Genomic DNA, 57,671 nt, shown 5'->3' on the forward strand with positions numbered 1-57,671 from the left:
ACCTAAGCGGAGAAGAGCCAGTATTATTCATCCATCGAGACTAAAAAGAACTTACTAATCAGTATGGTAGAACGAGGGAATGTGGACATTAGACTCACCTAAGCGGAGAAGAGCCGTTTACCTTCAATTTCTAAACGCGTTCGAATCCGCCAGATATCTTCAAGCTTAAAGGGTTTCTTCTGTCCTAATATCCGTTTCTTTGTATTACCAGTCACCATACATCACCTCCATGGTTACTTACTTGAGTGACCTATTAATTTTAGAAACCGTGATTTCAGATAATTTTTTCTAATGATGCGTGGCAAGTTTGAAAAGATATAGAGTATTTGATCTAACGGACTTTGGGGCATTTTTGATTTAAAAATGGCAGTGCTTCTATATGAACACTGCCATTTATTAGGATATTTTATCCCTTTCTTACAGGAGTATTATTTATTAGTCGCCGCTTTCATCGGTGAAACAAACTGAGATAGCTGCACCAGCATTTCTTCTGGGGTTTCTGTGTGTGTTTCTATTATTTTAACAACCGCTGACCCCGATATAGCACCTGCTGCACCCGCATCAATAGCCTGTTTTACTTGTTCTGGTGTTGAGATACCAAAGCCTAGCAAAGCGGGCGGGGCACTAAATTGGTTGAGTCTATTGAGAAGGTCACTAACGGGCATATTGGCTTTTGTCTCTGCACCTGTTACGCCAGAGCGAGAGAGAAGATAAGTGTATCCGCTGCCTAATTCTGCTACTGATTTTAATGTGTCGTCAGATGCTGTAGGCGGCGCAATGAAAATAGGCTCAATGCCATGTTTTTTTGCCGATGCGACAAATTCAGCGCTTTCATTTGTTGGGACATCTGCAATCAACACGGAATCAATACCAGCGTCGGAGCAGCTCTGATAAAAGTTATCAATACCCCGTGCGTAGACCAAGTTAGCATACATAAGTAAACCGATTGGTAGTTCGGGGTATTTTGCCCGAATTTTTGCTATTAATTCAAAGCAAATATCGGGTGTTGCCCCCGCTTCTAGAGCTCGGATATTGGCACCTTGAATTGTTGGACCATCAGCCAAAGGATCGGAAAAAGGAATACCGAGCTCGAGCGCATCTGCCCCAGCTTCGACTAGCGTTTCCATTATTTTTAAGGATTGATCTGGATTAGGGTCGCAAACCGTGACAAAGGGAACAAACGCACCTTGGTTTTGCTCGTCTAAGCGTGAAAACATAGATTCGTAACGGCTCATTAGAACACTCCTTTTTCTTCTAAGATGGCGTGAACGGTGAAGATATCTTTGTCTCCGCGTCCCGATAGATTAACGACTAGTAGTTGCTCTTTATCTGGGTTCTCGCGTGCCATGCGTAGCGCATGAGCTAAAGCATGAGATGACTCAAGTGCAGGTATGATACCTTCGCTGCGTGCTAATTCTTGGAAAGCACTTAAGGCTTCATCATCGGTAACATTGTCATACTCTGCACGACCTATGGCGTTTAGGTGTGCGTGCTGAGGCCCTACAGATGGAAAGTCTAATCCAGCTGAAACTGAGTAAGACTCTTCAACCTGACCGTTTACATCTTGCATTAATGGTGCCTTCATACCAAAGAAAATGCCAGTTTTACCATGCTTTAATGGTGCGCCGTGTTGATTGGTGTCAATGCCTTTGCCTGCTGGCTCAACGCCAATAAGGCGTACAGCTGTTTCATCAATAAAATCGGCAAACATACCTATAGCATTGGAGCCACCACCTACACAGGCAATAATTGCATCTGGAAGGCGTCCTTCACGAGCTAAGATTTGGTTCTTTGTTTCTTCACCAATCATACGCTGAAATTCACGCACTATGGTTGGAAATGGGTGTGGTCCAGCCGCTGTGCCCAGTAGGTAATGGGCTTGCTCATAGGTTGCTGACCAATCGCGAAGGGCTTCGTTACAAGCATCTTTTAGCGTGGCCGAACCAGAGTGGACAGGAATGACTTCAGCACCCATAAGTTTCATGCGAAATACATTAGGGCTTTGGCGTTCAACATCTTTTGCACCCATGTACACGCGACATTTCAAACCTAACAGCGCACAAGCTAATGCAGTAGCAACACCATGCTGGCCTGCGCCTGTTTCAGCTATTATTTCTTCCTTTCCCATGCGTTTGGCGAGTAATGCTTGGCCTAATACCTGGTTAGTTTTGTGTGCACCACCATGGAGTAGATCCTCGCGTTTAAGGTAAATTTTACTTTTTGTGCCTTTAGTTAGATTGCGAGTTAATGTTAAAGCAGTCGGTCGGCCAGCATATTCTTGTAGTAAGCCCATAAACTCACTACGAAAATTGGGATCGTCTTGAGCATCGATGAAAGCTTGCTCAAGCTGTTCAAGTGCTGGAACGAGAATTTGTGGCACGTACTGACCACCATATTCGCCAAAGTAGGCATCAAGTTTTGCCATTGTTTTATTCCTTTAATTCTAGGTGGAGTAGTTCATTGAGGCTCCACCAACATTTTCTTATCTAAAGCCTTCTACTGTTATTTTGTTTATCAGTAGTTACGGATGGCGTCGAATGCTTGTTGTAATTTTTGGCTATCTTTTTTACCAGGAGACAATTCAACACCTGAGTTCAGATCTAGTCCTAAACAACCTTGTTGAGCAGCTTTTTGAGCGTTAAAAGGTGAAATACCACCAGCAAGCATAACTTGTTTGGTGTCTTCGATTAGTGACCAGTCGAATACTAAGCCAGTCCCACCTGTTTGAGACCCTACTTTGGTATCTAGGAGATGGCGATCTACTGGTGCTCCGAGTAGACTTGGCAATGAGTTCTTCACTCCGTATGCTTTCCAAATCTCAACGTTTTCGCTTAATTGAGAATGTAGAGCTTTGACATAGTTTTGATCTTCGTCGCCGTGTAATTGGACAGCACTTAGTCCAAGTTGGTTAGCCGTTTCAGCGACAGTTTCGACATCATGGTTTTGAAATACGCCGACATACTTAAGGGGAGCACCTGACATTGTTAGACGAGCAGATTCAACATCAACACAACGTTTTGACTTCGCAACGAAAATAAGGCCACCAAATACAGCGCCAGCTTGGTACGCTTTTGCCGCGTCATCTGCTTGAGTGAGACCACACACTTTGTTTTCGCCCAGTATTACTTTACGTACAGCTAACTCAAGGTTGTCTTCTGCCATTAACGAACTTCCAATCAGAAACCCATCAGCAAACTCAGATAAGTCACGAACCTGCTGGTGCGTATTGATACCAGACTCTGAAATGATTGTTGCTTGTGGAGCCAGCTCACGGATGTGAGGTGACAGTTCTTTAGTGCGGTTAAGATCGGTCGTTAAATCTCGTAGATTACGGTTGTTGATGCCAATAACTTTGGCGTCAAGTGCCACTGCACGATGTAGTTCTTGCTCGTTACTGACTTCGGTTAAAATACCCATATTAAGTGAATGAGCCGCTGTTGCGAGTTCTTGGTATTTATCGTCATCAAGTACAGATAACATGAGGAGAATCGCATCTGCTGAGTAATGGCGAGCAAGATATATTTGGTAAGAATCTACAATGAAGTCTTTACATAAAATAGGCTGAGTTACATGGCGCCTTACTTGTGGTAAAAACTCAAAGTTACCTTGAAAATATTTTTCATCGGTTAATACCGAGATTGCATCAGCATGCTTGTTATATACGGATGCAATGTAATCAAGGTCAAAATTTTCTCGAATCAAGCCTTTAGAAGGCGAAGCTTTCTTACATTCAGTAATGAATGTGGTTTTATTACCACCGACAGCTTTATAGAAGCTGCGATCAGACGGAGTCAGTGCATCTTTGAACTCAGATAGAGGCAGAGATGACTGGTGCTTGTTTAGCCATAGGTATTTATCATCTACAATTTTTGCTAATACTTCCGCCATTTTTGCTTCTTTAACGGAAATGTGTTCGGAAAGTTTGTCTTGTGTCTGAGTCATGAATTTCTACCTTGTCCTAGAGCCGTTATGTATGCGCTGATAGTTGTTTTACTAGTTCAAAAGCTTGGCCTGAATTCATCGTATCAATGGCATGCTTGGTATTTTCTTTGAGATCATTACGATCAAAAAGTTTCATCAGCAGGGCAACATTGACAGCAACAGCGCCGAGCTGGGCGTCAGTACCTTTACCCGTTAGGATATTGGTAATGATCGCTTTGTTTTCTTCTGGGGTTCCGCCTTTGATTGCGTCAAGTGGATGAGCAGTAAGACCAAAATCCTCTGGGTGAAGTGTGTACTCTGTGATTTGTCCATGTTTAATTTCTGCTACTTTAGTCTCGCCATGAATGGCAACCTCATCAAGACCGCTGCCATGAACAACAGCGGCACGCTTCATGCCCATTTTAAGCATGGTTTCGGCAATGGGTCTGACGAGCTCTTCACTGTAAACCCCCATAAGCTCGATATTTGGCCGAGCTGGGTTAATGAGTGGGCCAAGAATATTGAATATAGTTCGCGTTTTCATCGTTTGACGGACAGGCATCGCATGGTGAACCCCACTGTGATATTGGGGAGCGAAGAGAAAAGTAACACCTAGCTTGTCCATTGCAGCACGGCTAGTATCGGCATCCATCGTGAGATCTATACCAAATGAGCTTAATAAATCTGAGGATCCCGACTTACTGGAAACACCGCGGTTACCATGCTTGGCGATTTTTAGACCGCAAGCCGCAGCCACAAATGCAGCCGTAGTTGAAATATTTATTGTATTATGCCCATCACCGCCAGTACCGACAATGTCTGCAAAGTCATAATCAGGGCGGGGAAATGGGTTCGCATTCGCAAGCAGCGCGTTTGCAGCTCCTGCAATTTCATCCGGTGTTTCACCTTTAAGTTTGAGAGCCGTCAGTACCGAAGCCATAAGTATAGGATCCAACTCGCCGCGAATAATCACATCAAAAAGCTGCTGACTTTCGTCTTGAGTTAGAGAATCTTGTTGGTATAGTTTATTAATTATTTGGTTCATATCCTTTGCCTTATTGCTGCAATGTGTTTTTTACTGGTTTATCTAGGGCCCATTTGATGGCATTGGCGAGTAATACCGCACCTTGTGTTGTCATAATAGATTCGGGATGGAATTGAAACCCGCAGACCTTATCCTGCTCTTGTACCACTGACATGACAAGTCCATCAACTTCTGCTGTCACCGTTAGTGTCTCTGGAACGACAGTGGCTACAAGAGAATGGTAACGTGCAATTGCTAGTGGAGAAGGCAAATTGGTATAAATGCTATGATTGAGATGATCCATCATAGAGACTTTTCCGTGGACAATGTCACTAGCTCCAGCCACAGTGCCGCCATATGCTTCGACGATTGCTTGATGTCCAAGACAGATACCAATAATGGGTACTTTTCCCTTGAGGTTATTTATTACTTTAGGCATCGAACCCGCTTCAGATGGTGCTCCTGGGCCTGGTGAGAGAAGGACTACAGGGTTACTTAGCTCTTTGATAGCAGCCTCTATTGTTGATGCCGCTATATTATTACGGTAGATAGTTACCTCGTGACCGAGAGAGCGAAATTGATCCACTAAGTTGTATGTAAAAGAATCAAAGTTATCAATAAATACTATGCTAGCCATCTATTACTGCTCCTTATGTGCTAATTGAATTGCAGAAATAACGGCTTGCGCTTTGCTACGAGTTTCGTCAGCTTCGGCTTGGGGGTCTGAATCAAACACGACACCAGCCCCTGCTTGAACTTGTGCAATACCATTTTCGACATAGGCAGAACGAATCACGATACAGGTATCTAATGTACCTTCGCCGGTGAGATAACCTACTGCGCCGCCGTAACTTCCACGACGAGTTCTTTCTACATCTCGAATAAGCTGCATAGCACGAATTTTTGGTGCACCCGTCAGAGTACCCATATTCATACATGCTTGATAGGCATGAAGAGCGTCTAAGTCTTGACGAAGTTGGCCGACAACTCTAGACACTAAATGCATCACATGGCTGTATCTGTCTACTTGGAGGAGATCCGCAACATGTCGAGAGCCAGCTTGTGAAATCCGGGCAACATCGTTTCGCGCTAAGTCAACCAGCATCATGTGCTCTGCATTTTCTTTTTTATCCGTGCGCAGTTCTAGTTCGATACGGCCATCTAAGTCAAAATCTATTTGGCCGTTAGGCTGCTTGCCTCGAGGGCGAGTACCTGCAATAGGGTAAATTTCAACCTGATTGGTTTCAGTTTCATACTTCAATGCACTTTCTGGCGATGCGCCAAATAAGGTAAACAGTTCATCTTGCATGTAGAACATATACGGACTTGGATTACTCAGTTTTAGTTCTTTATATGCAACCAGTGGTGATGGGCATGGTAGGGTGAAGCGACGAGAAGGAACAACCTGAAAAATATCACCTTTAACAACATATTGCTTAAGATCGCAAACGATTTGGCAAAAATCTTCGTCGTTAACGCTAGGTTGAGGTGATACGCTGTTTAGCTTCCTCGCGATAGGCAGCAGCTTTAAGTTAGCACACTGAGACTGGATGTATTGTATGCGTGTTTTTAGTTTGGCTTTTTCGGCACATCCGGCAAACAGGGTCGCTTGAACATCACATGACTCTCGTTGATGATCGACGATAAGCAGAGTTTCTGCGACGTAAAATACATAGTCGGGGCAATGATTTGAGGTTTCTGCTTCTCCCAAAGGTTCAAAGTTTGCTACCATGTCGTAGGCGAACAACCCCCCGAGAAAGAGAGCATGCTTTTCATGTTCACTGATGTCGAAGCTATGTTGGACAAGTCGAAGAGCATCGAAAGAAGAGGCTTCGCGCAGTCGTGAGTCTTCATCAAGTGTGTTGCTAGGTGTCTCAAATTCTAGAGTTAGCGTGTTATTGTCAAATGAATGAGTGATATTACGATGAATATTGTGTGTCAAATGGTTAAGCAGACACTGGCCATTATTGGTTAGTGCATGCATAGTCACTGTGTGGCCATGGCAGACTATACGTACAGCAGAATCGACAATCAGCAAGCTTTTTAGGTTCTGCTTGGAACTGATTTCTGCGGACTCCAATAATAAACTGTCTGTTTTATTTTCACATAGAGTGTGAAACAGACGCGTTGGATCTAACGTGTAAGGAGCCGTTGTTTGAATGACTTCCAGCTCGCCCAGCATTTTTATTTCAATGGCCTTGTTCACAAGACCTCCTTTCATTTATAGCTTTTACTTCCTGCCATACATAGTCGCATAAACAAAACATTCACCCAATGTAGAATGTGATCTAATCGATGCTTGTATGACCAGTTAAATGCAGTATATCCGACAAAACAAAAGGCCCGCTTTAAGAGCGGGCCTGATTACATTAATTGAGTCAATTAAAAGTATTCGTCAGCCCACCTAGAACTTGTCCAAGTACGCCAGCAAGCAAGAATTTCAGAAACGGCATATTGGCCATCATCTGCAAGATTCGCTTTTTGGTTTGAGTTAAACTCTTGTAACATGACAACCCCTTAATGGAATACTTTGTATTTGCGTACTAGTAAACTAGTTCGCTGATAAAAAGTCAACTAAAAAGTAAGTTTATGAAGATTGATTTACATAGCCATACTACTGCTTCTGATGGAAGACTATCTGTTACCCAGTTGATAGATAGGGCCGTCGATTTTAATGTTGATGTGCTAGCCATCACGGATCATGACACTGTCGATAGCCTGCACCATGCCCATCACTATGTTGAGTTAAATAAACTGCCGATCACGCTTATAGATGGCATTGAGATTTCAACAGTCTGGCAAAATAAAGATATTCATATTGTCGGTCTCGATATTGATCCTAAATCGAGTGAACTTAAAGAGTTGATAGTTAAACAGCAGGCACATCGTCAGGTGCGTGCTGAGTTAATTGCCCAGCGCCTTGCAAAAGCAACAAGAGAAGGTGTGTTTGAGGAAGTAAAAACCATTGCAGGTGAAGCGCCGATAACTCGTGCACATTTTGCTAAATGGTTAGTTGATAATGGTTATGCGAAAACTATGCAGCAAGTGTTTAAGAAATATTTAACACGCGATAACCCTGGTTATGTCCCTCCAAGTTGGTGCTCTATGAAAGAGGCCGTTGATGCAATACATTCTGCAGGTGGATTAGCCGTTCTCGCTCACCCTGGACGTTACAAGCTAACCGCAAAATGGTTGAAAAGGCTACTTGGTGCATTTGTTGAGGCAGGAGGGGATTCTATGGAAGTTGCTCAACCACAGCAAGGGCAACAAGAAAGACGTAATCTGGCAGATTATGCTATACAATACAAACTATTGGCGTCTCAAGGAAGTGACTTTCATTACCCTTCTCCTTGGACAGAGCTAGGTAAGAATCTTTGGCTTCCATCAGGCGTCGAACCAGTCTGGAAAGATATGGACATCGATCGTTCATAATCAAACCAGAGTAAGATTTCAACGGTCGATTTAGCTCTATGAGAGAGCAGTTAGATAACAAGGTCATAAGACCAGAGAATTAATACATTTATAGAGTCGAGAGACTCAATGATGAGGAATTATAATGAGCCAGTTCTTTTATGTGCATCCAGAAAACCCTCAGGCTCGCTTGATCAATCAAGCGGTGGCCATCATTCGTAGTGGTGGTGTTGTTATTTATCCTACCGATTCTGGATATGCTTTAGGGTGTCAGTTGGAGAATAAACAGGCGCTGGAAAGAATTTGTCAGATTCGAAAATTAGATGAAAAGCATAATTTTACGCTACTATGTCGTGATTTATCTGAATTGTCTATATATGCACGTGTAGACAATGGCGCTTTTCGCCTTTTGAAAAATAATACCCCAGGCCCTTTTACCTTTATTTTTAAGGGAACTAAGGAAGTGCCGCGCCGTTTGATGAATAGTAAACGCAAAACAATAGGTATTCGAGTTCCAGATAACCGTATCGCACTTGACTTACTGGAAGCGCTAGGTGAACCGTTAATGTCCACGTCACTGATATTACCTGGTAATGATGTCACGGAATCCGACCCAGAAGATATCAGAGATAAACTGGAGCATGCAGTAGATTGTATTCTTAATGGTGGTTATCTCGGAGAACAACCAACGACAGTGGTTGATTTCAGTGAAGATGAACCTGTTATAGCCCGTATAGGTTCAGGTGATCCATCAGCATTTGAGTGATGTAAACTATTAGATACTATGGCTAAAGCATCTATAATGGATACCCTTAGATGCTTTGAAACGGTGCTTATGAGTGCCAAATAGTGGAGGTTATAAAGTATTATTGAATAAACCTTCGCGGTGTCTAAATTCCCTTTATCATGAATTACAGCTATCTATGGAAGGCCACCCTTCCTACTATGTTAATTGTCAAAATTAAAAATAAAGCATGCGTTTCTTACAAGAGTTTGCGATAATACGCGACCGCGATTTTAGGTCGCAAAGTAGAACTGACGTCTGAGAAGACGACACAAAGGTAAAACAATGAACGAAAAATTACAGAAGGTATTAGCGCGAGCAGGCCATGGTTCACGACGCGAACTAGAAACACTAATTAAGGCGGGGCGCGTAAGTGTCAATGGTATTGTTGCTAAGCTTGGTGAGCGTTTAGAAGATGAAAATGCTGTCGTTCGCATCGACGGGCATATTGTTTCTGCCAAGGCGCAGGAAGAAGTGGTTTGTCGCGTATTGGTGTACTACAAACCTGAAGGTGAGCTTTGTACTCGTAATGATCCTGAAGGTCGCCGAACTGTATTTGACCGTTTACCAAAAATGCGGGGCTCTCGTTGGATTTCTGTTGGTCGTTTAGATGCAAATACATCTGGATTACTCCTTTTTACCACTGATGGTGAGTTGGCAAATCGACTTATGCACCCGAGTCGCCAAGTTGAGCGTGAGTATTTAGTTCGTGTTTTCGGTGAAATTGATGAGAAGAAAGTACGTAATCTAGTCAGTGGCGTTGAGCTAGATGATGGCGTAGCGCGTTTTGAAGATGTTGTTCATGCAGGAGGTGATGGTATGAACCATACCTTCTACGTGGTTATCAATGAAGGCCGTAACAGAGAAGTACGTCGCTTGTGGGAGTCTCAAGATTGTACGGTAAGCCGTCTAAAACGCGTTCGCTACGGTGATATATTTTTGGATAAGAAACTTCCTCGTGGTGGATGGATGGAGCTTGACCTTAAAGAAGTGAATTACTTGCGTGAGCTGGTAGAGCTAAAACCAGAAAAAGAAACGCTACTTGAGGAAACGAAAGCCAATACTTCACGTAAGCGTGAGCGTTCTCGCAGCCAGAAAATTCGTCGTGCAGTTAAGCGCCATGAAGAGCGGGTGAGTAGTGGTGGAGGCGGTCGTAGTAACAATCCAGCGCGAAGAAAGACACGCAGAAGTGCTGGCGAACAAGGCAGTCGAAGTAAACATCGTTAACTCAGTATGAAAAAAGCAGCATTAAGCTGCTTTTTTTTATGGTGGGTTTGGATAAACGAAGTACCGAGTTAATCAGCTTTCGTCAAAGAGATTGGTTGAGCTCGAAATAGCGCCCTTTGTCTGCCATAAGCGCCTCGTGCGTTCCATATTCAACAACTTCGCCTTGTTCAATAAGACAAATAGCGTCCATTTTGCTGAGTTCGACAAGTCGATGAGTAATAAATACTACGGTTTTGTTCTCGAAATACTGGTTAAATAACTGCATGATCTGACGCTCAGTTTGCTTATCCAAACCTTCAGTCGGTTCATCAAGTAATAAGATTGGACCATTATGTAACAGTGCTCTAGCTATACCAATTCGACGTTTTTCTCCTCCCGATAACTGCCTACCACCATCTCCAAGCCAACTATCTAATCCTTGCTGGTCTGTAAGCTTAGATAAGCCTACCTTGGATAATGCTTCATGCAGTTTCTCATCGGTGGCACCCGAAGATGCCATGAGTAGATTATCTCGCAAAGTTCCATTGAGTATATCGACTCGCTGGCTAACCACTGTTGTTGCTTGGCGAAGTTGGCTTTCACTCCATAGAGCAATAGGCTGTCCTGCGATCTTAATATTTCCTTTCTGTGCATCCCAGTATCGATTGAGCAACTGCAATAAAGTTGACTTCCCTGAGCCTGTTTGGCCGAGAATGGCGACTCGTTGTCCTGCTGATATTGTGAGGTTTATATTACATAAAACGTTCGTTGTAGTATCAGGATAGTGGAAGCTGACATCTTGGTACTCAATTGAGTATGACTGATTATGTTCTAAGGGCTCACTTGGGAACTGAACATCCGGAGTTGATAAAGTAATGTCGTTGAGTCGGCGCGCAGAGGTAATAGTTTGTCCAAGGTGCTGAAATGCGCCTGCAATTGGCATGAGGATTTCAACACTTGCCATGGTAGCGAAGACAACAAGAGCTATCATAGGATTGGGTAACTGCCCGCCCACTCCGTCAGCAGCAAGCCACAGCATGAGGACAATTGTCCAGCCGTTCGCAAGTATAAGTAGCGCTTGAGCAACTCCGGTAAAGTGAGCGTTAAACCGTTGATTATTGAGTAGGCGTTGCTGAATATCAAAAATTGCATTTCGGTAGCGTTCTTCTGCGCCAAAAAGCGTAAGCTCACTATAGCCTTGAAGCCAGTCTAGAGTGGCAATTCTTAAGTTGGCTTTGTTATTTGTCAACTCAGCCCCATTATGTTTGCCCAGTTTATAAAACAGAATAGGCCAAAGTATGAGTAGAGTGAGCAAGATGCCCCCAAGAGTTAGACCTAGCTTTGTATCAAACCAACTGAGAAGGACGGTAAGACCTACAATGCCCAGAGAGCCTACAACCATTGGGCTGATGAGACGTAAGTAAACATGGTCCATCGCACTTATATCTGCAACTAAGCGATTGAGAATGTCTGCATCTCTAAGGTTGGATACCTTGCCCGGAATTAGGGGAGCAAGTTTGGAGAAGAAAAATATACGCAGGTCTGTCAATAGCTTAAAAGTAGCGTTGTGACTGACTACTCGTTCACCCCAGCGACCAGCGGTTCGACCCATAGCAAAACCACGAACAAACGCGCCAGGTAACATATAGTTGAAAGTTTCCCGAGCAATAGTTAATCCAGCAATGGCTGCCGCCGATAGAAACCAACCAGAGAGAGTCAGTAATCCAATAGAGGCAAGCATCGTCAATAACGCTAAGAACATGCCTAGTGAAAGGCCAAACCAATGTTTTTTATAAAGCTTCAGGTAGGGTAATAAATCACGCATCAAGATTCCCCTTATTCGTTTGGGAAAGCGTTTGATTGGCTAGTAACATCTTTTGGAACAAGCCATTTTGGTTACTAAGTTGGTTGTAGTTGCCTTGTTGGACAATCATGCCACTCTCCATAACGAGTATATGAGAGACATTCTTTAGAGGAAGAAGTTGATGAGTCACCATTAAGGATGTTTTGCCTTCAATCTGATTTTCAAGGCCTTCCATCACCAGTTTTTCGCTACGTGCATCTAAACTCGCAGTTGGTTCATCAAGGAGCCAAAAATGTCCGTTTTGTATCATGGCTCTCGCAAGAGCAATACGTTGAGCTTGTCCTACAGACAACCCACCTGAGCGATCTGAAATTTGGTAATCCAGTCCATGTTGCTCGACAAACTCTGATGAGAAAGACTTTTTTAAAGCCGTGTTGATGACACTCTCTTTGACATCATCTTTGCCTAAAGTGATGTTATTCCTAATTGTGCCATGGACTAACAGAGGGTTTTGACCAACCCAACTGATATTCTCGCGCCAGTCGCTCAGATTAATTTCTGTACGTTCAATACCATTAATGGTTAATGAGCCTTTATAGGGCAGAAAACCTAATATAGCGTTGACTAGACTTGTTTTTCCTGCGCCACTTGGGCCAACCAATGCAGTATGTTGATTCGCTTTGATTTCAAAATTGATTGGGCCGAGTAACTTGGCACCTTGCGACGAAAATATTTCCAAATCTTGGGCACAAATACTAATACCTGATGTTACGTCTAAAGTTCGATTTCCGGAACTCACGGCTGTTGCATCTGTCTCTAGAAACTCGACGATACTATCGGCAGCCCCGACGGCTTGTTGCTTGGCGTGATAAAAAGTACCTAAATCTCGGAGTGGTTGATAAAATTCAGGCGCAAGTATAAGAATAAACAAACCAGCCATCAGTGTTACGCCTAGACCATAATCACCGATATTGATTTCTCCGATAAAAGCAAATCCGAAGTATACCGCAGTCAGAGCGATGGAAATTGATGTGAAAAACTCGAGGATGGCAGAAGATAAGAATGCGATCTTAAGCACATCCATGGTGCGAGAGCGGAAGACTTCAGATGCGGCGCGCATAACATCTGTTTCGGCCTTAGTGCGGTCAAATAAACGAATGGTGGTCATAGATTGTAAGCGGTCATAAAAATGGCCAGACAAGCGTTGAAGCGCTTTAAAGTTTTTGCGGTTTGCATCTGCTGCTTTCATACCCACAAGAGCCATAAATAATGGCACTAGTGGTGCCGTAACCAAAAAGATTAGACCTGCTATCCAGTTTATTGGAAAAACGACCACAAGAATCACAATTGGAACCAACACCGCAAGCGACATCTGTGGCAGATAACGGGCGAAGAAATCATGCATATCTTCGACTTGTTCCAATAACAGTGTTGCCCAAGATCCTGCCGGCTTACCTTTGATATAAGCGGGGCCTAACTCACGTAACTTATCAAGAATTAATTGTCGTATGTAAAGACGAATTTGTTCTCCGCAACGATATCCAGCCAGTTCTCGCCCCCAAGAGCATAAAGCCCGCATAGCGATAATGACAATTAGACCTAAAAAGTAGGGAATAAGCTGCTGTTTAGGAGCTTGTTCAATGATCAGCTGCTGAAGAATAGTCGCAAGTAAAGCGGCCTGAGCCAGGAGAAATAGGCTTGAAATAACACCAAGCCCAATAGCAGCACTCAGCCAGCATTTCGCTAACTTACTCTGCTGCTTGAGCCATTTGTTCAAGTTGCGCTGTTTGTTTTTATCCATTATGAGGCTTATTGATAAGTACTTTGATGACCCTAAGCAGTCGATTATACAAAAGAAAGCCTCATGGTAATACCACGAGGCTTTCAGGATTTGACTCAAAAGTGAAAAATATTATTTACCGTTTGCAAGTGTATCTAGATAACGTTCAGCATCAAGTGCGGCCATACAACCTGTTCCTGCGGAGGTTATAGCTTGGCGGTAGGTGTGATCCATTACATCTCCTGCGGCAAAAATGCCAGGAATACTGGTTTGAGTAGCGTTACCATTAAGTCCAGATTGAACAATAATATAACCATCTTTCATATCCAGTTGGCCTTCAAAAATACCTGTATTTGGCTGATGACCGATAGCAATAAAGGCACCCATGACGTCAAGTCCTTCTACCTCGTTTGTCTTGGTATCTTTTATACGGACACCAGTAACGCCCATGTCGTCACCAACGATCTCTTCGAGAACTTTATCCGTATGCAGGATAATATTGCCACTTTCAACTTTCTCCATTAGCCGACGGACTAGAATTTTTTCCGCACGAAAACTGTCACGTCTATGTATGAGGTGAACTTCAGAAGCAATGTTAGATAAATACAGTGCTTCTTCAACGGCAGTGTTTCCTCCGCCTACCACAGCAACCTTCTGGTTTTTATAGAAAAAACCGTCACACGTAGCACAGGCAGATACCCCCCGACCTTTAAATGCTTCTTCAGATTCCAACCCTAAGTATTTGGCTGAGGCCCCTGTAGAAATAATGAGTGCATCGCAACTGTATTCGTTACTATCACCTTTCAGTATGAAAGGCCGTTTGCTGAAATCAACATGGTTGATATGGTCAAAAATAATTTGCGTTTCAAAGCGCTCAGCGTGCTCTTTCATTCGTTCCATAAGTGCGGGACCTGTCAGTCCCTCAGGATCGCCTGGCCAGTTTTCAACATCTGTGGTTGTTGTTAGTTGTCCACCCTGTTGCATACCTGTTACGAGAACAGGCTGTAGATTCGCTCTTGCGGCGTACACGGCTGCCGTGTATCCCGCTGGGCCAGAACCAAGAATAAGAAGCTTACTGTGTTTGATTTCGTTCATTTGCGCTCCGTTGATAAATACCCATCACAATACTTTTGATTGTATGGAATATGTGATTGTAATGAAAGCGCCATTCGACTATTCAAGTGTAAGTAATGGTTATAGCTTAGAGCGTAAACAATATCGATATGGGTAATAGGGGATTGGTGCTTCTCTCTAGCAATAGTTTGCAAATAGTGGTGATCGTTTCACTCTAATTAAAGTTGTAGGGCTCTACAACAAGAAACTACTTACTAGAAAATTGAGTTAATATGTTATTTCAATAAAGTAAAATGCAAGCATTTTTTGCTAGTGTGTAATAGTTTTGGCTGTTGAACGGTCTGTGTTTGTTAGTCGATAAAACGAGGATGAACTGTGAATATAACCCCTTTATCACCTAAGATTGGTGCGCTTGTGGAAGATGTCGATCTTTCTACATTGTGTGATGCTGAATTTCAAACTATCTATCAAGCTTATCTTGACTATAAGGTGCTATTTTTTCATAACCAATTTATGACGCCGCAGCAGCACATGTCTCTAGCGAAACGTTTTGGGGAACTTGAACCTGTTCACCCATTTTTTCCACACTTAGAGGATGAAGAACAGGTGGTTGTGATTGAAACATCACCTGGTAATCCACCAAGTAGAAGCTATTGGCACACTGATTTGACATGGCAAGAGAGACCTTGCCGTTGCTCCATCCTGCATGCCCAGATTTGTCCCGACAGGGGAGGAGATACCATATGGACATCCATGGAAGCCGTATGGTTGAGTCTAACGATAGATGAGCAAAACCTGTTAAGAGAGTTAACAGCTACTCATGCTCTACATGCATTTGAAGGCAGTCGTTATGATTCTCTGGTAGAGGGTGGGCAGAGTCACGTTGCCAAAGTTTCAATCAATTACCCTCCGGTAAAACATCCTCTCATAGTTCGTCATCCTGAAACTGGAAACCCAACTGTATTTGTTAACGAGCAGTTCACCCGCAAAGTCAACGAATTGCAAGAGGCAGAAAGTAACGCACTTCTTGAAAAACTGTATCAACTCGCTAGATTACCCGAATTTCAGGTACGTTTTACATGGCAGCCAAATTCTTTAGCACTATGGGATAATATATCTACTCAACACTTTGCGGTAACCGATTACGGTGACAGACTACGTCGATTGCACCGTGTCACTGTGAGGGGAGAGGATTTACAGTCATACTAATTATGTCATTGTTGGCATCTTAATTTCTGCCATAGACGCGTGGACGTTTAAATCGATAAAACCCTTGCTGCTCTTCTTTCTCGAGTGTCGATGCTTCATCACCAAAATAGCTGAGCCTCAGATGTTTGAGTTCATTATTTAATTCTTCGTCGGCGAGGGTATTTAGTAATGCCTGCCTCTCAGCCATGTATTGATATCCTACTTGCCAGCGGAGCTCATTTTTTTCATCTTTGAGTGCCGCTTTTTCGACCTGCCTTTCACTAAAGCCTAAATCTCTACGTATATTGGCGAGTTGCAGTGAACGTTCATAAGGTGACATTTTCTCTAAATCATGCTGTACAGAGTCAAGGCTAAAGAAAGTGCTGGCTAACATGGATGGGCTTAAAATTTTTCCGCCGACCTGCTGTGAAAAATTTGTCTCGATCGTTGTCTTAAGTGCATAGAGGCGCTGATTGATCTCCATATCATAAGCTTGGTTCAAAAGCTCAATGGATTTCTTCGTATCAGCTATTTTTTGTTCTCGTTCGGCCAGTTCAGCCGACCAGAGAATATCGGCATCTGATGCAAATAGATCATGACGTTTTGCCCAAATGCTAATTTGCTTTTCTTCAAAAGTCATATTTAGAAGAGACTTCATTTCAGCAAGAAGCCAATCCTCATATATTTCCATTTTTGAGAGATTCGCAAAAATAGATTCTGCGTAGTTAGGAAATGCATGATTTATAACAGAATGAAATAGACTATCTGTTTTGTCCTGATATTTTTCACGTAGATATTGGCGAAAATCTACCAACCCAACTTGAATCTCAACGTTATGGATGCTCTCGCCTAGCTCTTTACGCAATTGCTGTGCTAGCTCTTCAACGAGTTCAAAATTATCAGTTTGATTCGCAGATGATGCTTTTGTTTGATGAAAATCTAGCGGTGTATTTTCAACCTTTTCAAAAGAAGGGGGTGTTGAAATTAATGACGTTAACGGCAGGAGCCAAACACCTAAACCAGCAATAGCACAAACAGTGAAACCCCATACCCATTTGCTCATTCTTTTCTCCTCTTATACTTAAGATTAACCCATGGCATGCCATGGGCTAACAGGCGGTGCTGATTTATAATACAGCTTGAAGGTGAGGCCAGATAAGCTGAGCTAATTTTTGAGATCCGGATGTGTTTGGATGGATATTGTCAGATAATACGTCATCTGGCGTAATTCCAAGTCTAGGGTCAACAAATTGGCATGATACTGTGGTGTTACTACAGGCATCAGTGAGTCGGTTGTCACCATAGTCAATCGCTTGGTGGAGGTTAGCTTTGTCACCCGTTGTGTAGTAGTAGCCTAAGTAAATGACCTGCTGGACATTGTTTTGCTCCATTTGATTCAGAAGGTTTACTGTTTCGACATAAATGTCATCAACTAAGCTAGTGCATTTCTCACTAAGTTCAGTCCGATACCAAGTCGTTTTGCATTCATAAGGGTCAAATACCATTGCTGGCAGTAAAATATCATTACCACCACCATCCATGACTACGATATTAATGTTAGGGTCATCAGCCTTAGCATCTTGGTATTGTTCAATAACCGGTTTGGCAACAATACCCCCACTGAGTTTTGCGCCGCTTAAGGTGTAATCGCGGAATGTTGTGTTGGCCATTTCTGGGCTTTCTAGAAATTGTTGGAGTTCACCTGAAAGGTCAAAGATAGAATCGCCAAGTGTAATTACGTCGTTGCGCTCTGCGTTTCGTACATAAGGATTGCCAGCACAAGCGATAATAGTACTACACATTGTGATTGTGACACTTGTTTTTAATAAAAAGGAAAAGTCAATTTTGTTGTTATTTATAGACGTCATGTTTCTACTCACTGATTAATTATATTGAAGCACATTGACGGTGCTTTACTCAATTTAGCTGGCGTTTTCAATATTTTCAAAACATTGAAATTATTAATAATTTAATCACAAATGGATTAGGTGTATTTTAGTTACATCTATTCAATTATTAGCGCTAGACATTGATAGATTTAAAGGTATATTTCTTTTGAATATAAAAACAAAGAAGTATCACAATGAAAAAACTTTTTGCCTTATGTTGGCTATTGCTTGTCGGGTGTGTTCAAAACACACCGTCTTCTCCTGTTCCTATACAACCTAATACTAATTGGTCTTCGGGCACGTTAGACAATGGGCTGAAGTACCACCTCTACCCAATGGATTCTAAGGAAATATCCATTCGCCTTTTGGTTCATGTAGGTTCAACGGCCGAAGAATTATCCCAGTTAGGTTACGCTCATTATGTTGAGCATCTTGCATTTGAGGGCAGTGAAAACTTTACGCCCAAAGAGGTAGAGCGGTTAATGGAAACGACGGGGGCTGAAAAGGGACATGGTGTTAATGCTACTACGTCGTACGACAATACGACTTATAAATTCAATCTCCCGAACCCAGAAGCGTTTGATAAGGCAATGCTATGGCTTCGAGATGTAGCAAGTGGCATCACTTTTTCACCGGAAGAAATTGAACAGGAAAAGAGTATTTTATTGTCTGAAAACCGTTTGTACGACCATATTGTTCAACCATTTTACGATAAGTATGATGCTTACCTCATAGAAGGAAGTCTTTATGAAAAGAGATCTCCAGGAGGTACTTCTGAAGCTATTAAAGCCGCAACTCCTGAATCTCTAAAGGCTTTTTATAACAAGTGGTATCAGCCACACAACGCTGAGCTGATTATTGCTGGTAATATTGATCGCGCCCAAGCGAAAGTCATGATCGAGAAACTGTTTTCTGATTGGACAGCCACTAACACAGAGTATGCTCCTGAACTACCCTTGTTGACATCGAAGAATGATGACTTCATCGCTAAAGTCGCTGATGATGAGCATGCTATTTTAGGTCTTAGGTTTGACCGAGGTGACAGTCTAGTATCAACGCAAGAACAGTTACTAAACAGTGAGCTTGATTATATTGCAGCACAATTAATTAGGTTACGTTTGAGAACGATTCTTGATGAGCAGTCTATCCCCTATCAGTGGCTGTATTCAGACGTTTACCCATTCCGTAACATCAGTATCTATGAAGTATCATTCGCATTTTCAGAACCTGAAAGAAACCTTGTTCAGCCGATATTTTTGAAAACATTAGCCTCTTTGAGAGATCATGGTGTCAGTGAGTCTGAATTAGATATAATTATGGCTGATTATATAAATTGGCGTAAACATGCTGATGAAAACTGGGAAACAAGCAAACCAGAGTATTTTATTAATGAGAAAATAACACAATTAATAACAGGCGCCCCAACTCAATCACGCAAAGGTTATAAACTCAGTCTTGACCATACTATTCGCAGTGCTGACATCAATACAGTCAATCAGCATCTAAACAATATGCTATCTTCTCATTATGGAATGTTCGTTGGTGTAGGGGCTACTGAATCCATTGAACATATTGAGCAAGCACTACCAGAGTGGAAAAGCATGTATAAAATCACAGGAGTTGTGGACAACAACATTAACTTTGATGTTAACGGCTTGGTGGAAGTCAAGTCTTCTAGCCCATTGCCAGATTCAGTTGTGTACGAGAATGGTGAAGAGATTTGGACACTGACTAATGGTGTCGAAGTACTGTTAGACCCTGATGTTAATAGTGATTTTGTAAATCTAGTCTATATGTCTGCTGGTGGTAAAGCAGCGTTAGATAGAGATTTATTGCCTGCCGCTCAAATCTTGTTTCCTGTTATTGCTCGAAGTGGAACTGGAAATTTTAACGGCTCGCAAATGAAGGCTTATGTTCGTAAAAACTCAATTGAAATGCAGGGTTTTATTGATGATACCGAACATGGTTTTGAAATGAGTGTACCGCGAGAGCATTTTAATCAAGCCTTACAGTTTATGTATACCAGTCTCGTTTACCCTAAGTTTGACCCACGGCAGGTGGATGTTATAAAACAAGAGTTTGCAGAGCAGGCTATGTCATACCTTAAATCACCTCTTGGGCAATGGTATGATGCGATGGACACCAATACATACGCCTCAAGCAGCGCTTACTTCCCAAATTATGCGCGAGATTTTAATAAGGTAACGGTAGATCAAGTCCAGCAAGCATTCGAACAGTTGTTCAGACAATCAAGAAATAATAAGCTGGTGATTGTTGCTGATGTTAAATCTTCAGACATTACTGACGCGATAAATGACTATGTTGCGACCTTACCACTGCAACAAGCAAACGTGCCATCTTATCAAATCGATTATAACTCAAGACCTGATGCCAAGATTAACCTTGCCATTAATAATGAGCAAAAAGGTCGTTTCATTCTCAGGGTGCACAATAAAAACTCTAGAATTCAAGATGTTAGGCGCGAGTTTATAGACCAAATCATAGAGAATATACTTGCCAATCGCATAGATAATTATGTACGTGAAGAGCTTAGTTTAGATTATTCTCCATCTAGCTATTCAGCTATGAGCTATAACCAAACTATAACAGATTGGGTAATTGAATCTCAGGTAGCTGTGAGTGATTTAACCAAGGTTGAACAAGCTGTCGACAAAGTTGTGACTGATTTGCAAACAGCAGTGACAGAGAGTGAGTTGTCAGTTGCAAAGAAACGACTTGATCTTTATTTAGACGATGTCGTGAGTAATGCTGATAGTAGTGCTTGGGTAAGAAGTATGTATATGGTTAATGGTTTTGGTAACGACGTATTGACTGACGCTAAGGGAGTTATCTCAGATATTTCTATCGATGAGGTGAAGGAGCGTATCAATGAGTCTTTTGGGAAAGGAACAGAAAGCTATAAATACATTCTTAGCCCTCTAGACTAAATTGTACTCCGTTCTCTTCAGGTAGCAATTTTAATAAATCTACTTTGATTTAACTCAGTGATAGAAGCCCTTAATTAAGGGCTTCTTTGCTTGCGATGTGGTTGCTTAACCACTCACTTCCACTTCGTATGACGTGAATTTTCGGATATTAATAACACCAGTATCAAAAATCATATATTGCCCTTTGAGCCCTTGTAAAGTTCCAGTTACTTCAGGGTTCTTATCAAAGTTGTGCGATGTGATTTTACTTGGGTGTTGAAGTACAGGATAACCAATCTGAGTGATTTTATTATCAAGTAACTCAATCGCGTCTTCACCAAACTGTTGTTTAATCTCTTCAATTTTGGGCTCAATTAGAGGTAGTAACTCAGTTATTTTTTGTTTGAGTGCTAAAGGCTCACTATCTTGCTTGAGTAACGTTCTCCAGTTGGTTTTGTCAGCTATGTGCTTTGCTAGTTCTACTTCAATAAGACCTGAAATGTATCGTGTTCGGACTTTAAAAATAGGTAAGCCTTGGGTAGCACCTTGATCTATCCAACGCGTGGGAATTTGGGTGTGACGCGTAATTCCGACTTTAACACCAGAGGTATTTGATAGGTAAACATAGTGGTCTACCATACAGTTCTCTTCTCCCCAAGACGGTTCTCGACAAGTACCTTGATCATAATGACATGTTTCAGGCTTCATGATGCACATGTCGCAACTGGCAAGTTTTTTCATACAGACGAAGCAATGCCCCTGTGAATAGCTTTTTTTAGTCTTTTTACCACATGAACAACAAAAAATATTGCCGGTGTGGGTCAAAGTAAGTATCTGACCGATAAATGGTTTAAGATCGATGAGTTGTTCTCCAACAGGGAGTTGGTATTGAACCTGTGTATCTAATGAGGCCCGCATTTTTTTTAACGTTCCTTTGGCGATGAAAGACATAGACATTGCTCTTTATTTTTGGTTTTAAGTGTATTAGATAAGGTAAATAGGGGTAATCTACTGAGGTAAGCCGAAGAATTACTGGGCTTAGGGCGTACTATTATCCATATTTGTGGTAGTTGGTATGGCCTCTTCTTTATGTATTGGCTCTTTCGGACCAAGAAATTTAGGCTTTTCACGCATTATGTAAAGATCAAGTACAGCCTTTACTCTGGCAAACACTTCACGTAATCGAACTTTGTATCCTGAATGTGAACTAGGGCCGGGGACGGCAAAGCATTTAGCATTGATGTGATGAAAATTAGCAATGAATAATGCCCGTTCACAGTGAAATTTCTGCGTAATAATCAGAAAATTATCTGTTTCGAATATTTCTTTTGCTCTAATAATGGAGTCGAGCGTCCTAAAGCCAGCATAATCCAGAAAAATATGCTCCTCAGGTATGTTAGCTTTAAGAAGATCACGTTTCATTGTCCAGGGTTCGTTATAAGAGCGATGAGCATTATCACCACTTAGAAGAAAGTTTTCGACCTTTTCTCTTCGATATAAGCTTACGGCTGCGTTAATTCGATTAATATAGTAGTCATTGAGAATTTTACCTAAATACTTACTTGTACCAAGTACCACAGCGACATCAAACTTACCAATTTCTTCTGACTCACTGTAAACTTGATCTTTCGTTTGGTAAGAAACCCACCGGTCAATAATGAATAACGCAGCAGAACCGCAAATTAAAATAAGCGGTAAACACCTAAGGATCTTTAGCAGGTACGCTAAATAATGATCAGAGGGTTTAGGTTGATGGAAAAGCCTTCTCACTAAATTTGTTGATTCCGTTGTGCCCATGAGCCGATAAATATAAAGCATACAACAACTATTGAGAACATGATGCCTGCATCTAAGCTATGTAATGTCCGAGCTAGGTAAGGTGTTGCTTTTACGATTATTAACCCATAACCAAATGCGTTGATTAAAATAAATATTATGGTTCTGACTAAGAAATGTTGGTTACGGACAAATTTTCTTAGCAGTTTATTTATTTCACCGCCAAAAACAACCAGTATACAGGCAATAAGTGCGATAGATATTTCATTTAAATACGGCAGGAGGTAATGCCCTGCTGGAGAGAGGAATTCAAAAATCATCATATATAAAGGCCCCTGTTACCAGGGGCTTAAACCATTAAAAATTAGAAAGAAGTACGCTTATATTTGCGGTATACAGGTTGCCAGAAGTGATGCTCAATAGATTCTTCCAGAGCATCATCAGGAATTTCCAACGCTACACCTACCTCGATCGCTTTCTTTGCTACAGCAAAGGCAATTTTTTTAGATACTGAATGGATAGCCTCTAAAGGTGGAAGCAATGCACCCTGGCCGTTAACTGCCATAGGAGAGCATGTTGCAAGAGCACGGCTAGATTCCATTAGCATTTCATCTGTGACTCGTTTGGCCTGTACCGAGAGTACGCCTAATCCAATACCAGGGAAGATATAGCTGTTGTTACATTGTGCAATTGGGTAGGTTTTTCCATTATGCACGACAGGATCAAATGGGCTTCCTGTTGCAACTAGTGCTTCTCCATTAGTCCATTCGATAATGTCATGAGGTGTTGCTTCTACTCGGCTAGTTGGATTGGATAGTGGAAATACGATTGGGCGTGAACAGTGTTTATGCATTTCCTTTATTACGTCCTCGCTGAACAAGCCAGGAGCACCTGAAACTCCTATCAAGACGGTAGGTTTTGCATTGCTCATCACATCGAGTAAGGAAAAACCGGTCCCATCAGCTTCCCAGCTGTCTGTTGCACTGTGCTTTTGTACCAGCCTTTGCTGGAAATCAAGTAAGTTAGGCATACCTTCTTGCAATAAACCCCAGCGGTCAACCATGTATACTTGGGATCTGGCTTTCTGGTCAGAAATACCTTCGGAGATCATTTGTGCAATGATGGCTTCAGCTATACCACAGCCAGCCGATCCTGCTCCTAGGAAGGTAATACGCTGTTCTGACAGCATCGTTCCTGCTGCTTCGCACGCTGCTAATAGTGATCCGACAGTCACTGCTGCAGTACCTTGAATATCATCGTTAAAGCAACAAATACGATCTTTGTATCGCTCAAGTAGAGGCATGGCATTTTTTTGAGCGAAATCTTCAAACTGAATTAATGCTTCTGGCCAACGGTGATGAATAGCTTGGATGAAATCTTCGACGAAAGCATCGTATTCAGTACCCGTAATTCGGGGGTGACGCCAGCCCATGTACATTGGATCGGCAAGACGCTGAGGGTTATTTGTACCCACGTCCAAAACGATGGGTAGTGTATATGCTGGACTGATGCCACCGCAGGCAGTATAAAGTGCTAGCTTACCTATTGGGATCCCCATGCCACCTATACCTTGGTCACCAAGGCCTAGAATTCGTTCACCATCAGTTACTACGATGACCTTAACGTTGTGGTTTGATGCGTTATTTAATAGGTCATCAATTCGGTCTCGATTCGCAAATGAAATAAATAGCCCACGACCTCGACGATAAATATTTGAGAAATTTTCGCATGCGGCTCCCACTGTCGGAGTATATATAATGGGCATCATTTCAGAGACGTGGTTTTGCACCAATCGATAGAACAAGGTCTCGTTAGTATCTTGAATGTTACGTAGATAAATGTGTTTATCCATATCACTTTCGAAGTTTTGATACTGTTGGTACGCTCGTTCCACTTGCTCCTGAATGGTTTCAGTTGTCTCTGGCAACAATCCTTCCAAATTGAATGAAGCTCTTTCCTTAGCAGAAAATGCGCTGCCTTTATTGAGAAGAGGCGTACTAAGAAGCGCTGGACCTGCGTAGGGAATATATAAGGGACGTTTATCGTTATTCATCACTTGCCTATAAATGTAGGGTCTTAAGGAACGGGAACCAGAAAATGATAGGGATTAGTGGCCATATTGTAAACCGAATATTCCTGCATTCTGGACCAGATTAAGTATATACTTTCAACCTTTTCCAAGATCTGGATGCTCACTATGTTCAGCTTACCCATAGATACCCTTAAATCTGACTTTCTTAACCGTTTATCTACTCACAATATGATAGTAGAAGCCGAAACTGGCTCCGGCAAATCGACAAGGTTACCAATTTGGGCACAGGAAAGGGGAAGAGTACTGGTTATAGAGCCAAGACGTATAGCATGTACGTCACTTGCTCAGTTTCTTGCGGAGCAAAAAAACGAGCGTGTGGGAGAGTCAATTGGCTACTCGATTAAGTTGCAAAATTGCTGTACAGACGATACTCAGGTCATTTTCGTTACTCCCGGTGTTGCTTTACGCTGGTTTGCCGAAAATGAACTTGCAGGATTTAAAACCGTTATCGTAGATGAATTTCATGAGCGCCGCTGGGATACCGATATACTGGTTGCTTTGCTAAAAGAGTCTAATTTGCATCGTTTAGTAATTACTTCAGCAACGATAGAAGGACAAAAACTGGCTCGATATACTGATGCCGAGCTATTGCAATCTAAAGGCCGGAGCTATCATGTAGCAATAGTAAATCGCGCTGGGGATTCACGCCAACTGCCAGATAGTCGTCATCTTGAATCTAGTGTAAAAAAAGAAGTTGAAGCGCTACTGGATCTTGATGGTGATATCTTGGTTTTTTTACCGGGTAGAAAAGAGATAAGTCAATGTCAAAACATGCTTTCACACTTAGCTGATGCGGTAGTTGTCCCACTCCATGCATCAGTCACCGATCGGCAAAGAACGATCGCGTTAACACCTCAGAACCAAAAGAAAATCGTACTGGCAACCAATGTTGCTGAGACATCGCTTACTATACCCAATGTTGTGGCGGTAATAGATTCCGGTTTAGAACGTCGAACTGAACAGCGAAATGGTAAAACAACCTTATGCCTTAAACATATTTCCAAAGCAAGTGCTTGCCAAAGGAGTGGTCGAGCTGGAAGAGTAATGGATGGTATCTGCGTTAGGTTGTACGGTGAGTTTGCGGCATTATCTGAAATTACTCCACCAGAACTACATCGAGAAGCGCTAAGTGAAGCAATGCTTGCGGCAGCATGTTGTGGATACCGTTTATCAGATTTGAGTTTTCTTGAACCCTTACCAGAGAAATCGTTGCACCAGGCAACCAAGATGCTCAATCAAATGGGGGCGATAGACCAAGAAGGTCGAGCGACGTTACATGGTCAACGTATCTACCCCTTACCAATAGATGCCCTATATGCGGATCTTGTTACTCGTATGCCAACTCGAAGCTTGCAAGAGGCTATGGTTGACCTCACGTCGGTATTGACTACTCCAGCAAACATATGCCGCCTATCTTCTTGTGAGGAATTACAAGGGCAGCTTAACTTTGAAGAGCCACTAGGTTGTGATGGAGAGCTCATGATACGCACTCTAAGGGGGAAAGTGTTCTCAGGTGTAACGGTGGATAGAGAAGCACTGAAAGAAGCCCAATTACTTTCAAACCAAATGCGCTTGGTGTTTGAATTACCTCAGTTAAGCGTTGCTTCTCGTTATACACATGAGGAGCTAGTAGAAGCTGTAGCTCGATTACATCCTGAGCTCTTGTTTGTTCGGCGAGAAAAACGTCGTGGTGCACTAGGTAATGGGCAGATGGAGGTGACTTTGGGGCGTAACAGTCGTTTATCGGATAAGGCTGAAGCTGCTCTGGTGATGGATACACATAGCCTGCCAGGAAGAGGAGTTAAACAAACATTGAACTTGGCCACTTTTACTATGCCAGTAAAGCTTGCGCTTTTTGAAAGACTTAGTATCGGAGAGTGGGTTGAAGGGGAGGGCATACTTGTCAATGATATGCCTCATGTCGCAATGACTTTGATGTATTCTGGACGTAAAGTAGCGGCCAAAATGCAGTTAGCTCAGGGAGGCTTGGCAAGTAAGTTATTACTTGAATCCGTAAAGCGAGAAGACGTTCTCCCTGGCTTTGCCAAGCTGCGTCATCAGCAAATAGAGCATTTTAAGCTTTATAGCATCATAGAAAAAGCACCATCATCGATAGAGTTAGAAGACTTAAGTTTTGACTCTTGGTTTATCAAACAGTTAGATGAATTAGAGATGACAGAGCTATCTGATCTAGACGTATTTACTGCCAATGACTTTCCTTTTGATGGAATACCTGCATGGGAGTATGAAGATTTTGCCGCTAGATACCCATTTCAGCTTTATATTGGTGACTTAAATTTGAGTGTGGAGTATGTACCAAATAAAAAGTTGGTTTATGTTGTTTATCAGTCAGGTCTTCGCAAAGGAGATCCCAAAAGATGGGAGTTACCAAGATGGTCTGGATGGAGAATTCAATACAAGAAAGCAAGTAGGATAGTCAATATCAGTTAGTGTGAAGTCTTTCAGTAAAAGCGATGATGACGATATGAAAGTAATAGGGTGGCATTTAACTAATTGTTTTCCAGTCCATTACCCATTCAGATAAGCCTCTTAGAAAACCTGTGTATCTAGACTATACTTTTGTAATACATATCGGCAGCCGCTTAGTTTTTGAGAATGTTTTCCTTTACATGGCTTAATTGGCCTGTGTTATAGAGGTGCTCATGGATGTCAAACCACCTTACATTTTACTGTCTTTGATGCTTTTAGGTCTGTTACCTATGTTCACTACCAATGCCAGTAACAACTTCAATTACAATTATCTTTATGCGGACTTGAGTGCGGGATCATATGATGATGACTTAGGTACCAATAGCAACGTGACCTCCCTAGCGGTAGGGGGAAAGAAGCAATTTGATAAAAAAATCCTAGCCACACTTGATTACGAAGCAAGGTTTATTCATCCAAACGATAACACAACTACTGAAAACTATATTTTATTACCTGGTGTTGCATTTAATTACTCTCTTGACGATAAATGGGATCTTATAGCTGGAGCAAAAACTGGCTATGTCTGGTCGTCCTCATCCAATGACATTACAGATGAGAAACTTTTTAGCGACGGAAAGTTTATGTGGGCCGGCGATGTCACCTTAAAACATGAGATAAGTCAATATTGGCAAATATCATTAATTGGTGAGCTTCGACGCAGTGATTTTTTAGATGAAGATATCTTTAATATGCGTGCAGGCTATCAGGTAACGGATAAGATTGTGGTCGCTGGTTTCTACACTCATATAAATAATGGTAAAACCACCACCAATGAAGGTGGAATCAGTGTGAAGTATTTATATTAGTTGATGAATATGTGTATCGCTTTCACTATGAAAAAAGAGCCAGTGATAACTGGCTCTTTCGCTCTTTTATTTAAAGGATAGCGGCTAAAGCTTTACAAAGTGGAAGCATGTTAGAACGAGTCATACCAGCAACGCTAATACGACCTGAACCGACGATGTAAATGCCAAACTCATCTTTAAGGCGAGTTACCTGATCCTTTGACAAGCCAGAGAATGAGAACATACCATTTTGGCGTTCAATAAAGCTAAAGTCAGCATTAACACCCTGCTCTTTAAGTGTTGCTACAAAGAGTTCACGCATGTCTTGGATACGGTCACGCATTTCTTTCACTTCAGCTTCCCACTCGTTACGCAGTTGTTCATTGTTAAGAATGTGTGTAACGACTGCACTACCGTGAGCGGGAGGATTAGAATAGATTGAACGTATGATTGCTTTTACTTGAGAGAAGGCTCTCGTTGCTGTTTGTTCTGATTCTGCAACCAGAGTAAAGGCGCCAACACGTTCATTATAAAGTCCGAAATTCTTCGAGAATGAACTGGCGACTAAAATTTCTTTGTTGTGCTTGGAGAAAATACGCAAACCTTCTGCATCTTCTTCCACACCTTTGGAAAAACCTTGGTAGGCGAAGTCGAATAGTGGTAGTAGTTGCTTAGAAGAGATGAGTTTAGCCAATGTTTCCCATTCATCAGCGGTTGGATCTATACCCGTTGGGTTATGGCAACAACCATGTAAAAGAACAACATCACCTTTTTCGGCGCGTTCCAAATCAGATAGCATGGCAGAGAAATCTTTGTCCTTTGTTTGTGCATTGTAATAGCTATATTGAGCTGTCTCTATACCAGCCGCAGAAAATACGGCGTTGTGGTTGGCCCAAGTAGGATTACTAATCCAAATCTTTACACCACCTAGCTGGCGTTTGATGAACTCAGCCGCTACGCGCAAAGCGCCAGTACCACCAGGAGCTTGAGCCGTTTTGGCTAGATTATTAGTTACGATACCAGCGTTACTGCCGAATAAGAGCTTTTGAACTACTAGGCCGTATTCAGCAGTTCCCTCGATAGTCAGATAAGATTTAGTCTTTTCGTTTTCTAGCAAAGCCGCTTCTGCTTTTTTCACTGTTGCTAGTACAGGTGTTTCACCTTGCTCATTCTTGTAAATGCCAACACCAAGGTTAATTTTGTCTGCGCGAGGATCTTTCTTGAATTCTTCTGTGAGACCAAGAATAGGATCGGCGGGTGCAGCACTGACTTTTTCAAACATAATTGTCATCCGTATTAATCGAAAGAGGAGATATAAATATTGTACTTATTTATACCTTATCTGGGCTTGTGGAAACAACATCGACAGTCAATAAAATGCATAATTCGGTGAACTTATTTTGATCAACGGTCACTTTACGTATAGCAGAGTATGTATTCAGAATTTGGAACAGAAAATTAGAATACTATGTATGTCTATCATCTATGCTTGGGCTCGCATCTCTTCTTCAACCTGAGCATTTTCTTCTTGTTCAAGGCGACGATATTTATCAGCAATATCGATAAACTCGTGCTCGATGGCCATAAATGCGTTAATGACTTCGGGGTCAAAATGAGAACCGTTTCCTTCTAATATGATGGCTTTGGCTTTTTGGTGGGAGAATGCTTTTTTATAAACACGTTCGCAAATTAAGGCATCGTAGACATCAGCAATGGCCATAAGTCGACCAGATAAAGGTATATCCTCGCCGACGAGCGCTTTTGGATAACCACTACCATCCCATTTCTCGTGGTGAGTAAGGGAAATTTCTTTAGCAAGGCGCAAGAATGAATTGCTACCAAGGTGTTTCTCAGCCTTGGAAAGTGCATTTGCTCCAATTTCTGGGTGGCGCTTCATCACCTCAAACTCTTCCACTGTTAATTTGCCAGGTTTAAGGAGAATGCTATCTGGTATACCAACTTTTCCTACGTCATGTAATGGAGCTGATTTATAAAGCAGTTCAATATAACTTGGCGTAAGCAGCATTTTATATTTATCGAATTGACTTAGGTAAGTTGCCAGAGCTCGAACATATTCTTGAGTTCGCATGATATGAGCGCCCGTTTCGTTGTCACGAGATTCTGCTAATGCAGATAATGAAACAATGGCCACATCCCGAGTCGTCCTTACTTCGTTTTGGCTAGATTGCAAACTGTCGAGCATTTTATTTGTTAAAGAGGCCATTGAACCAAGTTCATCATGCTCAAAAATCGGCAAACGTTTTGCTATATTCCCTTGCGTTACCTCCAATAAAGAAGACTCCTGCGATAAAAGGACTTTACGTACTAATTTAGCCCAAAGAATAAGTATAGTTACAACGTAACCACCGATCGCGAGTGAGATGTATAAAAACTCTTTTAGTACACTGATTGCTCCACTACCATCAAGTAAACGTTCGGGGTTGTTCTCCAGCCAGAAGATATCTTTTACTGCAACCATAGATAATAAAACAGTCAATATAACCAGCAGCATACATACCATCATCGTCATATGATTAACGATAGATTGACGTTCTCCACTTAGCTCGAAAAAATTGCACGCCTCATCATAATCAAATCTTTGGATCTTAGAAGATAATTGAAGAATCAATCCTGACAAAAAACCGAATAAGCTCATGCCAAATAGGACTTTAACGTTACTCTCTAAGCCAAAGTTATAATAAACGTTGTAGAATAGTGCGAGGGGGATGCTCACCAGAAAAAACAAGGTTGAGTCGAGTTTTGTGTGATGCTGTTTATTTATCAGTGGGTGATTTTTTAGAAACACATGTCTGATGAGGAAAAGCAGTGAAAAAGTTACTCCGATGTGCACAAAAGTCTCTATTGGGGTGAGTGTCTCTAGAAAGGGACAAACTCGGCCACCGTAGATCGCGAATACAACCGCGGCGATAGCATATAACTTAAATGTTAGTCGTGCATTATAGTTTGAATGTACCATACTTAGCCCTTTTATTGCTGCCATGTATCCGGTTAGGGTACTCGACGAACCACTACTATCATATGACCTGTGGTTATGATGATTTATTTCAGATTGTAGAGATGCATCAGTAAATGTTAGCGTATGAAATAAAATTTTAATGTAAAAGTTTGAATTACAAAGATAAGTAATAAAATAACTTTTAGTGTTTTATGGGAAATATTAATTAAATCATATAACTAATTGTCTTTTGTATAAAAAATGTGAGAGAAAATGACCCGCTACCAGCAACTTGCTGAACAACTCAAGCTACAAATTGAAACTAGGGTGTGGCGTTCAGGGGATAAAGTACCTTCGGTAAGAATGACTAGCCGTAATAGTTCACTAAGTACGTCAACAGTTATACAAGCCTATAAACTTCTTGAAGCTCAAGGGTGGCTAGTGGCCAAACCTCAATCTGGATATTTTGTCACATCGATTATGGGTCGAGTGACAGAGGAAAGTTCAGTGAAGGCTACCAAGCCCCATTTCAGCGACAAGCTGTATGAATTTCTACAAAGTAGCAGTCATGCTAATGTTGCCCTCGGCTCAGCATTTCCTGATCCCAGTCTTTTTCCTTTACAGTCAATTAATCGGCATCTTGCAAGTGCTGGACGAAAAATGTCAATTAATAGTGTCGTTGAAAATATGCCTCCCGGTAATGAAGCATTAAGGCGTCAGATTGCTCAGAGATATATTAACCATGGCCTATCGGTATCGCATAATGACATTGTTATCACGTCGGGAGCGATGGAAGCCCTTAACCTTAGTTTACAAGTTGTTACTCATCCAGGTGATACGATAGTCATAGAAGCACCAGCATTTTACGGTGCAATACAGGCTGTAGAGAGGTTGGGTCTTAAAGCGATTGAAGTACCTGTCAACTTGGAAACAGGGCTATGCGTCAACCAATTTGAAAAGGTAGTCAGCCAAAACGACATAAAAGTTTGCTGGATTATGCCTAGTTTTCAAAATCCGACGGGTACGTGCTTGTCTTACCGAAAGCGACAAAAAATTATAGAACTTGCAAATCAGTTTGATGTAGTCGTTGTTGAAGATGACGTGTATTCAGAGCTCTACTTTGGAGAGCAAAGACCACGGCCTATTAAATACTGGGATAAAGAGGATAGAGTGCTTCTCTGTGGATCTTTTTCTAAATCATTGTGTCCAGGATATCGAGTTGGTTGGGTTGTCAATCAGACATTCCATGAAAGGTTACAAAAAGCTCAACTGGTTTCAACTCTGGCGGGAAGCTTACCCGTTCAAGAGGGTATCGCTCATTTTCTTAAATATGAAAGTTTCGATAAACACTTAAGAAAGATACGAAAAGAATTGAGTAATAGGCAAAAGATTCTTATTCAAACAATTAATTCCTACTTTCCAAGTAATATAACGGTGAATCGACCTAGTGGTGGTTACTTTATATGGGTTGAACTTGGGGCGTATATTGACACCTATAGGGTGTATAAAAAGCTACAAAAAAATGGTATTAGCATCGCATATGGGGGCCTTTTCAGTGTTAAAGATCAGTTTCAAGATTGTATTCGCCTCAATACTTCTTATCCAGTGACCCAAGAACTGAAGGAGACAGTTCGATATATTGCGTTGATGCTCTCATGATACCGATACTAGAAAAGTATGAGTAACCCATACTAATCCCTGTATTTTTTAGATTAATTACTCAATTTATGTATGATTTTTTATATGTATCAATTAGCTCGAATTTGTGATCTTTTCTGAATAATTATTTTCTTTTATTATGTTAATTGTAACTTTATATTAACGGTGTTAGCTTTTGAATCACTAAGGTTAAACATTGTACAACCCAACGTAAACATTTCGCTGAGTTTTAATAACTAAATGTTATTATCTGAGTTGGTATGGCGCTGATGCTAATCTCGTTTAACGCGTAATTAATTATCTAAATTAACCGAGGCTGCATAAAAATGTAGCTTGAATTAATGTAAGAAGCATAATGTTAAAGATTACAAAAAAAAGCAGAACTGGTCGGCTTTTGGATAAGGAAGTTTATTACTACGCAGGAGAAGTATTAGCCGCTAAATCCTCTTATGATCCTTTCTTTGCGAAAGGAGCAAAAGAAAACTACGTACTCGAATGGTATTTGGGTGGTTTTGCCCGTAAGCAGGTTGGAGCATTAGATCATGATCATGCTGAAGCTAAATTTGATCACCGATTGCAGCTTTGGACTGAGCGCATTTCACATGATGCAGCAGTAGTAAGGCCTGTGAAATAAGGACTACTTAGTTTTTATCATACATAGTATTTTGATAAGCGTAAAAAACCTCCCGCAGGAGGTTTTTAAGTTTCATATTTAGAAGCTTGCAGAGCGTGGTGTCCGTGGGAATGGAATAACGTCGCGAACATTACCCATACCTGTCACATAAGAGACTAAGCGTTCAAAGCCTAAACCAAAACCAGCATGAGGTACTGTTCCATAACGGCGTAGATCACGGTACCAGCCCATGTGCTCTGGATCAATTCCCATGTCACGCATGCGGGAGTCTAGAACTTCCAAACGTTCTTCACGCTGCGAACCTCCAATAATTTCACCAATGCCAGGCGCGAGTACATCCATAGCCGCGACTGTTTTTCCATCGTCGTTTAAACGCATGTAGAACGCTTTGATATCTTTAGGATAGTTTTTCACAATGACAGGCGCTTTAAAGTGTTCTTCGGCTAGAAAACGCTCATGCTCTGAAGACATATCAATGCCCCATTCGACAGGAAACTCAAAATTACGACCAGAGTCTAAAAGGATTTGAATCGCATCGGTATAGTCTACTTGCGCAAAATCAGATTCAACAAAAGCCTCTAGACGAGAGATTGCTTCCTTATCTATACGTTGTGCAAAGAATTCAAGGTCATCTCGACGTTCTTCTAGCACTGCTTTAAATACGTATTTCAACATACTTTCTGAAAGTGCGGCGATATCATTCAGATCCGCAAATGCGACTTCTGGTTCAACCATCCAAAATTCGGCTAGATGGCGGCTGGTGTTTGAGTTTTCAGCTCGGAAGGTAGGTCCGAATGTGTACACTTTGCTGAGTGCACAAGCATAGGCTTCAGCATTGAGCTGACCAGACACGGTTAAAAAAGTCTCTTTGCCAAAGAAATCTTCGTTATAGTCTACTGTGCCTTCTTCAGTGCGAGGTAGGTTTTCCATGTCGAGCGTAGAAATACGAAACATTTCACCCGCTCCTTCTGCATCAGAGGACGTGATAAGAGGAGCAGAAACCCAGTAGTAACCTTGCTCATGGTAAAAGCGGTGGATAGCTTGAGAAAGACAGTTACGGACACGTGCAACAGCACCGATAACATTGGTACGTGGACGCAGATGTGCCACTTCACGCAAATACTCTATTGAGTGACGAGTTTTGGCCATTGGATAGGTATCAGCATCCTCTACCCAACCTACGACTTTAACGGCTGTTGCGGCAAGTTCAAAATCTTGCCCTTTCGCCGGAGATTCAGTAATCGTTCCTGTTACTTCTACTGAGCATCCAGTAGTTAGTTTTAGGACTTCTTCGGTGTAATTATTTATATTACTAGGGACCACGGCCTGAATCGGGTCGAAACAAGAGCCGTCGTAAATGGCAAGAAAAGAGATCCCAGCTTTGGAATCACGACGCGAACGGATCCAGCCTCGGACAGTGACTTCACTGCCAACAGCTAGCTTACCGCGGAATACGTCAGATACAGGCGCGTAAGTCATGTTGTAAATATTCTCCATCAAGTAAAAAATCAATCCAGTGCATAGGGGGCCAAATGTAAGTTCACAAAAAGCGGCACTAAATTGCTAATGTTCAGAGACACATATTACCTTTCAATTTCGAGGCTTCAACCTTTATTCGTCGTATGTGAAGTAAAAAACACATAAATTACCTCAACTCTGTAATAATTGTTGGTGTTCGAGAAATCATTATTAAAGAAATAATCCCATAAATATGTCAGTGAAACTTGTCACTACTATACTATTTCCTTAGTATTGCGTGTCTTTTGTAATGCCCGAGAACCAAAATGAAAACTGAATTATACAAAGAGTTTATGTTTGAGGCGGCGCACCACCTTCCAAATGTACCGGAAGGCCACAAGTGCGGCCGCTTACATGGCCACTCTTTTTTAGTTCGTCTATACGTAGAAGGCGAGGTTGACCCACATACGGGATGGTTGATTGATTTCGCAGAGCTTAAAGCTGCATTTCACCCTATATATGAACAGCTTGATCATTACTATTTGAATGATATCGAAGGATTGGAAAATCCAACTAGTGAAGTTTTAGCAAGGTGGATATGGCTAAAGTTAAAACCGACATTACCGCTTCTAAGTAAAGTTGAAATAAAAGAAACCTGTACTGCAGGGTGCATATACGCAGGCGACTAAAATACTGGCGGAGTTAAGACGAAGCCTAGAGCTTCGCTTTCTTGTTATCAATGTCGTTTATATCGATCAATAACTCGCTTTATTCTGGGAGAAAAGCATGCTTGCACGTATCTCAACGATAGTACAATTTGTTTTAGCGTTGTCGATTTTTTACTTGGGTTACTCCATTCATCAAATGACGAATAAGGTCAGCAGCATTGTTGAAACCTACCCTGAGATGATAGCGGATATTGATTCATTAGCGAAAACCTTACAGGTAGACGAATGGTTAAAAGTTATCGAAACAACTGAGCAATTGGTCCCTGATGTTGTAAGAACAATCGATGAGGTTTCTCAAAACGTCGCTGCTGTAAACCAAACTGCGGCATCTATAGATGCTAAGTTGCCAGCTGCTTTGGAAGAACTGGCTCGTTATCGCTTAGATGTATTCCCTACAGCTATGAGTGAAGTGGCAAGTTATCGCAGGGATGTGATCCCTTCTGTTCTGGTGGAGAGTGAAGGCTATCGACAGACTACGATCCCATTGTTGCTAAAAGAAAGCACTAACTTGCGTAGTGATATACCTCCGATGCTGGCGAAAGCTGATGAAATTGTTGAACAAAGCCAACAGCTTGCGGAACAGGCAACGTCAGGTGCAGTTAAAGGTGTGATCATGTCACCGATTAATATTATTAAGGATGCTGGTTCCCAGCTCAAAGGGAAGATCATTTTAGAGGAGACGCCGCAGTCCGAGTAATCAGCCTTTGGTATGTCTTATTGATGCAATATATGCCATTTCTTAAATGTGAATGTTGCAATCTGATTGCTAATGATTAATATGGTTGCTTCCTTCATCTTTGTTAGGAAGGCCGTAGAAGGAATACGGCATTAACCAAAGGATTGTTTGTTCACTTCGGATTCTTACATGATCTTAAAAATTACAACACCAATTATAGAGCCTACTGAAGGCTCACCGCACACTTTGCTTAACGTATCTCGTTCACTTCATTTTTCTTCATCGTACTTCTATTCTAAAACTCGCTATTTGTTTCGCTTCTGATTGTTCGCCACCGCACTAGGCAAACGCATTACTTCCTTCTCTTACAATAACTAGATACGAAACTTATGAATACTAAACTTTTCGGGAGCTCCCTGATAATTTCTGGTACCGCATTGGGTGCCGGTATGCTTGCAATTCCTATGGTCCTTGCTGAATTTGGACTTTGGTATGGCAGTTTACTAATGACTTTTATTTGCTTTGGCACAACTTATGCTGCTTTGTTGCTACTTGAGGCGACCTTAAAGACAGGAGGTGGATTAGGACTGAACTCTATTGCTAGACAGACGCTAGGCAAGTTTGGCCAAGTCGTCACTAACCTACTTTTATATGCTCTACTTATCTGTTTGTTAATGGCGTACATCCTTGGAGCTGCTGATTTACTTGACCAGTTTAGTTCCATGATTGGCCTTGGTATATCGGCTCAGTACAGCCAAGTTGTTTTTACTTTAGTTTCAGGGTTTATAATTGCTTGTGGTACAGGGGCTGTCGATAAACTTAATCGTGTATTGTTCTTTTTTATGATCATTAGCCTAGCTGTGAGTTTGCTAATATTATTGCCAGATTTTAGGGTTTCTAACATTACTCAGATTATTAGCAGTGACAAGATAGAGTTAATTAAAACCAGCGCGGTTCTGTTTACGAGTTTTGGTTTTATGGTGGTGATCCCCTCCCTAGTGGCATACAACCATGAAGCAAATGACAACCAACTAAGAAACATGATTGTTATTGGTTCTCTTATTCCGCTGATATGCTACCTATGCTGGTTATTTGCAGTTGTTGGGAATTTGAAGACGGAGCAATTAGGCCAGTTTTCAAATGTGTCTGAACTTATCCTTGTTTTTGAAGATCATTCTAAGTGGATTGGGGCAATTCTTTCCATTTTTACTGGGCTTGCACTTTTGACGTCATTTTTCGGAGTAGCGATGTCCCTATATAACCAAAATCGAGATATGTTTGGTCAAAATAAGGTGGTTACTTACATTCTTACCTTTATTTTACCTTTGATAGGGGCACTTCTAGCAGCAGACAAGTTCCTTGCTGTACTGAGTTATGCGGGAATTATATTAGTATTCTTGGCAGTATTTGTGCCTGTGGCTATGGTCTATGTGGTACGTCAAAGAGGTAATGAGCCGAAGCGATATCAGGCTGAGGGTGGTAGCGCTATGCTGCTATTTTCATTAGGGTTTGGTTTGTTTTTAATCGTATCACAGTTTGTGGAGTAGAGCATATTACCCATTAAATCAAGGCCTCTAAGATAGAGGTCTTTTATATTTTTTATTTCCATAGCATGGCAATAAATTGATAGTAGCATCAGCTTAATCATGGCTGTGAGGTAAAATCAGTGGTTGCTAATGATTCGTTATTACTGTACTTAAGGAGTGAGTGGATAAAGAATGAGGCCAATCACAGAAACAATCGCCTCACTCATATTATTGGTGGAAGTACCTTAACAAATAACTTTTACTGCTAAACCACCTTGCGATGTCTCGCGGTATTTAGCATTCATGTCTTTACCTGTTTCAAGCATAGTTTCTATGACTTTATCTAATGACACTGTTGGTGCAGAAGACCGACGCAATGCCATTCGTGTTGAGTTAATAGCCTTAACTGCTGCGATGCCATTGCGTTCAATACAAGGTACCTGAACTTGACCTGCCACGGGATCACACGTCAAGCCTAAATTGTGCTCCATTGCGATTTCTGCTGCCATACACACTTGTTCCGGGCTACCACCCATAAGTTCAGCTAGACCTGCTGCTGCCATAGAACATGCAACGCCGACTTCCCCTTGGCATCCTACTTCAGCTCCCGATATCGAAGCATTCCGTTTGTATAGACCACCAATAGCCCCAGAAGCGGCGAAGTATCGGAGGTAATCTTTTTCAGTGACGGTCTGAATGAATTTATCATAGTATGCAAGTACAGATGGAATAATACCACACGCACCATTGGTTGGGGCGGTGACGACACGACCACCGGCTGCATTTTCTTCATTAACAGCAAAGGCAAACATATTGACCCAGTCCACGACTGACATAGGGTCATTGGTGGTTTTTTCTGAAGTAAGTAGCAGTTGACGAAGGGCTGCTGCGCGGCGAGGTACTCGTAATGGGCCTGGAAGAATACCTTCAGTATTCATACCACGCTCCATACATTCACGCATCGTTTTCCAGATGTTGGCAAAGTAGGTACGAGTCTCTTCTTCTGAATGTAACACTGCTTGGTTTTTCATGACTAAAGTGCTGATTGAAAGACCATTTTCTTTACATTGATTGACCAATTCTTCGGCGGTAGTAAACTCGAAAGGGGCTTTAATGGCACTTTGCTTTTCTTTACCAAAGCTTTCTTCATCAACAATGAAACCACCACCGATAGAGTAGTAGGTCTTAGAGTAGATTTTTTCATCTTCCATCCAAGCATGAATTTGCATACCGTTCTCATGCAATGCAAGGTTAGTTTTGTGGAAGGTCATTGCTCCATCTTTAGGGAAAGAAACAGTGTGACAATGCATACCTACAGGAAGGCGTTCTGTCTCCTCGACCCTTGAAATGAAGCTAGGAATAGAATCTATATCGACTTTTTCGGGAGTATTACCAGCAAGACCCATGATAATGGCGATATCAGTATGGTGACCTTTCCCTGTCAGTGATAGCGAACCATAAACGTCAACGGTGACTTTAGTAATGTCGCGCAATTTTCCCATTGAGCGTAAATCATCAATAAATTCTTTACCCGCTTTCATTGGGCCAACAGTGTGAGAACTGGAAGGACCAACACCGACTTTATAGATGTCGAAAACACTAATCATATCGATTTCCTCAAAACAAAACCTCCCAGATAGGATGGGAGGTTTATTATTATCGTTATATTTTTTCTCAACCACTTATACAGTGAAGTGGTTAAAACGCGCCGTAGATTACCGAAGTAATGGCTGCAAAGCCACAGATAGCTGTGAAAATCTGTACTGACAGAGAAGTTTTGTATTTTTTCATTGCTGGTACAGTTTGCATAGCAATAACAGGTAATAGAAACAAAATTGCTGCAATCATAGGTGCCCCCATGGTCTCAATCATGTCAAGGATACTTGGATTTATGATAGCGACGATCCAAGTTGTAATGACGATAAAGAGTAAAGAGCCTTTTTCTACAACGTTTCTTGGAGCTTTTGAACGAGACTTAATTAAACCGACAAGACCTTCATGTGCTCCAAGAAAATGACCGAAGTAGCTTGATGTGATTGCTGCAAACGCAACTAGCGGACCTAAGTATGAAATAAGGGGTGACTCATGTGCGTTCGCAAGATATGACAATACGGATATATTCTGTTCTTTTGCCATAGCTAGCTGTTCTGGTGAAAGTGATAAGACAACGGAGAAAACGAAAAACATCACGAAACCCATCAGCATCATTGCTGCGCCACCAGTTATGGTATCTGTTTTTCTTACCGCGTTATCGCCATGTTTTAGCCGCTGTTCTTTCGCAAACTGAGAAATGATTGGACTGTGATTAAATGAAAACACAATAATTGGAATGGCAAGCCATACAACCACAGGCATGGCAGACCAATCCGGTGTAATTTCAACCATAGAGCTGTTCCAATCAGGAATGAGGTAGAAAGATAGAGCGAGTAGAATGAATACTAATGGATAAACCATCGCTGATGTCGCTCTTAGCATCAATTCTTTACCAAATACCACACCTGCTGTCATTGATGTAATAAGCGCCCCAGAAAGTAGCCATCTAGGTATAGATTCCATGCCAATTTGGTTAACTAGAAATGAATCTACCGTATTTGTGATGCCGACTCCGTAGATGAGAACGATGGGATAAATGGCGAAAAAGTAGGCGAAAGTGATAAGGTTTGCGCCAGTTTTACCAAAATGCTCTTCTACTGTGTCAGTGATATCTGCATTGGGGTTTTTAGCAGAAAGTACAAAGCGTGCAAGGGATTTATGAGCGAACCAAGTCATAGGAGCCGCGATGAGTGCTAGGATAACTAATGGCCAAAAACCACCAGCTCCGGCTTTTATTGGTAAAAAAAGCACACCAGCGCCTACTGCAGTGCCAAACAGTGATAGGCACCAAGTGAAGTCTTTGTAAGTAAACTTACTAGACGATTGTACGGCAGAAGCCGCAGAATTTGTAGGATTCATTTTATAATACTCATTTTGGGAACAGGAAATAAGTTGCGTGCAATTTTGCACAAAATATTGCACAAAAAATAGATCTAAATCATTAATTGATACGAGTGATGGTATAATAAGTGAAAAACAAGAATTTGTTCACGAAATTAATGAGTTTACTATGATTTTTGCTAATGGATTTAATAATAAAAACTAATGCATGTGCGTAAAAGTAAGTGGGTCAGCAAATGTGTCATTAGTTTATACGAAATGTTGATTCATTAATGAAAACGCTAAATGTGAGTTAGGAATGCATTATATGTTTTTGCATGGCGTGGATTATTTGTGCTGTCATTCCCCAAATAAAGTGTTTCTCGTAAGATAGGCCAAATACGCGATGGGAGTCATTTTGTAAATGGAAGCATTCACTGTGAAGGTACTGCCTATCTAACACTATAGATACAGGGACTTCGAAGACTTCATCGACTTCATTTTTATCTATGTTAATTTGATAGTTCGGAGAAACGAAGGCTAAAAACGGAGTGACAGTAAAATGGCTGATGGTGATGAGTTCGGGCATTTGGCCAAAAATAGTGATTTCATTTATTGGAATTCCAATTTCTTCGTAAGTTTCTCGCAGGGCAGTATCGGCAAGGGAAGTGTCACTTTTTTCGTGTTTTCCTCCCGGAAAGCTAACCTGCCCAGGGTGGTGTTTAAGGTGTTTTGCTCGTTTAGTAAATATGATGTTAAGACCTGCTCTGCGTTCTACAAACCCAATTAATACTGAAGCCTTGCGTAATGAATTGCGTGGGACGTGAGCAACACGTCTCAAGGTTTCTTGATGATAGCCGACAGTTTGCTGTAACTGAAACTTCTGAATGATCTGGTTTTTATTGAGCTCTGACAACACTTTAGCTCGCTCTCCTTATTTGAAAAACTTAACTTTATGATACATGCTTGATAGACCTCCATATTACTAAGGATAGCTCATTCTATGAAAGGTATTATCTTCACAGAGTTTATGGATTTGGTCGAGGAGAAATTTGGCTTAGATGCTCTTGATCAACTACTTTCTGATGCTGGTGATGAAGGCGTCTACACAGCAGTTGGCAGCTACGATCATAAAGATCTGGTACGCTTAATTGTACAACTCAGTAAGCAAACAGGTATAGATGCAGAAGAATTGCAGCGAGTGTTTGGTCAATCTGTGTTTGAGAATCTTTACCAATCCTTACCGGAAAGAAGCAGTTTACAAAGTTGTAAAAACTCACTCCAATTTATTCGTTTAGTTGAGGACTATATTCATGTCGAGGTGAAAAAGCTGTACCAAGAAGCTAAACCGCCGCGATTTGAATTTATTTCTGAAAGCGAAACAGAAATGGTTTTTGATTACAAAAGTGCTCGTTGTATGTCTCATGTTTGTCTTGGACTGATTGAAGGCTGCGCGAAACATTTTGGTGAAGTTGTCGATATCGTATTACATAACAATGATAAAAGCGGTAATGATGTGAGATTTAAAGTCGCAGTTGTAGGGAAAATAGATGAGTAGCCAAGGTGCTATTGAACGAAAACTTATCAGAGAAATTGCCGCGCGCAAGCAAGCTGAATTACTTCTAGAGAAAAAAAGTTTCGAACTGTATGAAGCTAACCAACAGCTACACCTTGTTTTAGGGGAACTGCAAAGACAAACAAACATTGACTTGCACAAACTTCAGTTTGAAGAACAGATTAATGAAACCCTTCTCTACTTTGGTAGGGCATTTTTAAGCCGTACGTTAGATGATGGATTGTTAGCGAGTTTGCTCGAGCGTTTGGATGCATCGTCAGCATTATGTAATTCAGGAGTTTTTCTTACTTTAGATACGGTATCAACGGTAAAAGCCAGTCAATTCGGTTGTATTAAAACGGAAAATGTTGAAGCGATTAAGCCTTTTGCGGAATGGAAGGATGGCCAACTTTCTATTCCTTTAGAAGCTGAGCATGAGGTGGTCGGTGAAATATCAGTTTTAGTGGTTGATAAAGATATAGATGCTGACTTCGTGGTAAGCCAGGTACGTCTAATTGCCGACATCTTGTGCAGTGCTATTAACCGGCAAATTATATTAACCAGTAATGAACAAGCAAGAACTCGGGCAGAAGAGTCTGAAAGGGCAACTAAAGAATTTGTGGCTATGATAAACCACGAGCTAAGAACACCGCTTAATGGTCTTTTAGGTAGTGCTGAACTACTTTCAGATACCACTCTGGATGAAGAACAGCGAACGTTCCTTACCAATCTTTCTCACTCGGGAGAATTGCTCCGTCACATCATCAACGATATTCTTGATTTCAGTAAGATGAATGCAGGTATGATGGAACTGATTCCCTCTCAGTTTGCTAAGGCAGATCTGATAGGCATGTTAGAAAGTGTATTTACGAATAGGGCACTTGATAAGGGAATTGAATTTAAAGTCTACTGCCCAAAAAATGTGCCTGCATGTTTAATTGGTGACTTTGAACGTATATGTCAGGTTTTAATCAATGTGATTGGTAATGCTATTAAGTTTACAGTAGAGGGTGGTGTAAACATTGATATCAAGTGGAAAAATGGCAAGCTTGTCGTGCAGGTTAAAGATACAGGGCTAGGTATTCCTGAGGAAGCTAAAGCGCTTTTATTCGCTCCTTTTGTACAAGCTGATTTAACTGCAAAGCGCAAGTTTGAAGGTACGGGTTTAGGTTTGGCAATTTGCAAAAACTTAATTGCTTTAATGGATGGAGAAATTAGCTTTATCAGCAAACTTGGTGTGGGTACCCAGTTTGATATTATTATCCCCCTCAAAGTTTCTACTGATAAGGAAATGAAATCAGAACAATATGACAAAGGGGCCGTAAAACAATTGGATTTGCTTTCGATTCTAGTCGTAGATGACATTCGAATGAATCAAGTGATTTTCAACCAAATGATGCGTAAAATATCGATTGTTCCAGACATTGCTTCTAATGGTATAGAGGCGATTAAGTCTGCATCAGAGCATGATTACGACATCATTTTTATGGATTGTCGAATGCCTGAAATGGATGGATTTGAAGCGACAGCATATTTGCGTGGACAGAAATACGTTAAGCCAATTATCGCGTTGACGGCTGGTACGACTCTTGAGGAGCGTGAAAAGTGTATCCAAAGCGGCATGGATGATATATTGAGTAAGCCATATACCGCCAAAGAGCTAAAGTTAATGATTGAAAAATGGGCTTAAACTTACACCCTCTAATTTGCTTCCAATACAGGTAAAATACGACAAAGCTTATCGAGCGTTTCTTGGTACTCATCACAGCTTTTGCTGTCGGCAATGAGCCCCCCTCCTGCCCATACGTAAAGATGGTTAGCTTCGGCAATGAGTGTTCGTATTGTAATACTCGTGTCCATGGCACCATGTCGGCTGATGTAGCCAATACTGCCACAATAGGCACTGCGACGATGCGGCTCGAGTTCTTCAATAATCTCCATCGCTCTGATCTTGGGGGCCCCTGTAATCGACCCACCAGGAAAGCTTGCACGTAGCAAATCTGTCGGTGAATAGCCTTCACCTAATTCCGCGCGAATCGTGCTTACTAGGTGATGGACAGCGGGAAAGCTCTCGATTTCAAAAAGTTTAGGAACATGAACGGTGCCGGGTTTAGCAACTCGACCTATATCGTTTCGTAGAAGATCTACGATCATGAGGTTTTCGGCGTGATCTTTTTCCGCATTAGCTAGTTCATGGGCATGTGCTGAATCGATATCAGTACATGTGTGTCTTGGTCGTGTCCCCTTTATCGGTTTAGCTTCTATATAACGATTGTTGACTTGTAAAAATCGTTCAGGTGATACACTTAAAATTGCGCTATTTTCAATTCGAATGAAAGCTGAGAATGGCCCTTGATTGAATGCATCGAGCTTTTGGTATGCTTGCCATTCGCAGCCGATGAACTGAGCATTAAATCTTTGAGCAAGGTTTATCTGATAGCAGTCCCCAGCGTTCAAGTAATTTTTCACTTTAGAAAAGCGATCCACATATTCCTGTTTAGTCATATTGGACTGCCATTCAGTTGTCAGAACAAAATCTAGGGTGGGTTCTGAAACTTGGTTCATCAACCAGTCATAATGAGTGTTAGCATTTTTTCCAGTGACGTAAGCTGCTTTCTTATGATGATCGACAACAATAGCCCATTGGTAAAGTCCAACCGCCATATCAGGCGTGGATAAATCCTGCTGAGCTATTTGCGGTAAAAGTTCAACTCTTCTTCCTAAGTCATAGGAAAAGTAGCCTAATGCCCCCCCAATGAAGGGGAGGTCGCCTTGGTAGTCTAGCTTTGGTAACCATTTCTCTTGCTGCTTTTCTAGCAGGCTAAAAGGGTCGTCAGATGATTCGACTTGTCCATTGGGGCTGATAATTTGTGTTGTTTGGCCATATGTTATCAATTTAACCAAAGGTTCGGCGACCAAAATATCGAAACGGCTGTCGACGTGTGCTTGTGACGCAGAGCGTAGAAGCATAGCCCAAGGCCTTGATGCAATCTTACTAAAGAGCTGAATTGAAAGCTCCGGGTGATAGTTAATAGGCTTGATTTCTAGGCAATTTGACGTCTTTTGATTCATTTGTTTTTTTTGTGACAAAGAGATGGTTGACTACATAGCAAGAGAAGTAAAGCAAGAGTATCATAATGCGACCTATCGCCGCTACAATGACGTTTATAATAACAAGATAGTCTCAGCTCATCTAAACTTGTGATTATACACAAGAGTATAAGCTCAGCTATATAGCGGTATAAAAGGCAGCATAACTATAACGAGGCATGCAATGACGGTAATTCGCAAGCAAGATGTAATCAGCAGTGTGGCTGATGCACTTCAATATATTTCTTACTATCACCCTCTAGACTTTGTTCAAGCCCTTGAAAAAGCCTACCACAAAGAGGAGAGTCAAGCGGCCAAAGATGCCATTGCTCAAATCCTAATTAACTCTCGTATGTCTGCAGAAGGCCACCGGCCGATTTGCCAAGATACGGGTATTGTGACCTGTTTTGTCAATATCGGGATGAGTGTCCAATGGGATAGTACAGATATGACGGTACAGCAGATGGTCGATGAAGGCGTTCGGCAGGCATACACTAATCCTGACAATCCGCTGAGGGCATCTATTTTGCTAGATCCAGCAGGAAAACGTATCAATACCAAAGATAACACCCCAGCAGTGGTTCATATTTCGATGGTTCCGGGAAACAAAGTCGACATACAGATCGCAGCAAAAGGTGGTGGTTCTGAGAATAAGACTAAGATGGTTATGCTTAACCCATCTGATGATATAGCTGAGTGGGTTGAGAAAACCTTACCAACCATGGGTGCCGGTTGGTGCCCACCGGGTATGTTGGGTATAGGTATTGGTGGGACTGCGGAAAAAGCGGCAGTTTTGGCTAAAGAGTCTTTGATGGGGCATATCGATATTCAGGAGTTGATCGATCGTGGACCTCAGAATGCAGAAGAAGAGCTTCGTCTGGATATCTTTAATCGAGTCAACAAGCTTGGTATCGGTGCTCAAGGCTTGGGAGGTTTGACGACAGTAGTTGACGTTAAAATCAACACAGCTCCAACTCATGCAGCCTCAAAACCAGTTTGCCTTATTCCCAATTGTGCAGCGACTCGCCATGTACACTTCACACTTGATGGAACAGGTCCGGCAGAGCTAATACCCCCTAAATTGGAAGATTGGCCAAAAATCACTTGGGAAGCCGGTACAAATACACGTCGTGTTAATTTAGACACAGTCACTAAAGCAGATGTTGAGCAATGGAAAACAGGTGAGACAGTCCTACTATCGGGTAAGATTCTGACGGGCCGTGATGCAGCCCATAAACGTATCCAAGGAATGATCGCAAGCGGTGAAGGTTTACCTAAAGGCATTGATCTTAAGGGTAAGTTTATCTATTACGTTGGTCCTGTCGATGCAGTAGGAGATGAAGCGGTTGGCCCAGCGGGCCCAACAACTTCTACTCGTATGGATAAATTTACCGATATGATGCTTGAAGAGGTAGGCATCATGGGTATGATTGGTAAAGCCGAGCGTGGACCAGCTACCGTTGAATCGATTAAAAAGCACAAAGCTGTGTATTTAATGGCAGTTGGTGGTGCTGCTTATCTGGTTGCTAAAGCGGTTAAAAAAGCCAAAGTGGTCGCATTTGAAGATTTGGGTATGGAAGCGATTTATGAGTTTGAAGTCGAAGACATGCCAGTGACTGTTGCTGTGGATTCTAATGGGACGAATGTTCATCAAATTGGTCCAGATACTTGGAAGGTTAAGATTCAGGAAATGGAATCGTAATAAGACTTGTCTTTGTACGCACTGTCAATATTATAGGTATACAAAGGTTATAGGGTGTAGCTTAGCTGCACCTTTTTTATATGGTATCTATTTGAAGGTATATGACTTCAGGAGTATTTATGCCGCGATTTATTCGAATTTTGCAAACGATTATTGCTGTTTTTATAGGGTGCTTTGTTGGCTATGACATGATTTTTTATGGTGTGAGTGTATTCGATCAAAAATACGTTCGCCTAACTCTAGTCCTGTTTGTTCTTTTAGAACTTGCTTTGTTCGTGATCTATAAACTTATCGAGGATGATTAAAAGCGAGCTAAAGCCATTTATCGAGCTAAAGCCATTTATCGAGCTAAAGCCATTTATATAGTCACCCCCCAAAATAGCTTCGACACTTCTATTCACATTAAGGGGTTATTCATCTTTGATTAAGGTTGTTTTAGCTAGAATAAGTGAGAGTTTAAATGAAGAGACCCTCAATGAAGAGTTTTCCACGAGAATTGAATGAATTGATTAGTCGCAGTGTCGATTCACATGTTCGCGTTGCTGTTACAGGTTTGTCCCGCGCAGGAAAAACTGCGTTTATTAGCTCACTGGTTAATCAGCTACTTCATACATCGACCCATGATAATTTACCTTTACTTACTTCAGCGAGAGAGCGTCGCTTAGTGGGTGCTAAACGAGAGCCTCAGGTGGATATGATGGTGCCACGTTTTGGATATGATGAAGCAATGAGCCAGGTATTCTCAGTACCTCCTACATGGCCTGAACCAACGCGTGACGTGAGTGAGATTCGTCTTGCATTGAAGTACAAGCCAACAAAAAAAACCAAGAAGTTATTTGGCAACACGTCAGTACTGCATCTTGATATTGTTGATTACCCTGGTGAATGGCTATTGGATTTACCCTTGTTGAACATGAATTTTCATCAGTGGTCACAAACTCAGTTTTCAGCACTAAAAGGTCAACGTGGTGAACTAGCGCAAGATTGGCTTGATAAACTGAATCAGTTATCTTTAGCTTCTCCAGTCGATGAAAAATCACTTGAGGCTACTGCAAAAGTATATACTCAATACCTTCATGAATGTAAAAGCTCTGGTTTGCATTGGGTACAACCTGGCCGCTTTGTCTTACCTGGAGAACTTGAAGGGGCACCAGTTTTGCAGTTTTTTCCGTGCCATTATGACCAAGAGGAGAAAGTACCTAAGGGCTCAAACTTGGCGATGTTGATTGCTCGTTATCAAGAATACCAACAGAAAGTAGTAAAAGCTTTCTATAAACACCATTTTTCTACCTTTGACCGCCAAATTGTATTAGTTGATTGTTTACAACCTCTTAATTCAGGTAGCGAATCGTTTTTCGATATGCGACACGCCATCGAACAAATCATGCATAGTTTTCGATATGGAAGGAGTAATATACTCAAAAGGCTATTTGCTCCTCGAATTGACAAGATACTTTTTGCGGCAACCAAGGCCGATCATGTTACCCCTGATCAGCATCCTAATTTAGTATCTTTACTCCAACAGATGGTACATCCAGCTTGGCAAACCGCAGCTTATGACAATATTGAAATGAGTTGTATGAGTATCGCTTCAATTCAAGCCACACAAAGTGGTTTTATTAATCAAGCTGGTGACACTATTTCGGCGATTCAGGGAACTACTACGGGAGGGGAAGCCTTAACCATCTTTCCTGGAGGGGTACCCCATAAATTGCCACAGCCGGACTTTTGGGTGAATCAGGAGTTTAACTTTTATGCTTTTCTACCTATGCCGAGATCAGAAGACGAGCCTTTGCCTCATATACGTATTGATAAAGCAATAGAGTATTTAATCGGAGATAAACTCAAATGAATGACTCTAAGGACAACAAGTTAAAAGCACAGAAAATCTATACTCAAACGCTAGAAGATAAACCAAGAATTGACACAAGTGAACTGACAGCACAGCTGAAGTTTGATGAAAAAGACACATTTATATTGGCAAAAAAGCAAGTCGATGAAGCAAGTGACGATATTGAAAAAAATCTAGAAAATGCAATTCAACCACCTAAAAAAAAGCGTTTTCTTACCGGCGGCTTGTTAAGTGTTTTCACCGTTTTAATCGCTTGGCAATCGCTAGATAGTCTACATACCTCGATTCAAATGGGCGACTGGTTATCTGTTGGATGGGCTGGATTTGTTGCGATACTTGCTTCTTTGGGCGTGATTGCGATTGGTAAAGAGTTATGGTTACTTAAAAAGTTACGTCAACAACTTAGCACACAAGATAAAGTTGAATTGTTAATCACAAACAATAGTGTCGGACAGGGAAAAGTTTTTTGCCAGTCTTTAGCTAAAGGTGCAAGGGTTGCGCCTACATCACCAAGTTATGTACGTTGGCTACAAGGACTAAATGAATCGCACAGTGATAGTGAAATCATTGAAATGTATGATGCTATTGTTGTTGGCGAGCAAGACAAAGAAGCCACTAAAATAGTGAGTCAATATTCTACAGAATCTGCGGCACTGGTAGCTATTAGCCCTCTTGCATTTGCCGACATGCTATTGGTTGCTTGGCGAAGCTTCAAAATGATTGATAGCTTGGCAGAAATCTATGGTGTTGAACTTGGATATTTATCTAGACTGAAACTGTTTAAGTCAATTCTAATTAATATGGCGTTCGTAGGGGTAAGTGAGCTTGCAATCGATGCAAGTGTGGACCTATTGTCAATGGATCTTGCTGGGAAAGTATCGGCTAGAGCAGGACAAGGCTTGGGAGTTGGTATACTCACTGCGAGACTTGGGCTAAAAGCTATGGCTTTACTTAGGCCGACTACTTGGCATTCTGAAAGGCAAGTCAAACTTGGTGCTATTCGTAAGCGTATCGTGGAAAAAATCGCCGCTTTAACAATCAAATAGCGCTATTGTGAAGCTGGTAATGTTGCTTTACTTGACGAGGATTTTCGCTTGGGTGAAACTACTGTCAACTTTTCCTGACACCTCAGACTAGGGATTTCCTCAGTGCGATTAGAAGTAATATGTGAAGACAGACTCGGGCTTACACGTGAGCTACTGGATATTCTGGCTTCTAGGAATATTGATTTACGAGGCATCGAAATTGATACCACGGGTATTATCTATCTTAATTGTCCAGATATTGACTTTGATACTTTCAGTGAGTTAATGGCCGAGATACGACGTATCACTGGTGTGAAGGATGTGCGTAAAATTCAGTTTATGCCGATGGAGAGGCATAATACCGAGCTTATTTCGCTGCTTAATAGCTTACCAGAACCGGTACTTGCGATTGATATGAAAGGTCATGTTGATATGGCCAACCACGCCGCCTTGAGTTTGTTCAATAGCGAACAAGAAGACATGATCGGGCATCCGATGGTGAGTTTGTTACCAAACTTCAATTTTTCGAGTTGGACAGACGGTAAAGTAACACGTCATCGTGAGGATGTGGTGATTGGTGGACTGGACTATTCGATGGAGGTGATGCCTGTATATATAATCGCTGAATCCAACGAATCAATATTGGCAAGTACAGTAATGATTATTCGCTCGAGTCAAGAAAAACCAATCTTGGTCGATTCTCTTCCCGCCCATAACAATCTTGGTTTTGAACATTTTGTAGGCGTATCAAATCGACATAAATCATTGATGGGACAAGCTAAAAAGCTTTGTGTGTTAGATCAGCCGCTGTTGATTCAGGGGGAGACAGGAACGGGCAAAGAAATGCTCGCGAGGGCTTGCCATAATCGTTCACACAGAGCTTCGGCGCCATTTTTGGTTTTAAGCTGCGCTTCTATGCCAGATGATGTCGCTGAGACAGAATTATTTGGTCATGCACCTGGCTCATTTAATCATGAGCAAGGTCATAAGGGGATTTTTGAGCAAGCGGATGGCGGTACAGTATTTCTCGATGAAATCGGCGAGATGAGCCCGCATTTACAAATCAAACTACTCAGGTTACTTCAAGATGGCACTTTTAGAAGAGTCGGTGCGGAGCAAGAGATTCATGTAGATGTGCGTGTCATTGCTTCCACTCGACATAACCTAGGTGAATTGGCTGAGTCGAGGTCATTTCGTGAAGATTTATTTTACCGATTAAACGTTCTGACATTAAACATTCCTGCGTTACGTGAACGACCCAATGATATTGCTCCATTATTAGATCTATTTGTATCGAAATACGTCAAACAACTGGGAGTTAAAAAACCCGAGCTTAGTGAAGGCTTAGTTGATCAACTCATTAACTACCAGTGGCCTGGTAACATGCGTCAGTTAGAGAATATGGTTCTTAGAGCGTTAACAGAATTAGATTCAGCAACAATAACTGTAGATTTATTCCACCTTCCTCAATTAGAAAACGCGACAGCAAGTGGTCCAGCAATTAATTTAGATGGATCGCTAGATGAAATTATGAAGGATTATGAGTCTCAGGTGTTAGAGCGTTTGTACCAGTCTTTCCCTTCAAGTCGCAAGCTTGCGAAAAGACTTAATGTCTCTCACACCTCAGTTGCAAATAAGTTACGTGAATACGGAATAAGAAAGAACTAATGGAACGAATAAGTACGCCGAAAAATGTTTATGAACAAGATGAGAACATCATCTTACGAACTGCTGAGCCGACCGATGGCAAATTAATTTCTGATTACTTTGTTGCTAACAAAGATTTTTTGAAGCCTTGGGAGCCTTGCAGGGAAGAAGCCTTTTACTCTGAGGCTGGTTGGACTCAAAGACTCATTAAGCTTCATGAGCTTCACCGAATGGGGCTGGGGTATTACTTGATTATTCTGGACGGTGAATCGGGAAATATGATGGGAACGGTATCTTTTAGTAATGTATCAAGATTTCCATTTCATGCCTGTAACTTGGGATACTCTTTGGCTGAAAATGCTCAGGGTAAAGGGGCTATGACTAGGGCGATGAGACTAGCAATTAAATATATGTTTAATATACAAAATGTTCATAGAATAATGGCAGCCTACCTTCCACGTAATTACCGTAGTGAAGCGACTTTGATGCGCCTTGGATTTAAAAAAGAAGGAATCGCGTCAGACTACCTGCTTATTGATGGTGTCTGGGAAGACCATATTTTGAGTTCATTGGTCAATGACAATTGGAAAGCTTCATGAGTCGTATAGAGAAACAGTTGTCCTTGATAATGGAGCTAGATCAACTTAAGTCGATTTTACGAAAAGCTAGAGTAAAAAGTGCCAATAATCGATTGGAAAATAGCGCCGAACATAGTTGGCATGTAGCCCTTATGGCTATTTTGCTCGAAGAACATGCCAATGAGTCGATAGATATTGCTCGAGTGGTAAAAATGCTATTGCTGCACGATATCGTTGAAATAGATGCAGGTGATACTTTTGCCTACGATACCCAAGCTATCGAATCTCAAAAAGACAAAGAGTTGTTAGCTGCTAAGCGACTCTTTTCCATGTTACCTTGTGATCAGCAAGAGGAACTATTCAGCCTCTGGTGTGAATTTGAGGGTGCAGATTCAGCCGATGCTAAGTTTGCCAAAGCGCTCGATAGGCTTATTCCTATGTTGTTGAACTATCACAATGGTGGAAAAGGCTGGTTAGAGCATGGGGTGACTTGTGAGCAAGCGCTGGCTGTCAACCGAAAAATTGAAGATGGCTCTCAAGTATTATGGGACCATGCCAAAAAAATGATTGAAGATGCCAGCCATCAAGGATGGCTTAAAGCCTAATGAGGAAAACGAATGTCGTATCTCACTTTGGACGAATACCAAAGAAAATGGATTTTTACTCATCACTCTATGCCTGTTGCAGAGCATGATCTAGAGTTAATAAAGCCCATGAATCAGGCTCGTTCTTCTCAGTTTTGGAAAGAAAATATTAGTACTCATAGCCCTGATGCTGATCGTTTAAGTTCGACTGACTGGCCGATGAAAACGTCCAATTGGAAGGAGAGTTTAGATTGGATGGTATCTTGGGAGTCAGATGATGAGGCTCTACCTCCTGGGGTAGATGAATTTCTCAGCTGGCAGGATGATGTTACAGTCTATTTTTGTTATGAAAAGTATAATATTGTTGAAACCAAGTGGTCCATATTTAAGCGTTATTGGAAAAATTTTCTGTTTTATGATGATGGCCCGATCTTGATTGCTCGCCGACGCAAAGAAGCTTTGTGGTTTGATTCTAAAGGTAATGTCAGACTTGGACATAGGGACTAAATAAAGAGGTGGTTGCTACCACCTCAAATTAAAAATTGGGAGGTCAGCCGTTTTGCAACAAATTTGTATTGTTACCTGTCGTCTTACTTTGTCCTGTAATACATTTCTCGATAAATTCGATAGCAATATTATTATTTTTGAGCGTTTCTGCCATATCTTCAGAGTGTATGGCAAAGTGAGGCGCAATTACTCTAGATAAATTGTTTGCCCCCATTTTATTGTACTCAGATTCTTTGACAACAGCTTTACACAAATCAATAACATTCTTTAATGGGCTTGGTAGCCCATTTAAATTAGGGGTAACGCCACCCTAAGCCTAACTAACCGGCTTAGGGCGGTAAAAATATCAAAAACGCGTTACCCTGTTAATCGCAAGACTGCCCTGTTTAAGTGAACTACCTTGTGTATTGAGCGGGCTTTGTTACTTGAAGAATCATTGTTCATTTAACAAGTCGATGAAAAATGCATATTCAAGGGCGTCTTCTTTTAAGCGCTTAAAGCGACCAGACGCGCCGCCGTGACCTGCTTCCATATCTGTTTTAAATAGCAATGCATGATTACCCGTCTTTATTTCCCGCAGCTTTGCCACCCACTTCATGGGTTCAAAATACTGCACTTGAGAGTCGTGTAATCCCGTTGTGACTAACATATTCGGATAGCTTTGAGCACTGATGTTGTCATAGGGCGAATAGCTCAACATATACTCATAGTAAGCCTTTTCTCCAGGGTTGCCCCATTCATCATACTCGTTAGTCGTTAGGGGAATAGATTCGTCAAGCATAGTCGTGACTACATCAACAAATGGAACATGAGCGGCAATACCTCGGTACAGTTCAGGCGCTTGATTTATTACGGCACCCATCAGAAGACCACCTGCCGAGCCTCCTACAGCAAAAACCTTATCTTTTGAACCGTAACCCGAATCGGTAAGCGATCTCGTCACGTCTATAAAGTCGTTAAAGGTATTTTGCTTAGTGAGTTTTTTACCGTCTTCATACCATGGTCTTCCGAGCATTTCTGAGCCTCTGATATGCGCAATTGCATACACAAAGCCACGATCTAATAAGCTAAGGCGCGCTGAGCTAAATGATGGATTAATAGTATGCCCATAGGAACCATAGCCATATTGGTATATCGGATTAGTGCCATCTTTTTTGAACTTGTCCTTACGGTATACCAAAGATACAGGTATCTGTTTACCATCTCTTGCAGAGACCATAATGCGTTCTGATTGATAATTGTTAGCATCGAAATCACCCAGTACAGGTGTCTGCTTCATAATTTCGGGCTTACCCGTTACAAGATCAAAATCATAGTAGGTACCGGGAGTGGTTAAGCTACTGTAATAAACTCGTACCTTTGAGTTATCAAGCTCATAGTTACCGGTAAAGTAGGCAGAAAAAGCACTATCGTTGAACTCTAATGGGAACTCTTTATCTGTTGATAGTTGACGGATTGTGACTGTTGATAGGCCGCCTTTACGCTGTTCGTAGACTAAGTGATCTTCAAATAAGGTAAAATCAACGAGTAGGGTGTCGTTGTCAGCAGCGATAACATCTTGCCATTTGCTACGGTCATGGATGTTATTTTGCTCTACTTTCATCAGACGAAAGTTCACTGCCTGGTAGTTGGTGTAGATGTAGTACCAATCATTAAGTTTAGCTATGCTATATTCTATCCCTTCTTCTCGTGGGTAGAAGGCTTTGGCTTTAGGCTGTGGATTGTTAGCGTCAATAACCGACACGCTACTGGTTTCTGTGCTTGAGTGGAAAATATAGACTTGCTCCCCGTCTTTACTCTTACCGAGGGAGGTATAATAAGCATCGTCTAATTCTTCGTAAATTAAGGTGTCGCTACTTTGTGGTGTGCCTAGAATGTGGTGATAGACTTGAAAACCTAGCAGAGTTTGTGGATCTTTCTTGATGTAATAAAACGCTTTATTGTCGTTTTGCCAAGCAATATCACTCTCTGCTCCTTCCACTTTATCAGCTAAGTAGGTACCGGTGTCTAAATCTTTGACACGAATGGTATAGACTCGTCGACTTAAAATATCTTCTCCATAGGCCAAAAGTGACTCATTTGGGCTAACATAAAGTCCCCCGATATTAAAAAATTCGTGCTCTTTTGCTAGTTCGTTAGCATCTATTAATAGCTCGGAGTTTGTGCCTGCAAAGTCTTTGGCACGTCGATATATTGCGTACTCATTATCCCCCAACACCTGACTAGAATAAAAGTAGTTACCTTCTTTAACTGGCACCGAATTGTCGTCTTTAGCAATGCGACCTTTTATCTCCTCAAAAAGCTGCTCTTGTAATCTTTCCGTGTGCTTTAAAACAGTATCAGCATATTGATTCTCTTGCTCAAGGTGCTGCAAAATTTTTGTGTCTTTCCGCTTATCATCACGCATCCAATAATAGTTATCAATACGAGTTTCACCATGGCTTTCTAGAACATGGGGAACTTTCTTCGCCACAGGCGCTTGAGTTTGTTGAGCAGTTAGCTCGACTTGAGAAGGTTGAGTCACGGTTTGAATTCCTTGGTTGCTGCAGCCAGTGATCAATGTCGCTGATACAGCCAATGTAATGAGGGAGAAACGCATAAAGCTCCTTAAAAATACGTTCAAAGTGGCAATAAGGTATTACTTCTTGCAATGCCATTAATATCAATAGCTTGTGCGCAAATGTATGCTTGTATTTTAGTTACGCTAGCAGACATAAAGAAGTGGATCAAATATTATCACCAAGAATGTTTTTTACCGTTTGTCATTCATAATAGTTAGAAAATTGATAGACAAATCATTTCGAGTAAGTTAGAAAGGTATACGCTATCTTGCTGACGAGGAAACTATCTATGAGAAAAACCTATATTGCTTCATCTCTAATTGCATCACTTTTAGCACTTAATGTTTATGCTTCGCCAATTACTCCTGAAGAAGTGGAAGCAGCCCAAAAGGGTTGGGGTGAAGGCATCATTGCAATTGGTAAAGCAAAAGATGCTCGCAGTGCTGCGACTAAACACATTAATAAGTTTTATGCTTATGATTTAGGCACAGTGCTTTTCAAGCCTACATTGGCGGTAGAAGATCAATTTAGGCATTCAAAATCAGAAGCGCTCTCTTACTTTGTTGGTGGGGAAATTGCTGAAGATAACGGTTTTGCTTTAGCTCCATATACTAATGTTCGTTGGGAAAATGAAGGCGTTATCACTGACAAGAATTCAGATATGGCGATGGCGATGGGAAATTATTTCTTCACTAAAACTGATGGCCAAGAAGTGAAAGTAGAATATACCTTTGGTTATATCAAAGACGATGCAGGAAATGTGAGAATAAATCTACATCATTCATCTCTACCATACAGCCCGAAGTAACACTAATAGTTACTTAAGCTCAATTAGCATATTAGTTTAACAGCCCGCTAGTGAAAATATAGCGGGCTTTTTTATTAAGGACTAAAATCCTGTATAGGGTGATTGATACAATTTTTCAGTTACTTTAGCCCTTTCTTCAGCATTTATATTTTTTTGAAAAACAGCCCGTATTTTTTCTAACATAGGTAGTGACTGAGCTGTATTCTGATCCGTTTCTAAAAAAAGCGCGAGTGATGTTGTGTCCATTAGTTTATCCAGAGCTTCTTGTTGTGAAATCGCCTGATGGCTTGTAGTTAGCTTAATACCTTGAGGTACTTTTCTTCCTATATTGTCATCCAGCTGACCAACAAGTTTAAAGAATCTTCGATGAACAGTCAGGTGATGATTACGTCGCATACCTTGCTCCCGAAGAGCAAACTTACGCGATTGTTCACTTGGTGAAGCATCACCAAATAAAGTATCACAAGCTTGTTTTACGTAAGTCTCTTCATTCTGGACTGCTGAAAATAGTGAACGCATATCTCGTGCACTTGTGGCTAAAGGGCGTTTAAAAAAATTATCTAGTGTGTTGGGTAAATCTTTATTTAGCCCTGATGTCATGTACTTAGCCATAATTGAATGCTTCTGTAGATATAAAGCGTTGGCTTCTTGCTCATTGTGTTCTTCAATTGGTAAAACTAAGAGGTTGGAGGTTGAACTACCTGTATTATGTAAATACACCGATTCGCCAGTAGTGCCGGCTCCAGCCGTTGTGATTCCATCAGCATCAGCGATGTAGCTTAAGTGAAGCGCATTGTATTTTGGGAGCGCATTTGCCCCACAGATCATAAAGAGATGATCTTTAAACTCGGGCTTGCCGTGGTTTATACCATCAATAATATATTGAATAATGATATCGTTTTTTTTATGTGCGTAGACATAGGTCATTCTTTTGATTTGAGTATGATTAACCGATTTGTCGGCAGTAATTACGCCTGTGAATTCAATAGGGCTAGTTATTTCGATAGGTGTTTGAGCATGATTTAGAGCGACTTTGTATACTGCTAGCCTTGCTTCATCAA

General features: G+C 41.4%; 49 protein-coding genes, 1 pseudogene and 1 other annotated feature (1 of these 51 running past the window's edge). Of the genes and pseudogenes, 23 read left to right on the top strand and 27 right to left on the bottom strand.

All coding sequences use genetic code 11. From position 1 onward, the window contains the following. Window positions 1-122: 122 nt before the first annotated feature. The 8 genes and pseudogenes from KO511_RS22555 to KO511_RS16100 all read right to left on the bottom strand — a co-directional run. Window positions 123-218, bottom strand: a pseudogene (locus KO511_RS22555) (integrase); the annotation flags it as partial. A 210-nt stretch (window positions 219-428) separates the two neighbouring features. After that, the gene (gene trpA, locus KO511_RS16070) at window positions 429-1,235 is read right to left on the bottom strand and encodes a tryptophan synthase subunit alpha (RefSeq protein WP_215988424.1); all 807 of its coding nucleotides are present in this window, start codon (window positions 1,233-1,235) and stop codon (window positions 429-431) included. After that, complete coding sequence (trpB, locus tag KO511_RS16075; protein WP_215988425.1) at window positions 1,235-2,425, bottom strand: tryptophan synthase subunit beta; 1,191 nt, start codon at window positions 2,423-2,425, stop codon at window positions 1,235-1,237. The genes trpA and trpB overlap by 1 nt, the downstream gene beginning before the upstream one ends. Window positions 2,426-2,514: 89 nt before the next feature. Continuing rightward, entirely contained in the window at window positions 2,515-3,942 is a 1,428-nt protein-coding gene (gene trpCF, locus KO511_RS16080) for a bifunctional indole-3-glycerol-phosphate synthase TrpC/phosphoribosylanthranilate isomerase TrpF (RefSeq protein WP_215988426.1), read from the bottom strand. Window positions 3,943-3,967: 25 nt separating this feature from the next. Further along, on the bottom strand, window positions 3,968-4,966 hold the full coding sequence (trpD, locus tag KO511_RS16085; protein WP_215988427.1) for an anthranilate phosphoribosyltransferase: 999 nt from the start codon (window positions 4,964-4,966) through the stop codon (window positions 3,968-3,970). A 10-nt stretch (window positions 4,967-4,976) separates the two neighbouring features. Further along, a complete protein-coding gene (locus KO511_RS16090; protein WP_215988428.1) occupies window positions 4,977-5,582 on the bottom strand; it encodes an aminodeoxychorismate/anthranilate synthase component II in 606 nt (201 codons plus the stop codon). 3 nt (window positions 5,583-5,585) lie between these two features. Continuing rightward, on the bottom strand, window positions 5,586-7,151 hold the full coding sequence (locus tag KO511_RS16095) for an anthranilate synthase component 1 (protein WP_215988429.1): 1,566 nt from the start codon (window positions 7,149-7,151) through the stop codon (window positions 5,586-5,588). 127 nt (window positions 7,152-7,278) lie between these two features. Then, window positions 7,279-7,381 (bottom strand) — a sequence feature (Trp leader region). Further along, complete coding sequence (locus KO511_RS16100; RefSeq protein ID WP_215988430.1) at window positions 7,328-7,453, bottom strand: Trp operon leader peptide; 126 nt, start codon at window positions 7,451-7,453, stop codon at window positions 7,328-7,330. (Overlaps the previous feature by 54 nt.) 81 nt (window positions 7,454-7,534) lie before the next feature. Here KO511_RS16100 and rnm point away from each other — a divergent pair, with 81 nt between their 5' ends. From rnm to rluB, 3 genes are all read left to right on the top strand, one after another. Beyond that, the gene (rnm, locus tag KO511_RS16105; RefSeq protein WP_215988431.1) at window positions 7,535-8,377 is read left to right on the top strand and encodes an RNase RNM; all 843 of its coding nucleotides are present in this window, start codon (window positions 7,535-7,537) and stop codon (window positions 8,375-8,377) included. A gap of 124 nt (window positions 8,378-8,501) precedes the next feature. Further along, window positions 8,502-9,122 carry an L-threonylcarbamoyladenylate synthase gene (locus tag KO511_RS16110; RefSeq protein ID WP_215988432.1) on the top strand — a complete coding sequence of 207 codons (621 nt, stop codon included), beginning with the start codon at window positions 8,502-8,504 and terminating at the stop codon, window positions 9,120-9,122. 303 nt (window positions 9,123-9,425) lie between these two features. Beyond that, a complete protein-coding gene (rluB, locus tag KO511_RS16115; RefSeq protein ID WP_215988433.1) occupies window positions 9,426-10,367 on the top strand; it encodes a 23S rRNA pseudouridine(2605) synthase RluB in 942 nt (313 codons plus the stop codon). 82 nt (window positions 10,368-10,449) lie between these two features. Here rluB and cydC read toward each other — a convergent pair whose 3' ends face one another. The 3 genes from cydC to trxB form a co-directional block, all read right to left on the bottom strand. Continuing rightward, window positions 10,450-12,171 (bottom strand): heme ABC transporter ATP-binding protein/permease CydC, encoded by a 1,722-nt coding sequence (cydC, locus tag KO511_RS16120; RefSeq protein ID WP_215988434.1) that lies wholly within the window; start codon window positions 12,169-12,171, stop codon window positions 10,450-10,452. After that, on the bottom strand, window positions 12,164-13,951 hold the full coding sequence (gene cydD / locus KO511_RS16125) for a heme ABC transporter permease/ATP-binding protein CydD (protein ID WP_215988435.1): 1,788 nt from the start codon (window positions 13,949-13,951) through the stop codon (window positions 12,164-12,166). The genes cydC and cydD overlap by 8 nt, the downstream gene beginning before the upstream one ends. A gap of 111 nt (window positions 13,952-14,062) precedes the next feature. Next, complete coding sequence (gene trxB, locus KO511_RS16130) at window positions 14,063-15,025, bottom strand: thioredoxin-disulfide reductase (RefSeq protein WP_215988436.1); 963 nt, start codon at window positions 15,023-15,025, stop codon at window positions 14,063-14,065. 354 nt (window positions 15,026-15,379) lie between these two features. Here trxB and KO511_RS16135 point away from each other — a divergent pair, with 354 nt between their 5' ends. After that, a complete protein-coding gene (locus KO511_RS16135; protein ID WP_215988437.1) occupies window positions 15,380-16,213 on the top strand; it encodes a TauD/TfdA family dioxygenase in 834 nt (277 codons plus the stop codon). A 19-nt stretch (window positions 16,214-16,232) separates the two neighbouring features. On the opposite strand, the gene KO511_RS16140 is transcribed toward KO511_RS16135, so the two are convergent. Further along, window positions 16,233-17,255, bottom strand: a complete 1,023-nt coding sequence (locus tag KO511_RS16140) for a hypothetical protein (protein WP_215988438.1) — start codon at window positions 17,253-17,255, stop codon at window positions 16,233-16,235. Window positions 17,256-17,319: 64 nt separating this feature from the next. Beyond that, complete coding sequence (locus KO511_RS16145) at window positions 17,320-17,994, bottom strand: SGNH/GDSL hydrolase family protein (RefSeq protein WP_252724413.1); 675 nt, start codon at window positions 17,992-17,994, stop codon at window positions 17,320-17,322. A 281-nt stretch (window positions 17,995-18,275) separates the two neighbouring features. Between KO511_RS16145 and KO511_RS16150 the strand changes: the two genes are divergently transcribed. Continuing rightward, a complete protein-coding gene (locus KO511_RS16150; RefSeq protein WP_215988440.1) occupies window positions 18,276-21,029 on the top strand; it encodes a M16 family metallopeptidase in 2,754 nt (917 codons plus the stop codon). A gap of 105 nt (window positions 21,030-21,134) precedes the next feature. On the opposite strand, the gene KO511_RS16155 is transcribed toward KO511_RS16150, so the two are convergent. The 4 genes from KO511_RS16155 to KO511_RS16170 all read right to left on the bottom strand — a co-directional run bounded on the left by KO511_RS16155 (window position 21,135) and on the right by KO511_RS16170 (window position 24,837). Next, complete coding sequence (locus KO511_RS16155; protein ID WP_215988441.1) at window positions 21,135-21,959, bottom strand: DUF2797 domain-containing protein; 825 nt, start codon at window positions 21,957-21,959, stop codon at window positions 21,135-21,137. 87 nt (window positions 21,960-22,046) lie between these two features. Beyond that, the gene (locus KO511_RS16160; RefSeq protein WP_354668170.1) at window positions 22,047-22,778 is read right to left on the bottom strand and encodes a SanA/YdcF family protein; all 732 of its coding nucleotides are present in this window, start codon (window positions 22,776-22,778) and stop codon (window positions 22,047-22,049) included. Beyond that, window positions 22,778-23,107, bottom strand: a complete 330-nt coding sequence (locus KO511_RS16165) for a DUF3392 domain-containing protein (RefSeq protein ID WP_215988442.1) — start codon at window positions 23,105-23,107, stop codon at window positions 22,778-22,780. The genes KO511_RS16160 and KO511_RS16165 overlap by 1 nt, the downstream gene beginning before the upstream one ends. A 41-nt stretch (window positions 23,108-23,148) precedes the next feature. Beyond that, window positions 23,149-24,837, bottom strand: coding sequence for an NAD-dependent malic enzyme (locus tag KO511_RS16170; protein WP_215988443.1), 1,689 nt, complete (start codon window positions 24,835-24,837; stop codon window positions 23,149-23,151). Window positions 24,838-24,981: 144 nt separating this feature from the next. Between KO511_RS16170 and KO511_RS16175 the strand changes: the two genes are divergently transcribed. Continuing rightward, window positions 24,982-27,327: a helicase-related protein gene (locus KO511_RS16175; protein WP_215988444.1), complete on the top strand. Its 2,346-nt coding sequence runs from the start codon at window positions 24,982-24,984 to the stop codon at window positions 27,325-27,327. A gap of 212 nt (window positions 27,328-27,539) precedes the next feature. Then, the gene (locus KO511_RS16180) at window positions 27,540-28,172 is read left to right on the top strand and encodes a porin family protein (protein WP_215988445.1); all 633 of its coding nucleotides are present in this window, start codon (window positions 27,540-27,542) and stop codon (window positions 28,170-28,172) included. Between the two features lie 70 nt (window positions 28,173-28,242). Here the strand turns inward: KO511_RS16180 and KO511_RS16185 are convergent, their stop codons facing one another. Next, window positions 28,243-29,433: an amino acid aminotransferase gene (locus KO511_RS16185; RefSeq protein WP_215988446.1), complete on the bottom strand. Its 1,191-nt coding sequence runs from the start codon at window positions 29,431-29,433 to the stop codon at window positions 28,243-28,245. Between the two features lie 201 nt (window positions 29,434-29,634). Then, window positions 29,635-31,128 (bottom strand): HD-GYP domain-containing protein, encoded by a 1,494-nt coding sequence (locus KO511_RS16190; RefSeq protein ID WP_215988447.1) that lies wholly within the window; start codon window positions 31,126-31,128, stop codon window positions 29,635-29,637. 252 nt (window positions 31,129-31,380) lie between these two features. On the opposite strand from KO511_RS16190, the gene KO511_RS16195 reads away from it, so the two are divergent. Together KO511_RS16195 and KO511_RS16200 are read left to right on the top strand one after the other, a co-directional pair. Next, entirely contained in the window at window positions 31,381-32,766 is a 1,386-nt protein-coding gene (locus KO511_RS16195; protein ID WP_215988448.1) for a PLP-dependent aminotransferase family protein, read from the top strand. A gap of 355 nt (window positions 32,767-33,121) precedes the next feature. Next, window positions 33,122-33,400 carry a hypothetical protein gene (locus KO511_RS16200; RefSeq protein WP_215988449.1) on the top strand — a complete coding sequence of 93 codons (279 nt, stop codon included), beginning with the start codon at window positions 33,122-33,124 and terminating at the stop codon, window positions 33,398-33,400. A 78-nt stretch (window positions 33,401-33,478) separates the two neighbouring features. Here the strand turns inward: KO511_RS16200 and asnS are convergent, their stop codons facing one another. Beyond that, the gene (asnS, locus tag KO511_RS16205; protein ID WP_215988450.1) at window positions 33,479-34,879 is read right to left on the bottom strand and encodes an asparagine--tRNA ligase; all 1,401 of its coding nucleotides are present in this window, start codon (window positions 34,877-34,879) and stop codon (window positions 33,479-33,481) included. Window positions 34,880-35,184: 305 nt separating this feature from the next. Here asnS and queD point away from each other — a divergent pair, with 305 nt between their 5' ends. The 3 genes from queD to KO511_RS16220 all read left to right on the top strand — a co-directional run bounded on the left by queD (window position 35,185) and on the right by KO511_RS16220 (window position 37,809). Further along, the gene (queD, locus tag KO511_RS16210; protein WP_215988451.1) at window positions 35,185-35,547 is read left to right on the top strand and encodes a 6-carboxytetrahydropterin synthase QueD; all 363 of its coding nucleotides are present in this window, start codon (window positions 35,185-35,187) and stop codon (window positions 35,545-35,547) included. Between the two features lie 97 nt (window positions 35,548-35,644). Next, window positions 35,645-36,283 carry a hypothetical protein gene (locus KO511_RS16215; protein ID WP_215988452.1) on the top strand — a complete coding sequence of 213 codons (639 nt, stop codon included), beginning with the start codon at window positions 35,645-35,647 and terminating at the stop codon, window positions 36,281-36,283. Between the two features lie 368 nt (window positions 36,284-36,651). Continuing rightward, window positions 36,652-37,809 carry an amino acid permease gene (locus tag KO511_RS16220; protein WP_215988453.1) on the top strand — a complete coding sequence of 386 codons (1,158 nt, stop codon included), beginning with the start codon at window positions 36,652-36,654 and terminating at the stop codon, window positions 37,807-37,809. A 224-nt stretch (window positions 37,810-38,033) separates the two neighbouring features. Here KO511_RS16220 and KO511_RS16225 read toward each other — a convergent pair whose 3' ends face one another. The 3 genes from KO511_RS16225 to KO511_RS16235 all read right to left on the bottom strand — a co-directional run bounded on the left by KO511_RS16225 (window position 38,034) and on the right by KO511_RS16235 (window position 41,620). Then, window positions 38,034-39,395, bottom strand: coding sequence for an L-serine ammonia-lyase (locus KO511_RS16225; RefSeq protein ID WP_215988454.1), 1,362 nt, complete (start codon window positions 39,393-39,395; stop codon window positions 38,034-38,036). A gap of 91 nt (window positions 39,396-39,486) precedes the next feature. Further along, window positions 39,487-40,740 (bottom strand): aromatic amino acid transport family protein, encoded by a 1,254-nt coding sequence (locus tag KO511_RS16230; protein WP_215988455.1) that lies wholly within the window; start codon window positions 40,738-40,740, stop codon window positions 39,487-39,489. Window positions 40,741-41,014: 274 nt separating this feature from the next. Beyond that, complete coding sequence (locus tag KO511_RS16235) at window positions 41,015-41,620, bottom strand: CoA pyrophosphatase (protein ID WP_215988456.1); 606 nt, start codon at window positions 41,618-41,620, stop codon at window positions 41,015-41,017. Between the two features lie 84 nt (window positions 41,621-41,704). Here KO511_RS16235 and KO511_RS16240 point away from each other — a divergent pair, with 84 nt between their 5' ends. Beyond that, window positions 41,705-42,259 carry a heme NO-binding domain-containing protein gene (locus KO511_RS16240; protein WP_215988457.1) on the top strand — a complete coding sequence of 185 codons (555 nt, stop codon included), beginning with the start codon at window positions 41,705-41,707 and terminating at the stop codon, window positions 42,257-42,259. Next, window positions 42,252-43,946: an ATP-binding protein gene (locus KO511_RS16245; RefSeq protein WP_215988458.1), complete on the top strand. Its 1,695-nt coding sequence runs from the start codon at window positions 42,252-42,254 to the stop codon at window positions 43,944-43,946. The genes KO511_RS16240 and KO511_RS16245 overlap by 8 nt, the downstream gene beginning before the upstream one ends. A gap of 11 nt (window positions 43,947-43,957) precedes the next feature. Here KO511_RS16245 and pabB read toward each other — a convergent pair whose 3' ends face one another. Further along, entirely contained in the window at window positions 43,958-45,328 is a 1,371-nt protein-coding gene (gene pabB / locus KO511_RS16250) for an aminodeoxychorismate synthase component I (RefSeq protein ID WP_215988459.1), read from the bottom strand. A gap of 202 nt (window positions 45,329-45,530) precedes the next feature. On the opposite strand from pabB, the gene KO511_RS16255 reads away from it, so the two are divergent. The 8 genes from KO511_RS16255 to KO511_RS16290 all read left to right on the top strand — a co-directional run bounded on the left by KO511_RS16255 (window position 45,531) and on the right by KO511_RS16290 (window position 53,241). Then, window positions 45,531-47,048: a fumarate hydratase gene (locus tag KO511_RS16255; protein ID WP_215988460.1), complete on the top strand. Its 1,518-nt coding sequence runs from the start codon at window positions 45,531-45,533 to the stop codon at window positions 47,046-47,048. Window positions 47,049-47,167: 119 nt separating this feature from the next. Beyond that, window positions 47,168-47,353 (top strand): hypothetical protein, encoded by a 186-nt coding sequence (locus tag KO511_RS16260; protein ID WP_215988461.1) that lies wholly within the window; start codon window positions 47,168-47,170, stop codon window positions 47,351-47,353. 170 nt (window positions 47,354-47,523) lie between these two features. Next, on the top strand, window positions 47,524-48,900 hold the full coding sequence (locus KO511_RS16265; protein ID WP_215988462.1) for a YcjX family protein: 1,377 nt from the start codon (window positions 47,524-47,526) through the stop codon (window positions 48,898-48,900). Next, complete coding sequence (locus KO511_RS16270) at window positions 48,897-49,946, top strand: YcjF family protein (protein ID WP_215988463.1); 1,050 nt, start codon at window positions 48,897-48,899, stop codon at window positions 49,944-49,946. The genes KO511_RS16265 and KO511_RS16270 overlap by 4 nt, the downstream gene beginning before the upstream one ends. A 102-nt stretch (window positions 49,947-50,048) precedes the next feature. Further along, on the top strand, window positions 50,049-51,593 hold the full coding sequence (gene tyrR / locus KO511_RS16275) for a transcriptional regulator TyrR (RefSeq protein WP_215988464.1): 1,545 nt from the start codon (window positions 50,049-50,051) through the stop codon (window positions 51,591-51,593). Further along, the gene (rimJ, locus tag KO511_RS16280; RefSeq protein ID WP_215988465.1) at window positions 51,593-52,171 is read left to right on the top strand and encodes a ribosomal protein S5-alanine N-acetyltransferase; all 579 of its coding nucleotides are present in this window, start codon (window positions 51,593-51,595) and stop codon (window positions 52,169-52,171) included. The genes tyrR and rimJ overlap by 1 nt, the downstream gene beginning before the upstream one ends. Continuing rightward, window positions 52,168-52,755: an HD domain-containing protein gene (locus tag KO511_RS16285; protein ID WP_215988466.1), complete on the top strand. Its 588-nt coding sequence runs from the start codon at window positions 52,168-52,170 to the stop codon at window positions 52,753-52,755. The genes rimJ and KO511_RS16285 overlap by 4 nt, the downstream gene beginning before the upstream one ends. 12 nt (window positions 52,756-52,767) lie before the next feature. Then, window positions 52,768-53,241: a DUF2947 domain-containing protein gene (locus tag KO511_RS16290; RefSeq protein ID WP_215988467.1), complete on the top strand. Its 474-nt coding sequence runs from the start codon at window positions 52,768-52,770 to the stop codon at window positions 53,239-53,241. 43 nt (window positions 53,242-53,284) lie between these two features. Here KO511_RS16290 and KO511_RS16295 read toward each other — a convergent pair whose 3' ends face one another. Beyond that, complete coding sequence (locus KO511_RS16295) at window positions 53,285-53,494, bottom strand: hypothetical protein (RefSeq protein WP_215988468.1); 210 nt, start codon at window positions 53,492-53,494, stop codon at window positions 53,285-53,287. 180 nt (window positions 53,495-53,674) lie between these two features. Further along, window positions 53,675-55,840: a S9 family peptidase gene (locus KO511_RS16300; protein ID WP_215988469.1), complete on the bottom strand. Its 2,166-nt coding sequence runs from the start codon at window positions 55,838-55,840 to the stop codon at window positions 53,675-53,677. Between the two features lie 251 nt (window positions 55,841-56,091). On the opposite strand from KO511_RS16300, the gene KO511_RS16305 reads away from it, so the two are divergent. After that, window positions 56,092-56,610, top strand: coding sequence for a hypothetical protein (locus KO511_RS16305; protein WP_171361435.1), 519 nt, complete (start codon window positions 56,092-56,094; stop codon window positions 56,608-56,610). Between the two features lie 81 nt (window positions 56,611-56,691). Here the strand turns inward: KO511_RS16305 and KO511_RS16310 are convergent, their stop codons facing one another. Beyond that, window positions 56,692-57,671: the 3' portion of a hypothetical protein gene (locus KO511_RS16310; protein ID WP_215988470.1), read on the bottom strand. Its footprint extends 856 nt past the window's final position; only the last 980 of its 1,836 coding nucleotides appear in the window; the start codon falls outside the window, past its right edge — the gene reads right to left on this strand; it ends in the stop codon at window positions 56,692-56,694.

Source organism: Vibrio hepatarius (assembly GCF_018860525.1).
Lineage (GTDB): Bacteria > Pseudomonadota > Gammaproteobacteria > Enterobacterales > Vibrionaceae > Vibrio > Vibrio hepatarius_B.

Coding starts and splice junctions, on each gene's coding strand:
- KO511_RS16200 (WP_215988449.1), top strand. CDS start 33,122: ATGTTAAAGATTACAAAAAAAAGCAGAACTGGTCGGCTTTTGGATAAG.
- KO511_RS16170 (WP_215988443.1), bottom strand. CDS start 24,837: ATGAATAACGATAAACGTCCCTTATATATTCCCTACGCAGGTCCAGCG.
- KO511_RS16260 (WP_215988461.1), top strand. CDS start 47,168: ATGCCGCGATTTATTCGAATTTTGCAAACGATTATTGCTGTTTTTATA.
- KO511_RS16225 (WP_215988454.1), bottom strand. CDS start 39,395: ATGATTAGTGTTTTCGACATCTATAAAGTCGGTGTTGGTCCTTCCAGT.
- KO511_RS16220 (WP_215988453.1), top strand. CDS start 36,652: ATGAATACTAAACTTTTCGGGAGCTCCCTGATAATTTCTGGTACCGCA.
- KO511_RS16140 (WP_215988438.1), bottom strand. CDS start 17,255: ATGAGCAAATGGGTATGGGGTTTCACTGTTTGTGCTATTGCTGGTTTA.
- KO511_RS16215 (WP_215988452.1), top strand. CDS start 35,645: ATGCTTGCACGTATCTCAACGATAGTACAATTTGTTTTAGCGTTGTCG.
- KO511_RS16090 (WP_215988428.1), bottom strand. CDS start 5,582: ATGGCTAGCATAGTATTTATTGATAACTTTGATTCTTTTACATACAAC.
- queD (WP_215988451.1), top strand. CDS start 35,185: ATGAAAACTGAATTATACAAAGAGTTTATGTTTGAGGCGGCGCACCAC.
- cydC (WP_215988434.1), bottom strand. CDS start 12,171: ATGCGTGATTTATTACCCTACCTGAAGCTTTATAAAAAACATTGGTTT.
- cydD (WP_215988435.1), bottom strand. CDS start 13,951: ATGGATAAAAACAAACAGCGCAACTTGAACAAATGGCTCAAGCAGCAG.
- KO511_RS16185 (WP_215988446.1), bottom strand. CDS start 29,433: ATGTTTGAAAAAGTCAGTGCTGCACCCGCCGATCCTATTCTTGGTCTC.
- asnS (WP_215988450.1), bottom strand. CDS start 34,879: ATGACTTACGCGCCTGTATCTGACGTATTCCGCGGTAAGCTAGCTGTT.
- KO511_RS16175 (WP_215988444.1), top strand. CDS start 24,982: ATGTTCAGCTTACCCATAGATACCCTTAAATCTGACTTTCTTAACCGT.
- rnm (WP_215988431.1), top strand. CDS start 7,535: ATGAAGATTGATTTACATAGCCATACTACTGCTTCTGATGGAAGACTA.
- KO511_RS16145 (WP_252724413.1), bottom strand. CDS start 17,994: ATGTGTAGTACTATTATCGCTTGTGCTGGCAATCCTTATGTACGAAAC.
- KO511_RS16305 (WP_171361435.1), top strand. CDS start 56,092: ATGAGAAAAACCTATATTGCTTCATCTCTAATTGCATCACTTTTAGCA.
- KO511_RS16285 (WP_215988466.1), top strand. CDS start 52,168: ATGAGTCGTATAGAGAAACAGTTGTCCTTGATAATGGAGCTAGATCAA.
- KO511_RS16180 (WP_215988445.1), top strand. CDS start 27,540: ATGGATGTCAAACCACCTTACATTTTACTGTCTTTGATGCTTTTAGGT.
- KO511_RS16300 (WP_215988469.1), bottom strand. CDS start 55,840: ATGCGTTTCTCCCTCATTACATTGGCTGTATCAGCGACATTGATCACT.
- rluB (WP_215988433.1), top strand. CDS start 9,426: ATGAACGAAAAATTACAGAAGGTATTAGCGCGAGCAGGCCATGGTTCA.
- KO511_RS16240 (WP_215988457.1), top strand. CDS start 41,705: ATGAAAGGTATTATCTTCACAGAGTTTATGGATTTGGTCGAGGAGAAA.
- KO511_RS16270 (WP_215988463.1), top strand. CDS start 48,897: ATGAATGACTCTAAGGACAACAAGTTAAAAGCACAGAAAATCTATACT.
- KO511_RS16155 (WP_215988441.1), bottom strand. CDS start 21,959: ATGTCTTTCATCGCCAAAGGAACGTTAAAAAAAATGCGGGCCTCATTA.
- trxB (WP_215988436.1), bottom strand. CDS start 15,025: ATGAACGAAATCAAACACAGTAAGCTTCTTATTCTTGGTTCTGGCCCA.
- KO511_RS16150 (WP_215988440.1), top strand. CDS start 18,276: ATGAAAAAACTTTTTGCCTTATGTTGGCTATTGCTTGTCGGGTGTGTT.
- trpD (WP_215988427.1), bottom strand. CDS start 4,966: ATGAACCAAATAATTAATAAACTATACCAACAAGATTCTCTAACTCAA.
- KO511_RS16110 (WP_215988432.1), top strand. CDS start 8,502: ATGAGCCAGTTCTTTTATGTGCATCCAGAAAACCCTCAGGCTCGCTTG.
- KO511_RS16100 (WP_215988430.1), bottom strand. CDS start 7,453: ATGTTACAAGAGTTTAACTCAAACCAAAAAGCGAATCTTGCAGATGAT.
- trpA (WP_215988424.1), bottom strand. CDS start 1,235: ATGAGCCGTTACGAATCTATGTTTTCACGCTTAGACGAGCAAAACCAA.
- KO511_RS16265 (WP_215988462.1), top strand. CDS start 47,524: ATGAAGAGTTTTCCACGAGAATTGAATGAATTGATTAGTCGCAGTGTC.
- KO511_RS16165 (WP_215988442.1), bottom strand. CDS start 23,107: ATGATGATTTTTGAATTCCTCTCTCCAGCAGGGCATTACCTCCTGCCG.
- KO511_RS16255 (WP_215988460.1), top strand. CDS start 45,531: ATGACGGTAATTCGCAAGCAAGATGTAATCAGCAGTGTGGCTGATGCA.
- trpCF (WP_215988426.1), bottom strand. CDS start 3,942: ATGACTCAGACACAAGACAAACTTTCCGAACACATTTCCGTTAAAGAA.
- rimJ (WP_215988465.1), top strand. CDS start 51,593: ATGGAACGAATAAGTACGCCGAAAAATGTTTATGAACAAGATGAGAAC.
- trpB (WP_215988425.1), bottom strand. CDS start 2,425: ATGGCAAAACTTGATGCCTACTTTGGCGAATATGGTGGTCAGTACGTG.
- KO511_RS16245 (WP_215988458.1), top strand. CDS start 42,252: ATGAGTAGCCAAGGTGCTATTGAACGAAAACTTATCAGAGAAATTGCC.
- KO511_RS16195 (WP_215988448.1), top strand. CDS start 31,381: ATGACCCGCTACCAGCAACTTGCTGAACAACTCAAGCTACAAATTGAA.
- KO511_RS16230 (WP_215988455.1), bottom strand. CDS start 40,740: ATGAATCCTACAAATTCTGCGGCTTCTGCCGTACAATCGTCTAGTAAG.
- KO511_RS16190 (WP_215988447.1), bottom strand. CDS start 31,128: ATGGTACATTCAAACTATAATGCACGACTAACATTTAAGTTATATGCT.
- KO511_RS16290 (WP_215988467.1), top strand. CDS start 52,768: ATGTCGTATCTCACTTTGGACGAATACCAAAGAAAATGGATTTTTACT.
- pabB (WP_215988459.1), bottom strand. CDS start 45,328: ATGAATCAAAAGACGTCAAATTGCCTAGAAATCAAGCCTATTAACTAT.